Source organism: Sphingopyxis sp. LK2115 (assembly GCF_014595975.1).
Taxonomy (GTDB): Bacteria; Pseudomonadota; Alphaproteobacteria; order Sphingomonadales; family Sphingomonadaceae; genus Sphingopyxis.
The window spans coordinates 1-45,480 of sequence record NZ_JABWGQ010000059.1; the positions used below are offsets into that span (position 1 = coordinate 1).

Annotated in this window: 32 protein-coding genes and 2 tRNA genes; 14 read left to right on the forward strand and 20 right to left on the reverse strand. The window is 64.1% G+C overall.

Annotated elements, in window-relative coordinates; all coding sequences use genetic code 11:
* Nucleotides 1-6: 6 nt before the first annotated feature.
* A tRNA-Gly gene (locus tag HUW43_RS14025) sits at nt 7-81 on the reverse strand.
* A 191-nt stretch (nt 82-272) separates the two neighbouring features.
* Between HUW43_RS14025 and HUW43_RS14030 the strand changes: the two genes are divergently transcribed.
* Together HUW43_RS14030 and HUW43_RS14035 are read left to right on the forward strand one after the other, a co-directional pair.
* Nucleotides 273-1,184: a tetratricopeptide repeat protein gene (locus HUW43_RS14030; RefSeq protein ID WP_188237982.1), complete on the forward strand. Its 912-nt coding sequence runs from the start codon at nt 273-275 to the stop codon at nt 1,182-1,184.
* Entirely contained in the window at nt 1,184-1,834 is a 651-nt protein-coding gene (locus HUW43_RS14035) for an LON peptidase substrate-binding domain-containing protein (RefSeq protein ID WP_188238012.1), read from the forward strand. The genes HUW43_RS14030 and HUW43_RS14035 overlap by 1 nt, the downstream gene beginning before the upstream one ends.
* Nucleotides 1,835-1,840: 6 nt before the next feature.
* Here HUW43_RS14035 and HUW43_RS14040 read toward each other — a convergent pair whose 3' ends face one another.
* Together HUW43_RS14040 and HUW43_RS14045 are read right to left on the reverse strand one after the other, a co-directional pair.
* Nucleotides 1,841-2,527 (reverse strand): sigma factor, encoded by a 687-nt coding sequence (locus HUW43_RS14040; protein ID WP_188237983.1) that lies wholly within the window; start codon nt 2,525-2,527, stop codon nt 1,841-1,843.
* A 206-nt stretch (nt 2,528-2,733) separates the two neighbouring features.
* A complete protein-coding gene (locus HUW43_RS14045; RefSeq protein ID WP_188237984.1) occupies nt 2,734-3,975 on the reverse strand; it encodes an FAD-dependent monooxygenase in 1,242 nt (413 codons plus the stop codon).
* Nucleotides 3,976-4,123: 148 nt separating this feature from the next.
* On the opposite strand from HUW43_RS14045, the gene HUW43_RS14050 reads away from it, so the two are divergent.
* The 4 genes from HUW43_RS14050 (at nt 4,124) to ribA (ending at nt 9,584) form a co-directional block, all read left to right on the forward strand.
* Nucleotides 4,124-6,439, forward strand: a complete 2,316-nt coding sequence (locus HUW43_RS14050) for an FtsK/SpoIIIE family DNA translocase (RefSeq protein ID WP_188237985.1) — start codon at nt 4,124-4,126, stop codon at nt 6,437-6,439.
* Nucleotides 6,440-6,624: 185 nt separating this feature from the next.
* On the forward strand, nt 6,625-7,266 hold the full coding sequence (locus tag HUW43_RS14055; protein ID WP_188237986.1) for a LolA family protein: 642 nt from the start codon (nt 6,625-6,627) through the stop codon (nt 7,264-7,266).
* A gap of 459 nt (nt 7,267-7,725) precedes the next feature.
* The gene (locus tag HUW43_RS14060; protein WP_188237987.1) at nt 7,726-8,520 is read left to right on the forward strand and encodes an exodeoxyribonuclease III; all 795 of its coding nucleotides are present in this window, start codon (nt 7,726-7,728) and stop codon (nt 8,518-8,520) included.
* Nucleotides 8,517-9,584 (forward strand): GTP cyclohydrolase II, encoded by a 1,068-nt coding sequence (gene ribA / locus HUW43_RS14065; protein WP_188237988.1) that lies wholly within the window; start codon nt 8,517-8,519, stop codon nt 9,582-9,584. The genes HUW43_RS14060 and ribA overlap by 4 nt, the downstream gene beginning before the upstream one ends.
* A gap of 190 nt (nt 9,585-9,774) precedes the next feature.
* Here the strand turns inward: ribA and HUW43_RS14070 are convergent, their stop codons facing one another.
* From HUW43_RS14070 to HUW43_RS14085, 4 genes are all read right to left on the reverse strand, one after another.
* Nucleotides 9,775-10,581, reverse strand: coding sequence for a LytR/AlgR family response regulator transcription factor (locus HUW43_RS14070; protein WP_188237989.1), 807 nt, complete (start codon nt 10,579-10,581; stop codon nt 9,775-9,777).
* The gene (locus HUW43_RS14075) at nt 10,578-11,702 is read right to left on the reverse strand and encodes a sensor histidine kinase (protein WP_188237990.1); all 1,125 of its coding nucleotides are present in this window, start codon (nt 11,700-11,702) and stop codon (nt 10,578-10,580) included. The genes HUW43_RS14070 and HUW43_RS14075 overlap by 4 nt, the downstream gene beginning before the upstream one ends.
* 64 nt (nt 11,703-11,766) lie before the next feature.
* Nucleotides 11,767-12,294, reverse strand: a complete 528-nt coding sequence (locus HUW43_RS14080; protein ID WP_188237991.1) for a winged helix-turn-helix transcriptional regulator — start codon at nt 12,292-12,294, stop codon at nt 11,767-11,769.
* Nucleotides 12,295-12,379: 85 nt separating this feature from the next.
* The gene (locus HUW43_RS14085; RefSeq protein ID WP_188237992.1) at nt 12,380-13,264 is read right to left on the reverse strand and encodes a glycosyltransferase family 2 protein; all 885 of its coding nucleotides are present in this window, start codon (nt 13,262-13,264) and stop codon (nt 12,380-12,382) included.
* A 125-nt stretch (nt 13,265-13,389) separates the two neighbouring features.
* On the opposite strand from HUW43_RS14085, the gene HUW43_RS14090 reads away from it, so the two are divergent.
* A complete protein-coding gene (locus HUW43_RS14090; RefSeq protein WP_188237993.1) occupies nt 13,390-15,483 on the forward strand; it encodes a RelA/SpoT family protein in 2,094 nt (697 codons plus the stop codon).
* 178 nt (nt 15,484-15,661) lie between these two features.
* On the opposite strand, the gene HUW43_RS14095 is transcribed toward HUW43_RS14090, so the two are convergent.
* Genes HUW43_RS14095 through gdhA form a run of 5 tightly spaced genes read right to left on the reverse strand, consistent with a single transcriptional unit; the run spans nt 15,662 to nt 26,775 of the window.
* Complete coding sequence (locus tag HUW43_RS14095) at nt 15,662-19,954, reverse strand: hypothetical protein (RefSeq protein ID WP_411157950.1); 4,293 nt, start codon at nt 19,952-19,954, stop codon at nt 15,662-15,664.
* Between the two features lie 7 nt (nt 19,955-19,961).
* Nucleotides 19,962-21,887: a hypothetical protein gene (locus tag HUW43_RS14100; protein ID WP_188237995.1), complete on the reverse strand. Its 1,926-nt coding sequence runs from the start codon at nt 21,885-21,887 to the stop codon at nt 19,962-19,964.
* Between the two features lie 3 nt (nt 21,888-21,890).
* The gene (locus tag HUW43_RS14105) at nt 21,891-23,873 is read right to left on the reverse strand and encodes a heme-binding protein (protein WP_188237996.1); all 1,983 of its coding nucleotides are present in this window, start codon (nt 23,871-23,873) and stop codon (nt 21,891-21,893) included.
* Between the two features lie 4 nt (nt 23,874-23,877).
* Nucleotides 23,878-25,371: a multiheme c-type cytochrome gene (locus HUW43_RS14110; protein WP_188237997.1), complete on the reverse strand. Its 1,494-nt coding sequence runs from the start codon at nt 25,369-25,371 to the stop codon at nt 23,878-23,880.
* A 48-nt stretch (nt 25,372-25,419) separates the two neighbouring features.
* Entirely contained in the window at nt 25,420-26,775 is a 1,356-nt protein-coding gene (gene gdhA / locus HUW43_RS14115) for an NADP-specific glutamate dehydrogenase (protein WP_188237998.1), read from the reverse strand.
* Nucleotides 26,776-26,919: 144 nt separating this feature from the next.
* Here gdhA and HUW43_RS14120 point away from each other — a divergent pair, with 144 nt between their 5' ends.
* The gene (locus HUW43_RS14120; protein WP_188237999.1) at nt 26,920-27,867 is read left to right on the forward strand and encodes a tetratricopeptide repeat protein; all 948 of its coding nucleotides are present in this window, start codon (nt 26,920-26,922) and stop codon (nt 27,865-27,867) included.
* Between the two features lie 237 nt (nt 27,868-28,104).
* Here HUW43_RS14120 and putA read toward each other — a convergent pair whose 3' ends face one another.
* Nucleotides 28,105-31,200: a bifunctional proline dehydrogenase/L-glutamate gamma-semialdehyde dehydrogenase PutA gene (putA, locus tag HUW43_RS14125; RefSeq protein WP_188238000.1), complete on the reverse strand. Its 3,096-nt coding sequence runs from the start codon at nt 31,198-31,200 to the stop codon at nt 28,105-28,107.
* A 98-nt stretch (nt 31,201-31,298) separates the two neighbouring features.
* Between putA and HUW43_RS14130 the strand changes: the two genes are divergently transcribed.
* Both HUW43_RS14130 and HUW43_RS14135 read left to right on the forward strand, forming a co-directional pair.
* Nucleotides 31,299-31,769: an Lrp/AsnC family transcriptional regulator gene (locus tag HUW43_RS14130; RefSeq protein WP_188238001.1), complete on the forward strand. Its 471-nt coding sequence runs from the start codon at nt 31,299-31,301 to the stop codon at nt 31,767-31,769.
* Nucleotides 31,770-31,817: 48 nt separating this feature from the next.
* Nucleotides 31,818-31,891, forward strand: a tRNA-Gly gene (locus HUW43_RS14135).
* A 604-nt stretch (nt 31,892-32,495) separates the two neighbouring features.
* Here HUW43_RS14135 and HUW43_RS14140 read toward each other — a convergent pair.
* The gene (locus HUW43_RS14140; RefSeq protein ID WP_223181549.1) at nt 32,496-33,428 is read right to left on the reverse strand and encodes an ArdC family protein; all 933 of its coding nucleotides are present in this window, start codon (nt 33,426-33,428) and stop codon (nt 32,496-32,498) included.
* A gap of 300 nt (nt 33,429-33,728) precedes the next feature.
* Nucleotides 33,729-34,871, reverse strand: coding sequence for a helix-turn-helix transcriptional regulator (locus HUW43_RS14145; RefSeq protein WP_188238002.1), 1,143 nt, complete (start codon nt 34,869-34,871; stop codon nt 33,729-33,731).
* 191 nt (nt 34,872-35,062) lie between these two features.
* On the opposite strand from HUW43_RS14145, the gene HUW43_RS14150 reads away from it, so the two are divergent.
* The 4 genes from HUW43_RS14150 to HUW43_RS14165 all read left to right on the forward strand — a co-directional run bounded on the left by HUW43_RS14150 (nt 35,063) and on the right by HUW43_RS14165 (nt 37,409).
* A complete protein-coding gene (locus HUW43_RS14150; RefSeq protein WP_188238003.1) occupies nt 35,063-35,650 on the forward strand; it encodes a hypothetical protein in 588 nt (195 codons plus the stop codon).
* A 40-nt stretch (nt 35,651-35,690) separates the two neighbouring features.
* Nucleotides 35,691-36,491: a hypothetical protein gene (locus HUW43_RS14155; RefSeq protein WP_188238004.1), complete on the forward strand. Its 801-nt coding sequence runs from the start codon at nt 35,691-35,693 to the stop codon at nt 36,489-36,491.
* A gap of 27 nt (nt 36,492-36,518) precedes the next feature.
* Complete coding sequence (locus HUW43_RS14160; protein ID WP_188238005.1) at nt 36,519-36,938, forward strand: hypothetical protein; 420 nt, start codon at nt 36,519-36,521, stop codon at nt 36,936-36,938.
* Nucleotides 36,939-37,220: 282 nt separating this feature from the next.
* Nucleotides 37,221-37,409, forward strand: coding sequence for a hypothetical protein (locus HUW43_RS14165; RefSeq protein WP_188238006.1), 189 nt, complete (start codon nt 37,221-37,223; stop codon nt 37,407-37,409).
* Nucleotides 37,410-37,485: 76 nt separating this feature from the next.
* Here the strand turns inward: HUW43_RS14165 and HUW43_RS14170 are convergent, their stop codons facing one another.
* The 5 genes from HUW43_RS14170 to HUW43_RS14190 all read right to left on the reverse strand — a co-directional run.
* Nucleotides 37,486-41,877 (reverse strand): type I secretion C-terminal target domain-containing protein, encoded by a 4,392-nt coding sequence (locus tag HUW43_RS14170; protein ID WP_188238007.1) that lies wholly within the window; start codon nt 41,875-41,877, stop codon nt 37,486-37,488.
* Entirely contained in the window at nt 41,874-42,671 is a 798-nt protein-coding gene (locus tag HUW43_RS14175; protein WP_188238008.1) for a hypothetical protein, read from the reverse strand. The genes HUW43_RS14170 and HUW43_RS14175 overlap by 4 nt, the downstream gene beginning before the upstream one ends.
* A 163-nt stretch (nt 42,672-42,834) precedes the next feature.
* A complete protein-coding gene (locus tag HUW43_RS14180) occupies nt 42,835-43,212 on the reverse strand; it encodes a hypothetical protein (protein ID WP_223181550.1) in 378 nt (125 codons plus the stop codon).
* A 134-nt stretch (nt 43,213-43,346) separates the two neighbouring features.
* Entirely contained in the window at nt 43,347-44,831 is a 1,485-nt protein-coding gene (locus HUW43_RS14185) for a relaxase/mobilization nuclease domain-containing protein (RefSeq protein WP_188238010.1), read from the reverse strand.
* Nucleotides 44,832-44,840: 9 nt separating this feature from the next.
* Nucleotides 44,841-45,480, reverse strand: a 640-nt coding sequence (locus tag HUW43_RS14190) for a MobC family plasmid mobilization relaxosome protein (protein ID WP_223181551.1), incomplete at its 5' end; no start/stop codon positions are given.

The following is a 45,480-nucleotide window of genomic DNA, read 5'->3' on the forward strand; positions in this document are numbered from 1 at the left end:
GAAAACTGGAGCGGGCGAAGGGATTCGAACCCTCGACCCCAACCTTGGCAAGGTTGTGCTCTACCCCTGAGCTACGCCCGCTCTGGCGGCTGGCGTCCGGGTGGGGCCAGCGGGTGAGGCGGGCGATTAGCACCGGCCTTTTGACTCGGCAAGCCCTGATTGCGGATTTTCGCCGAAGGGTTGGCATATCGTCCGCAAATCCCACATAAGCGACACATGAGTCCTTTCCGTCCGCGCGGAAATGCCGCCAATCGAAACAGGAGCACCCCTTTGTGGCCACTCTCGGTCTGAATCCCCAGGACAAGGAAGCCGTCGAAGCCTTCCGCCGCGACGTCGTCGAGCCGTCGATGACCAGCCTCGTCATCCTCGACTTCTCGGCCGAATGGTGCGGGCCGTGCAAACAGCTGGCACCCGTGCTCGAAAAGGTCGCCGCCGACTATGCCGACAAGGGCGTCGTGCTGGCGAAGGTCGATGTCGATGCGAATCGTTTCATCGCCAGCCAGTTTCAGGTCCAGTCGATCCCCACCGTCTATGCGATTTTCCAGGGCCAGCCGGTCGCCAACCTGACCAATGCGCGCAGCGAAAGCCAGCTGAAAGCGATGCTCGACCAGCTGCTCGCGCAGTTGCCGATCGAAAGCGCCGCCAAGGATCGCGCGGTCGAAATCGCGCCGCTGCTCGACATGGGCGAGCGCGTGCTCGCCGAAGGCGACGGCGCGCGCGCTGTGAGCATCTTTGGCCAGATCGCCGAGATCGCGCCCGACAATGCCGCCGCGCACGGGGGGCTGATCCGCGCGATGCTGCTCGCAGGCGACATCGCGGGCGCGCAGGCCGTGTTCGACGCGCTTCCCGCCGAGATGGCCGCCGATCCGGCGATCGCGCAGGCGAAAAGCGCGCTGGCACTGGCGGCCGATGCCCCCGATTCGGACGAGCTTGCAGCGCTTGAGGCCACGGTGGCCGCAAATCCGGACGATCATCAAGCGCGCTTCGACCTTGCCGCGGCGCAGATCGGCGCGGGGCAGCGCGATGCCGCCGCCGACAATCTGCTCCATATCATCGCCGCCGACCGCGATTGGCAGGATGGCGCCGCGCGCGCCAAACTGCTCGCGCTGTTCGAGGCCGTCGGGCTGGAAGACGCCTGGGTTTCGGCGCAGCGCCGCCGCCTGTCGCTGATCCTGTTCGGATGATGAGCGCGGCCGCGCCCTTGACCATCCAGCGGATCGCGATCTTTCCGCTTACCGGCGCGGTGCTGTTTCCGGGACTGCACCTGCCGCTGCACATCTTCGAGCCGCGATATTCGGCGATGGTGCAGGAGGTGCTGGCGCGCGACCGGCAAATCGGGATGATCCAGCCGCGCCAGATCCCCGGCGAAGAGGATCGCGAACCGCCCGCGCTTTACGATGTCGGCTGTGTCGGGCGCATCGTCGATGTCGAGGCGCTCGACGAGGGGCGCTTCAACCTGGTTCTGGAAGGCGTCGCGCGCTTTCGCGTCCGCCGTGAACTCGATGTCACGACGCCGTTCCGGCAGGTCGAGGCCGAGATCGAGCTCGAGGCCGAAGAAGACGCGGTGCTGGCCAGCATCGAACGCGCAAGCCTCGAACGCGAGGCCAAGCGTTTCGCCGCGCGGCAAGGCTATGTCGTCGACTGGGATTCGGTCGGACAGCTCGACGATGCAACGCTGGTCAACGGCATTGCGCAGGTTGCACCCTTCGACGCCGCGGCGAAGCAGGCATTGCTCGAGGCGTCCCCTATCGACGCGCGCGCCGAGCTGGTGATCCAGCTGATGCAGTTTTTCGGTCGCTTCGACAGCGACGACGGACGCGCGACCCTGCAATAATCCGAATCAATGCCCGCGCTGCGGCGCCGCGTGGCGCGCGATGTCGGCGATCGCACGGCGCACGACATGCCGGTCGCTTTCCCGCAGGCGGTCTGGCGGTTCGTCCCCGGCGAGTTGACGGCGCACGAGCGCACATTCGGCATCGAGCCGCGCGGCGACGCGGACACGCCGACCGCGCAGCGCCGAACGGCGGCGGTCTGCCCAGTCGCGCACCAGCCGGTCGGCGGCACTTGCGGCGAGATGGTCGGCGGCCGCGCGTTCGGTGGCCGGTTCGGCTTCGATATCGGCGAGCCAGTCGTCCGCACCCGCCTGCAGCGCATCGAGCGGCAGCGTCGTCGCCGCGCACCGCCGCCCGCCGCGCCGCTGGTCGCCATACAGACGGTGACGGAGCGCCTGAAGCTCGGCACGGAACTGCCAGTTCACATAGGTGGTAAAGCGCGCGCGCCGTGGCTCGTAGCGTTCGGCGGCGCGGTGGAGCGCGATCGCGCAGACCTGCGCCGCATCCTCGGCGATGTCGGAAAGGCCATAGACGCGGGTGAAATAACGGATGCGGGGGTCAAGCAGCGCGGCAAGGCGCGCGAAACTGCGGTCGGCGCGGGCGCGGGCGCGCGCGCCCGGCGCGACATCCAGCGCGGTTCGCGCGCGGATATAATCGGATACCGCTGCTTCGAGTGCATCGCTTTTCGCGGACATGGCCTTTCCCCATCCTGATCGCGGCATGGTTGCCGCGCGATCGGGATAGGCCGTCATGCTTAGCGTCGGGCTGCCTGAAACCTAGGTAGAAATACCTAAACGAACCCCGCCTGCATCGAGCGGGGTCGCGATGCCCCGCGTCAGGCGCCGGGTCGATGGTCATCCTGACATCGATCGATACGAACAGACTAAGGGGAATGAGCGGCCTAGATTTCCGCCCCCGCCAGCATGCGTGGCAGGTCGCCCGCTTCGCCGCGGGCTTCGTCCATGAAGAAGCGTTTGAGCACCGGCATGCGCTGCACCGCGCCCAGCCCGGTGCGGCGCACCGCGGCGGCAGCGCGTCCGGGAATGCCGAACAGGCGCGTGAGCCCGTCGGTCGCAAGGCTGACCATCAGATTGTCGAGTCCGCGCCAGCGCTGGTAACGCGCGAGCAGCGCGGCATCGCCAAGGTCGAGACCGAGCCGGGCGCCCTCGACGAGCACTTCGGTCAGCGCGGCGACGTCGCGCAGACCAAGGTTCAGCCCCTGCCCCGCAATCGGGTGGATGCCGTGCGCGGCGTCGCCGACAAGCGCGATGCGTGGAGCGATGATCGACGCACTGTGGTGGAAGCCGAGCGGATAGGTCATGCGCGGCGCGACGAGCCGCATTGGCCCAAGCACTCCGCCCGCGCGCTTTTCGAGTTCGGCAGTGAAGCCGCGGTCACCGAGCTTGGCAAAGCCGGGACCATCCTTTTCGGAAACCGTCCAGACGAAGGCCGACCGATGCCGCCCTTCGGCATCGTCGACGAGCGGCAGCAGCGCGAACGGACCTGACGGATAGAAGATTTCGAAGGCGACATTGCCGTGCGGCCGCGCGTGCGCGACGGCACCGATCATCGCATGATGGTGATAGGACCAGTTCGCGATGCGAAAGCCCGCTGCATCGCGCGTCGGCGAGCGTCGCCCTTCGGCGACGATCAGCAGCGGCGCCGCGAGCCGGATTCCGTCGGAGAGGGTGAGCGTTACGCCATGCGCGTCGATCGTGCGCGCAGCGACGGTGGCGGGCATCATCAGCCGCACCAGCGGCGCATCGGCGAGCGCCGCGGCGAGCGCGATACGGAGCTGGCGGTTTTCGACCATCGTGCCGAGCGGCGGGTCGCCCGCCTGGGTGACGAAATCGAGGTCGCCGCCGCGGCCGCTGTCGGGGGCGCCGTCGCCGACCTTGATCGCGCGGATCGGGCAGCCGTGACCGACGAGGCGGTCGGCGATCCCCAGCACCTCGAACATCTGCCACGTGGCGCTGGCAATCGCCGAGGCCCGGCCGTCGAAGCCGGGCGCAATGGTTGCAACCGGGTCGGCGGGGTCGACGACCTGAACCGACAGGCCGTGATGCGCGAGCGCAATCGCGAGCGTCTGCCCGACGAGCCCGCCGCCGGAGATGATCACGTCGCTGCATTGGATGTCGGTCATGACCCTGCCCTAGACCGCAACCGGCCGAATGGAAAGCCGCCGCCGCGCAAACGTCCATATCCCGGCGCTCCGTTCGGCCGCGCGCTTGACGGCGAGTCCACCCCATGCGCATATCGCGGCGGAACTCCATCAGGGACGACAAGAGAGCATGGCAAGCCGCAAGGCCGCACCCGCAAAGGCCGACTGGCGCACCGTTTTCCGCCAGAGCATCGCCCGGTCGATCGTGATCGCGGCGGCGGCGGGGCTTGGCCTGTTCACGCTGTTCCTGACACTGGCGTTCGCGACCTATGACAGCACCGACGCGGCGCTCAACACCGCCGCCGCCGGCACCGCAGCGAACTGGATGGGCAATGCCGGCGCGTGGTTCGCCGACATCGGCCTGACGATCGGCGGTGTCGGTATCGTCCTCTTGCTGCCGCTGCTCGCGATCTTTGCCTGGCGGATGTGGAAGGGCGAGCCGCAGCCGCACTGGCGGCGCCAGCTGTCGCACAGCTTCGTCGGCATCCTGCTCGTCGGGCTGGGCGCCGAACTCTGGGCGCCTGCGACCGGCGCGCCGATGCCCGCGGGCTGGGGCGGGATCATCGCGCTGCTCGTCGGCGGCGCGATCACGCCGCTCTTTGCCAGCGCGGGCGAACCCGCGGCTGCGCTCATTCGCTTTGCAACGATCCTGCTGCTCGTCGGGATCGGCCTGTTCCTCGCCTGGCGCGCGCTGCGGCTGGAAAAGGGCTGGGCGTCACGCTTCCGCCTGCCCGCGGCGACAAGCAGCCGCGTTGTCGAACCCGGACGCCCCGCGCCCTACGAGACCGAAAAGGCGCCCGGCTTGCTGGATCGCGCGGTGCGGCCCCGCGCCGTCGCCGAACCCGTCGACCGCGCCCCGCCCGAGATTGCCGAACCGGTGCAGCGCGCCGTGCCGTCGAAACCGAAACCCAAGCCGCAGACCGAACTCTTCACGCATTACCAGTTGCCGTCGATCGACCTGCTCACCCCCGCGCCGGAACGGCCTGCCGGACAGATCGACAAGGCGGCGCTCGAACGCAACGCGCGGCTGCTCGAATCGGTGCTCGAGGATTTCCAGGTCAAGGGCGTCGTCACCGCGGTGCGCCCCGGCCCCGTCGTCACCATGTACGAGCTGGAACCCGCGCCGGGCACCAAGGCGAGCCGCGTGTCGAACCTGGCCGACGACATTGCGCGCAACATGTCGGCGCTGTCGGCGCGCATCGCGCCGATCCCCGGCCGCACCGTGATCGGCATCGAACTGCCCAATGCGCACCGCGAATCGGTGGTGCTGCACGAAATCATCGGCAGCGCGCTGTTCCAGGATCACAGCGGATCGCTGCCGATCATCCTTGGCAAGAATATCAGCGGCGATGCGATGATCGCCGATCTGGCGCCGATGCCGCACCTGCTGATCGCGGGCACGACCGGGTCGGGCAAGTCGGTCGGGCTCAACGCGATGATCCTCTCCTTGCTCTATCGCCTGGGCCCCGACCAGGTGAAGATGATCATGATCGATCCCAAGATGCTGGAACTCAGCGTCTATGACGATATTCCGCATTTGCTCGCGCCCGTCGTCACCGAACCCAAGAAGGCGATCCGCGCATTGAAATGGGCGGTCGAGCAGATGGAGGACCGCTACCGGATGATGTCGTCGCTGTCGGTGCGCAACCTGGCGGGCTATAACGACAAGGTGCGCGCCGCGCTTGCCAAGGGCAAGTCGCTCGGCCGCCGCGTCCAGACGGGCTATGATCCCGATACCGGCCAGCCGGTCTATGAGGAAGAAACGCTCGATTACCAGCCGCTGCCGCAGATCGTCGTCGTCGTCGACGAACTGGCCGACCTGATGATGACCGCGGGCAAGGAGGTCGAGTTTCTGATCCAGCGCCTCGCGCAAAAGGCGCGCGCGGCTGGTATCCACCTGATCCTTGCGACGCAGCGCCCCTCGGTCGACGTCATCACCGGCGTCATCAAGGCGAACCTGCCGACGCGCATCAGCTTCAACGTGACGAGCAAGATCGACAGCCGCACCATCCTGGGCGAAGCAGGCGCCGAGCAGCTGCTGGGCAAGGGCGACATGCTCTATGTGCCCGGCGGCAAGCAGATCACGCGCATCCACGGCCCCTTCGTGTCCGACGACGAGGTGCGCGCAGTCGCCGATCACTGGCGCGGCCAGGGGCGTCCCGACTATGTCGAAAGCGTCACCGAAGACCCCGAGGACGGCGGCTTCGCGCTCGAAGGCGCGCCCACGGGCGGCGACAGCGCCGAGGACCGCATGTATGCCAAGGCATGCCAGATCGTCGCCGAAAGCCAGAAAGCCTCGACCAGCTGGCTGCAACGCCAGCTGCGCATCGGTTACAACAGCGCCGCGCGCCTGATCGAGCGGATGGAGGAGGAGGGGCTGGTCAGTCCGCCCAACCATGTCGGGCGCCGCGACGTGCTCACCGACCAATATGGCCAGCCGCGATAGGGAAGCAAGCCTCGCCTGCCTTGAGCCTTCATCCCGGCGCGGGCCGGGGACGCGACCTCGCGCTTCCCATGCACCGGCGACATCGCGGCCTGTGCCGGGATGACGGTCGGATGAAACAACAGTTCAGGGCGGGTTCAATGCCCGGCTGCCAATAGCCGATCATCGAAAATGAGAATGAGAGCCAAATGACCAAGACCAATCTGACCCGCCTTGCCGCCTGGACGTTGACGCCGTTGGCATCCGCCGGTCTTGTTCTCGCCGCACCCGCGATCGCCCAGTCGGCCAGCGCGCTGTCCATGGTGCAGGCGCATCTCAAGGCGACCAGCACGATGACCGCCGATTTTGTCCAGACCGACCGCAATGGCCAGCGCCTTTCGGGCAGGCTGATCCTGAAACGCCCCGGCAAAATCCGCTTTCAGTATCAGAAAGGCGTGCCGATGCTGATCGTCGGCGACGGCAGCCGATTGACGGTGATCGACTATGAGGTGCGGCAGGTGCAGAGCTGGCCGGTGAAAAACTCGCCGCTTGGTGCGCTGCTCGACCCCGATCGCGATCTGGCGAAATATGCGCGGATGCTGCCGACGGGCAACAAGGATGTGTTGAGCGTCGAGGTGAAGGATCCCGACCGCCCCGAATATGGCACGATCACCATGGTGTTCGTGCGCGACGGCTCGGCGCCCGCGGGGCTGCGCCTGCGCGGCTGGGTCGCGCTCGATTCGCAGAACAACCGGACACGCATCGACCTTTCGAACCAGCGGTTCAACGTCGCGGTTGCCGATTCGGCATTTCGCTGGACCGACCCGCGGACCAGTCGCCGCGGGCGCTGACCCGGACAGGGGCAGCGGAGCATCGGCTGATTCCGTCGCGATCAATCGCCCGACCAACCGACGTCAGCCATCGACGAACGGCAGATGCAGCCGCGGCACGGCGCTTTTCGTTCAGCTTGGCGACAGGGAAGAAGGGCTATTTCAGCACTCGAAGGCGCCAACATGGCCCCCGGATTTGGGTTTCCCCCTGTTGCCCCACCCGGGCTGCCCGGCACCTTCATTCAAGAGCGTGACGAACGCTGACCTTGAACCCCCGTTCCACCGCCCCTGGGACGGGGGTTTAACCTATCCGGCGGACAGCAGCCGAATGCCCGCATTGGGCCGGATTCCCGCCATCCGCTTGGCCGTCATCCGGGCGAAGGGGCATGTCGACAACCGGTCGCTTCCCGCCGCTTCCCCGCCTGCCCCGGACCGCCGCAGCCATTGCGAACGGCCCCGCGCACCGATAGAGCCACCGGCATGACTCGCATCAGCATCGCTTCGTGGAATATCAACAGCGTCCGCGCCCGTATCGGCATCGTCGAAAAACTGCTTCGCGAAGAGGCGCCCGATATCCTCTGCCTACAGGAAACCAAGGTTGAATGCGGCCTGTTCCCGAAAACGATGTTCGAGGCGCTGGGCTATCGGCACATCGTCACCCACGGCCAGCGGATGCATCACGGCGTCGCGATCATCAGCAAGGTGCCATTGGCCGATGTCCGCAAATATGACTGGCAGGCAAACGGCGAGGCCCGCCACATCGGCGTCACATTGCCGTCGGGCGTGCGGCTCGACAATGTCTATATTCCCGCGGGCGGCGATATTCCCGATCGCGCGCTCAATCCGAAGTTCGGACAGAAACTCGACTTCCTCGCGCGCATGACCGACTGGTCGAGCGCGCTGAACGGGACGCCGACGGTGCTGGTCGGCGATTTCAACATCGCCCCGCTCGAAAGCGATGTGTGGAATCACAAGGCGCTGCTTGATGTCGTCAGCCACACGCCGGTCGAGGTCGAAACGCTTGGCCGCTTGCAGGCGGCATCGAACTGGATCGACCTGGGGCGCCAGTTCATCGCCGCGCCGACCCCGCTCTATACCTGGTGGAGTTATCGCGCGAAGGACTGGGAAGCGTCGAATCGCGGTCGCCGTCTCGACCATATCTGGGTGACGCCCGATCTTCGGGACAGGGCGATCGCGCACCGGATCGTCCAGCCGGCGCGGAGCTGGGAGCGGCCGTCGGACCATATCCCCCTGATCACGGAGTTCGCCTTTTGAGCGCGGCGGCGCAGGACCACGGCGCCCGGCAGGCGGCGCGCGCGATCGACGCGCTGCGCCGCGGCTGGCCGTTGCGCGTCACCGGCGCCGACGGCGCGCTCGACCTGCTCGCGGTCGAAAGTGCGCGCGACGACACGTTGGCGGCCTTTGCGAGCGGCGATCTGCTGCTGTCGGGCGAGCGGGCGGTGACGCTCAAACTTACCAATCAGCGCGCGGCGGCGACGCCCGGCCCCGTGCGGCTCGCGGACGCCGCCGACAGGGTCGCGGCCGCGCTGGCGATCGCAGACCCCGCGCTCGACCTTGCGAACCCGTTGAAAGGGCCGTTCCACACCGTTGCGACGGGCGGCGACGCCGCCGCGGCGGCGGCGATGACAATGGCGCGCCATGCGGGGCTGCTCCCCGCCTTCTTCGTGCGCGGCGCGGCGGGTGAAGCCGAAACCATGTGCAGCGCCGACGATGTCGCCACCCTGCTCGACCCGGCGCGGCTCGACATCGCGGCGCGTGCCCGCCTGCCCGTCGCGGCAAGCGAGACGGCCGAAATCGTCGCCTTCCGCTCGCCCGAAGAGGCATCGGACCATGTTGCGCTGGTCATCGGAACGCGGGACCGCGATCCGCCCGTCGTCCGCCTGCACAGCGAATGCCTTACTGGCGACGTGCTCGGCAGCCTGAAATGCGATTGCGGGCCGCAGCTCCATGCCGCGCTCCATGCGATGGCCGATGCGCCTTGGGGCGTGCTGCTCTATCTGCGGCAGGAAGGCCGAGGGATCGGGCTGGTCAACAAGCTGCGCGCCTATGCGCTGCAGGACCAGGGTTATGACACGGTTGATGCCAATCTCCGGCTCGGTTTCCCCATCGAGGCGCGCGACTTCGCAATTGCGGCGCGGATGCTGGAACTGCTGAACGTGCCCCGCATCCGGCTGATGACCAACAATCCCGAAAAGGTTGCGCGGCTGGAAAAGGAAGGCGTCGAGGTGGTCGAGCGCCTGCCGCTTGCACTGCCCACCAACCCGCATAACGAGCATTATCTCGCGACCAAGCGCGACCGGACGGGGCATCAGCTCTGACCGCAAGATCGTGATTCTGGCTCGCACAAAGCCGCGAATCAACAAAGACTGGCCCCGAACCCCGTTCGCCCTGAACGTGTCAAAGGGCCATTCCTTGTTTGCAACGTCCAAGCGAAGCGCGATGATCGGGCACGCTCAGCACAAAGGATGACGGGCGGTCCTGCGGGGTCGCGGCTTCGCGCTCGTCAGATCAATGCACGAACCTTGCCACCACGTCGCGGTAGCTGCGGCTGACCTTCACCTGCGCGCCCGAGCCGAGGATGAGGAAACATTCGCCGTTGGTGTGCGGCTTCACCTGCTTGACCTGGCTCAGGTTCACGATCGTCGAGCGATGAACGCGCTGGAAATTGCGCGGGTCGAGCCGCTTTTCCAGGTCCTTCATCGTTTCGCGTAGGATCAGGCTGTTGTCGGCGGTATAGATGCACATATAGTCGCCCGCAGCGTCGATGCGTTCGATGCTGTCGACGTCGACACGGAAAATCTGCCCGCGATCCTTGATGTTGATCATCTTTTCATAGCGGTCGGCCGACGGCGCGTCGGGCACGGCATCGGCGCCATATTCCTCGACCGCTTCGGGCGCGACCTCGGCGAGCACCGTCTTCAGCCGTTCGACCTCGGCGGCGCCGCGCTTTTCGGCGAGCCGCTGGCGCACGCGGTCGAGCGCGTCGGCGAGGCGCTCCGGCTCGACAGGTTTGACAAGATAGTCGACCGCCTGCGCCTCGAAGGCGCGGATCGCATGATCCGAAAAGGCGGTGACGAAGACGACGAGCGGCGGCTCGACCTCCATCAACCCCTGGATCACCGAAAATCCGTCGAAACCCGGCATCTGGATGTCAAGAAAGACGAGGTCGGGTTTATGCGTCTTGATCTTGCGGATGGCCTCGCGGCCGTTCTGGGCGGTGTCGACCACCTCGACATCCGAATGCGCCTCGAGCCGCAGTTGCAGGCCCTGGGTCGCCAATTTTTCGTCATCCACCAGGATGGTTCTGATCGTCATGTGCCTTCGGTTCCAATTCTTGCTTGCCCATCGGGCTGGAACGGAAACTCGATCACCACCGTGAAGCCGCCCTCAGCGCCCGCCTGGGCGTCGAACCGGTGCTGGTCGCCAAAAGCCTGCGCCAGGCGGTCCCGGATATTGGCTAAACCCACGCCGGTCGATTCCGTTGCAACACCCGTGGTGGGGTCGGTGCGGTCGCCTGACAATCCCGCGCCGTTGTCGGACACGGTGATCCGGACATTTTGACCGGCCAGCTGTGCGGAAATGGTGATGTCGGCGCCATCCTCCTGCGGCGTCACCGCATATTTTATGGCGTTTTCGATCAGCGGCTGGAGCAGCAGCGAGGGCAGGCGTGCGCGCGCCACCGCCGGGTCGATCGCGAAATGCGGCCGCAGCCGATCCTCGAAGCGCATTTTTTCGATGTCGAGGTAAAGCTTCAGCGTCTCGATTTCCTGCGCCAGCGTCACCTGTGCGGTCGGCTCGTTGGCGAGTGTGTAGCGGAGGAAGGCCGAAAGGCGCGACAGCATCGCGTTCGCCGGCTCGGCCTGTTTCAAGAGCACGAGCGTCGAAATGCTGTTCAGCGTGTTGAACAGGAAATGCGGATTGAGCTGGTAGCGCAGCATCGCAAGCTGCGCCGACGCGGCCTGCGCCTCCAGCCGCAGCACGCGATCATTCTGTTCCTCAAGCTGGAGGAAATAGTTGATCGCGAAATAGAGCGCCGACCAGGCCGCGAGCGAAGTCGCGTCGATATAGACCGCGCCGAGCAGCAGGCTGGTGAAGCCGGCCTCGCTCGCCGGATTCTGGATCTGCGCGACCCAGGCATCAATGAACGCCCAGAGCGCGGTCGCAAGGCCCGCCAGCCCGAAACTGACCCCCCACATCAAAAGCGGTCGGCGATTGATGAGCGCGCGGTAACAGACCGACAGGATCAGCGTCAGCGAAAAGCCGGTGATCGCCGAAATCACCTGCGGAATCAGAAAGGTGAATGCCTGTCCGTTGGCGAGTCCCGATACGCCGCGCAGCCCGAGCCACGCCGCCCAGCCAAGGATCTGGAGGTTCCAGAAGGCGCGAACCTTGTTGTCGAAAAAGGGACCGGGCGAGGTCAGGCGGAACAGCGGCATGGAAGTCCGGGCGAGGGCGGGCGTCAACGGCCGCGCGCGACGAAGTGGACGGCGCGGCGGCCGGTCATTCGGCCGCGACCGACGCCGACGCCGTCGGCCCGTCGGCGCGCGCACGCGCCTGGCCGAGCGGCTGAAGCTCCGAGCGATGTTTCCACAACAGTTCCTTGTAGCCGATCACGCGGCCGTCGTGCGCAGTCAGGCGAACGGGACCGATCGGCTGTTCGTCGCGCGCATCGACGAGCACAGGGGTCGAGGGCACGCCCGCGCCCCATTTTTCGCCCCATTGGCGAAGCGCAATCATCGCGGGCAACAGGTCAATGCCCTTTTCGGTGAGCTGATAGCGCACCTTGCGCCGATCCTCGGCCATCACCTCGCGCGCCATGATGCCATGATCGACCAGCTTCGTCAGCCGGTTCGACAGGATGTTGCGCGCGATATTGAGTTCCTGCTGGAACTCCTCGAAATGATGGACGCCGTTGAACGCCGCGCGCAGGATCATAAACGACCAGCGTTCGCCCATCGCTTCCAGCGCCAGCGGCAGCGCGCAATTGCCGCCATCGAGATCGTTCAAGACTTCGCGTAATTTTCCCATGGCCAAGCCCTAACGTAAAATCGCCGTCCGTGCCAAAAAAATATAGGCCCCGCGTTGCATTTCGCAACGGGAAGCGGGCGGCGCGTCAGGCGGCAAGACGGTTGCGCGCGACGACGAGCGACCAGCGCGCCAGTGCGGGCAGCTGTGCGATGACCGGTGCGGGATGCACGCGGAACGCACGACCGACAAGGTCGAAGCGCCAGCGCCGCTGGCTGCGCAGCGCGAGGCCGAGGAGGATTTCGCTGCGGCTGCGCGCGGGCAGCGTGGCAGGAAGCGCGCGCTCGACAATTTCGGCGGTCAGCGCCTGGATCTGGTCCGCGCGCTGGCTGGTCAGGCTGCCGCCATGTTTGCGGTAGACGTAGAGATCCTCGTGCAGCGTGACAAAGGTGAAGCGCTGGGCCGCGCGCAACCAGAAATCATAATCCTCGACCCCGAAGAGCTGAGGATCATAGCCACCGAGCGCCTCGGTCACGTGCGCGCGATAGAGGAAGCAGGCACCGATATTGTTGCCGTAGAGCAGGCGCTCGACCGGCCCGACGCGCGAAACGCCGATTTCGCTGCCCGCATCGTCGATCATCGTGAAATCGGCGTGGACGATGTCGGCGCGCGGATGCGCGTCGAGCGTCGCGACGAGGCGCGTGAGCATCTGCGGCCGGAGCAGATTATCGTCGGATGTCCAGCTGTGCAGTGATCCGCGCGCCACGGCAAAGCCGTGATTGAGCGCCGCGGGCAGGCCGACATTGGCGTCGAGCCGCAAGCGCCGTACGCGCGCGTCGCGCGCCGCCGCGTCGGCCATGATCGCTGGCGAGGCATCGTTCGAGGCGTCGTCGACCAGGATCAGCTCGAAATCGGTGAAATGCTGGGCGAGCACCGATTCGATCGCATCGGCCAGCCAGCGTGCGCCATTGTGCACTGGCATGACCATCGACACGCGCGGCGGCGCCGTCGAATCAAGAGCTTCGGTCCCCATGGCCGACCGTCCTAGCGGTGACGCACGATGCTTCCAACGCGCTTTACCAAAGTTGCTAACGTCTTCGGCCTGACGCACGCAAGTTTCGCATTGCAATATGCGCGCCAAGGGCGACATTGAGGAGGATGCTGAGGCAATATGAACTTGTCGAGCGCGTGCGCGCTTATGATCCCGACGTCGACGAGGCGCTGCTCAACCGCGCCTATGTCTTCACGGTGCAGAAGCACGGCAGCCAGAAGCGCGCGTCAGGCGACCCCTATTTCAGCCATCCGGTCGAGGTTGCGGGAATCCTGACCGACCTGCATCTCGACAGCGAAACGATCGTCACTGCATTGCTCCACGACACGCTGGAGGATACGCTGACGACGCCAGAGGAGATCGAGCGGCTGTTTGGTCCCGACGTCGGGCGGCTGGTCGACGGCGTCACCAAATTGAGCAAGATCGAGGCGCAGACCGAGAATGAGCGCGCCGCGGAAAATCTGCGCAAGTTCCTGCTCGCCATGTCGGACGACATCCGCGTTCTGCTCGTCAAGCTCGCCGACCGGCTGCACAATATGCGCACGCTGCATTTCATCGAGAATCCCGACAAGCGTCGGCGCATCGCCAGGGAGACGATGGACATCTATGCCCCGCTCGCCGAGCGGATCGGCATGTATGAATATATGCGCGAGATGCAGCTGCTCGCGTTCCGCGAGCTCGAACCCGAAGCCTATGCGACGATCACCGGCCGCCTTGCCAAGCTGACCGCGGGGGGCAAGGACAAGGTCGCGGCGATCAGCCGCGAGTTCAGGGAGCTGCTGTCGGCCGCGGGGATCGAGGCCGAGGTGTCGGGGCGCGAGAAGCATCCCTATTCGATCTGGCGCAAGATGCAGGAACGCCACGTCAGCTTCGAGCAGGTGACCGACATCATCGCTTTCCGCGTCATCACCCCGACCGACGCCGACTGTTACGCCGCGCTGGGGCTGATCCACCGCAAGTGGAAAATGGTGCCCGGCCGGTTCAAGGACTATATCTCGACCCCCAAGCGCAACGGATACAAGTCGCTGCACACGACGATCATGCACCAGCAGAATATGCGCATCGAAATCCAGATCCGCAGCGTCGGGATGCATAAGGAATCCGAGTTCGGGCTGGCCGCGCACTGGGCGTATAAACAGGGCGGCAGCGGCCCCGACGGGCAGGCGGGGTGGATCCGCGACCTCATCGAAATCCTCGAACAGACCCACGATCCCGACGAACTGCTCGAAAACACGCGCATCGCGATGTATCAGGATCGCATCTTTGCGTTCACCCCGAAGGGCAGTCTGCACCAGCTGCCCAAGGGCGCAACGCCGGTCGATTTCGCTTATGCCGTCCACACCGGGCTCGGCGACCGGACCGTCGGCGCCAAGGTCAACGGGCGGCTCGTCCCGCTGCGCACGCAGCTTGCCAATGGCGATACGGTCGAAATCCTGTCGTCGGACAAGCAGACGCCGCAGCCAGCGTGGCTGGGCTTTGCCGTGACCGGCAAGGCGCGCGCGGCGATCCGCCGCCACGTCCGCTCGAAAGAGAAGGTCGAACTCGCCGCCCTGGGCCGCAAGATGTACGACGAGATCGCCCGCCGCCTGCCCAACAAGGTTGGCGACAAGGCGCGCGCCGCCGCGCTGACGCGGCTGAAACTCGAAGACGACAGCGCGCTTTATATCGCGATCGCCAAGCAACGGCTGACCGACGACGCGGTGCTCGAGGCGCTCGTCCCCGGCATCACCGCCGAGATGAAGACCAAACCCGGCAAGCTGGTCCAGGGCGCGGCGGTGTCGATCGCGGGGCTGACGCCGGGCGTCGCCTATCAGCTCGCCGATTGCTGCCATCCGGTGCCCGGCGATCGCATCGTCGGCCTGGCACGCCCCGGCGAGGGGATCGAGGTGCATGTCATCGACTGTCCCAGCCTGGCCGACGGCGTCGATGCCGACTGGATCGACCTCAGGTGGCAGGAGGACAGCGAGGGGGGCAACGCACGGCTGTGCATCGTCATTCTGAACGAACCCGGCACGCTGGCCGAAATGTCGGGCATTCTTGCCGCCAATATGGCGAATATCACCAATTTGCGCCTGTCGAACCGCGAGGGCGGATTCCACACCTATGACGTCGTCGTCGAGGTGCGCGACGTCCAGCATGTGATGCGCATATTGTCGGCGCTGCGCGCGTCGGACAGCGTGGTGCAGGCCGAGCGGTTATAGGCGGAACAGCGGCGACGGATTTGGGGTGGGTCCGCCCCCCCCTTCATTCCGTTCGCATCGAGCGCAGCCGACATACCCATCGACCCCGCGCCGCGCCGAGGCGCATCTCGACTCCGCCTGATGCGAACCGATTTTTATGCTGTCATGTCCGCACCCGGTCGCGTCGGGACCAGCACCTTCAATTGGTGTAGAGCAGCGGCGGCCGCCACGCATTCTCGTCGACCTCGTCGCGAACCTTGTAGACCATCCCCTTGCTGTTCAGGAACAGCTTCTCCATCTCGGGCCGGGTGAAGGGACGCGAGCCCAGGCGGCCGAACACCGCCATCTGTCCGCCCGTTTCGTCGACCGCCCGGTCGCGATCGAGTCCCTTTGACAACGCCAGGGCGGGCGAAGGCGTTTTGGCCCAGGCGATAAGTTCGGGCGTCGGTTTGGGGGAGAAGCCATAGAGGCCGGGATTGTTCGGGCTGGTGAGCTGGATCACCTTGATGCCGGCGCGCCCGTCGGCGACATAGGCGAAGAGCGAGGCGTTGGTCGATGCGACGATCACATCCTCGGCATCCTGCATCGCGCCGTCAAAGGTCAGCGCCGGCCAGACGAGCGGCGCTGCGGGGCGCGTCACATCGACGATGACCAGGCCGTCGGCCTTTGCCGCGACATAGAGGTAGGTGCGCGCCACATAGAGCTTGCGCGCATTGGCGAGCCGCACCGTGCCCGACGGCACCGCCACCGGCTGCGCCATGTTCGTGACGTCGAACAGCTTGACCCCCTCGGCATCGGTGACCCAGAGGTAGCGGAACTGCACCGCGCTCGCGCGGGCATCGGTCAGCGGCACTTGCGCGGTAACCTTTGGCTGGAGCGGCGTCGAAAGGTCGAGCACGACGAGGCCCGCATCGGTGGTGATATAGGCATAGCTGCCCGCCAGCGTGACGTGCCGCGCGCCGGCCAGCACATTGCCCTCGTTCCAGGTCAGCGCCCGGCGAAGCTTGTTGTTGCGGAACTCGCCGTCGGCCAGCGTGTCGACATCGACGAGCACCAACCCCTCGACGCTGTCGGTGATGACGGCGTAGCGATAGATGTCGTGCATCACCTGTTCGTGATTTTCCGGGAAATGCTTGACGATATTCTCGTTGCGACTGACGCTGATCGGCTGGGTGGTCGCAAGCGCCATGCAGGTCGCATTCCTCGTCTTCACATGCGTGTCGTGGCCGAGCGGCGAAAAGGGGGCGCGGACGATGCGTTCGGAAAAGCCCTTGTTGCCGATCGAGGCGACGTCATAGACGCGGAAGCCGCCCCTGCCCTCTGCAACGAACATATATTCGCCGCGCTGTTGCAGGCAGTTGACGCGGCCGCTCGTGTCCTGAACGATGTTCGCAAACTCTTCAAGCGCCTGCGTTTCGCCCGATCCCCTGGCGTCGAAAATCTTGCCGCGGACCCAGTTTTTCAGCTCCCTGCCATTCTGGTCGACGTGGAGCTTCCAATAATCGGGATAGGCGTAGCGGTGGAGGTAGGAGCCGATCACCGCCTGTGGCTCGTCCCATTCGGTCACGCGCGTTGCCTGGAACCCGTCCTCCATCCCTGACCAGACATTCAGTCCGACGAAATTGACGAAATTGGTGCCGAGCAGAAGCAGCTGCGCCATGATCGCATTATTGTCGTCGGCGGCGGACAGATGGCAGTCGCTGCACTGCTTGGTTTCCTGCCGCCGCACCGTGTGCGGGAAATGCGGGGCAAAGGCCTGGCTCGAATAGCCCGCCGACGAGATCGGCGGCTGCTGCACATAGATGCGCTCGCGGTTGATGTTGGTTGACGAAAGGATCAGCGCCGAGGTCGAGCGGACGGGGGCGATGATGCCGCGCACCTCGCCGTTCGGGCCGGGCTCGCCGGGCTTGGTGAGCTGGTGACGGCCGAGCTGGAACATCTCGTCGCGCGCCACCTGCGGGTTGTAGGTCGCGAAATTGCGCGTCTCCTCACCCTCGAAATGGTGCATCCTGGTTTTCCAGTTCGCCTCGATCGGCAAATGGCAGCCGCCGCAGCTTGTCGTCCACGACAGGTGACAGGTGAAACAGGTCATCTTGTCGTCGCCGTGCGCCCGGTCTTCCCTGGCGACGCCCGGCCCCCATTCATATTTGCCGTCGTCGCTGCCCGATCGCGCCATCAGCTTGGCGCGGGCGGCCTTGGCGTTGAAATGCGGCCCCGGCGTCACCGCCTGCTTGACCAGGCTGACCTGCCATTCAAGCCCCGGATCGACGATCGAGCGCTGGATCAGGCCGATGACTTCGGCATCGTCGTTATATTGGAACTCGAAACGGCGGCGCCCGTCAGGGTTACGGAGCAGCGCCAGATTCGTGCCTTGCGGCCGCGCCGCGACGTTGGAGGTGAGCAGGTTGGGCAACGCGTCGGCGGTGCCGTGGCAATCCTTGCAACTGATCTCGACCGCGTTCGCCACTTCGCCCTGAATATAGCCATTGCCATGCGCGTCCTGCGCGAAGTGGCAATCGGCACATTGCATCCCCTTTTCGGCGTGAATGTCCATCATATGCACCGATTTGCCGGGGTTGATGCCCGGCGGAACGAACTTGCCCTCGACCCCGGGGCGCCCCGGATCGGCGCTCAGCAGGCAGAGGTCGCGCTCTTTCGCATCGCTGTAATGCGCGCAGCTCTTGCGCCATTTTTCCGGGTCGGCGGGATCGACGATATTTGCCGTGTCGGTGCCCCAGGTCGCCATATTGCCGTCGGCGGTCAGCAGATTGCCGTTCCGGTCGCGTTTGAAGATGCCGCGAAAGTTCCAGCCGTGACCGTGATAGTCGGCGAACTGCGTGTCCTTGTTGCTGTCGTTGACGTCATAGACGTTGCGCAGAAACTCGACATCAGCCCACAGCCCGCGCGGCGCCGCGCCTTCGGGATTGCGTTCGAGCACCTGATGCACTTCGGCGGCGGTCGGATAACGCTGTTGCTTGTATTTCGCCTGATATTCGGCGTCGCTCATCCCCGGCGGGCGCGGCGCGCTGTTTTCGGGGCCGGGCCACAGCTGCGGCGCGTCCGATTCATAATCCCACATCGTGTAGCCGAGGTAGGAGTTGAGGAAGATATTGGGCTGGTGCATGTGGCACGTCATGCACTGTGCGGTCGGGATCGCGCGGGTGAAGGCGTGGCTGATCGGGTGGCCCGATTCACGGCGCGGTTTCTGGCCGGGACGGGCGGGGAGATCGGGATCGGCGGGATCGATCAGGGCGCCGTGCCCGCCGCCTGCATGATGTCCATCGGCGGGTGCCCCCTGCGCCTCGCCGTCATGCCCGCCCTTCCATTTTTTTGCGGCGATCGTCGGGTCGATCGTCGCCGTCTCGCCGTCGCGCCCGAACCGGGCATAGGTCAGGCTGTGCCGCGGTTCGCGATCATTGGCATAGATGACGTGGCAGCCGGCGCAGCCCGAATGGCGATAGTCGCCCGGCTGGTCGTTGGTGCCCATGAACCACATGAAGGGGTCGTTGAGACGCGTCTTGTGAATGTTGAGCACGGGGATCGCGACGCGCAGCCCGGTGCCGGGGCCGCGGTTCGATTGCTTGAGGTCGGGGCGCCCCGGCTCCTCCAGCCGCTGGATCTGCCCCGTCGGGTTGGGCAGGCCGATTTCGGGAAATTGCGTGTTGATGTTGCGCCCGCCGCGCTCGAACACGCGGAAGACGTCGCCCGGCGGGATCACGCTCCAGCGTGGCAGCGGATACATGCGCGCGAGCGCGCCGCGCCTCCTCTCCGCATCGGTCAAGATCTTGTCCGAGGGGAAGGCGGGCTTGCACGCCTCGGCATATTCCCCGGCCGTCAGCTTTGACGAGGGCGAAAGGATGCACGCGGGATCGCCGCCGCGCGTATAGGCTTCGCCGAAGATATAGTTCTTATAGGGGATGATGCCATTGTTATAGGCGGCGCCGCCCCACAGCATCGCGCCGGTGGACATCAGCGACCGCTCGGTCGCCTCGATCACCTCCATATGGCACGCGCCGCACGCCTCGCGCGCGACGCGATAGTCGCTGGGGTTGACGAAGCGGATGAATTCGGGCGCTTCCTTGTTGAGCAAGGTATAGCTGCGCACCGGGTTCGCCGAGCTGTCGTGCCACGCGCCGGGCAGCGTCGGTTGCGGATGCGCGACCTTCATCGCCGCGATATTGTAGGGGTTTTTATATCCCAGTTCGGGCTTGCCGAACGCGGCAGGCGACGTCGAATCGCCGCCGTGACAGTCGGTGCAGCCAAGCTTGACCGCCGGGGTCGCGTGCATCGACGGCTGGTCGGTCTGCGTGTGGCAGCTGTAACAGCCGGCCGATTTCGCCGCGACGTCGGCGTCGCTCTGCTCGCGCGGGGCGGGCGGGGTGAAACGATAGCTGATCTTGAGCGGCTTTTCCTCCTCTGCCGCGCGGCCGACGCTCGCGCCAAAGGCGGCGCACAGCGTCACAAAGGCCAGCAGTGCGAAGATTTTGCGCATCATCATCTCAGAAACTCAAAATCACATTGGCGAGGATCGACACATAGGCGTCGTTCTTCTGCTTGTTGTCGAACAGATCCTTGAAGCCGTCGCCGGGGAGCAGCACCGCGGCGCTGAGGCGCCCGACGATATTCTGTGTCGCTTTCGGCCGCCAGATTCCCGCGACCGACAGGTCGAAGCCGATGTCCCTGGGGATCGAACCCTCGACGCGCAGCGCCTCAAGCGAGGATGTGTTCTCGAACCACAGATGGTTGGCGTTGACGCTGACGCGCGTCTGCGGCGACAGGTCGAAATCGGCGCCCACGCCGATAAAGACGGTGCCCGGATTGTTGAAGTTCGACTGCCCCTCTTCCTTCGACGAACGCAGCGAGTTCAAAATGCCGTTGCGGCCGTTGATCGAAATCACGCGCCCGCCGCCCGCGAAGGGGATCGTCTGGCGGATCCAATAGCTCGTGTCGGCGCCGCCGAAGATCGGATTTTCAAAGATTGCGTCGAATCCGCCCTCGGTCTTGTTATAGGGGTCGCCGTCGCCGGTCGCATACAGCCCCGACAGGCGAAAGCGCATCCAGTCCACATCATAGCTGAGTTCGACCGCGCCGAAGCCCGCGCGAATCTCTGCGGGCTGGCTGGTGAAAAAGCTGTTCCGGTCCTCGCCCAGCGCGGCATAGAAGCTTGCGGTCAGGTTGATCCGCCCGATGCGCCCGTCGGCACTGTAGCCAAGGTAAACGACGTCATATTCGCGCCCGCGCAGATCGCCGATCAGCGCCGGGCGCACCGGAAAGCCGTTGTGGTCGATCTGCACGTCATTCTTTTCGCGATTCATATTATAGGTCACGCTGACCTGGCTGGTCAGTCCGACGACCGGGAAATCCTGGCGATAAAGGTTCGCCGTCAGGACAAAATCGTCGCGCGGCGTCTGGGTGATGTCGTTGAGCCCCGAATTGGTGTCCTTTTCGAGCCGCCAGAAGGCCGCGAAATTATACTGGAAGCGGTTGTTGTCGCGATTGCCGAAAAAGCGCAGCCCAAGCTGGCTGTCATTGAACAGGAAACCGCGAAAATCGCTCTGGAATGGCTGGATGCCGAGCCGCACCGAATAAAAATCGTAGCGGTCGGACGTGTTGCCGAGATGTTTGTCGACGAAGAGTTCCTGCACGCCGAGGAAGCTGTCGTACCGATGGCTCGCCTTCGACGGGCGCACGTCAAGCACGCGCCGTTCGGGCACGTCGACATAATTGGCCTGCCAGGCGAGCGTCAGTCGATATTCGACATCGGGCGGCTTGAACGCGGTCGATCCCTTGATCAGCGCGACGCCGCCAATGAAGGTCTGTGCAAAGACAAAGCTGCGATCCTTGCCGAACACGTCGAGGCTGCCCGGCCGCTCGGTCGTCTGGACGCCGACGGGGATTGGAAAGGTGCGCGGTTCGAACACCGTGTCGGACACCGCATTGGCGACGAAGAACCAGTCGTCGCCCTTGATCGGCAGCCATTTGACCTTGTCCGGGTCGATCGCGCGGTCGCCCTTCAGCGTGTTCTGGTGATAGGGGTCGAACCAGCGTTCCTTCACCACGCCCAACGTCTCGATAAGGCGCCAGCGGTCGGGGACGGGCAACTGGTCCTCGATCCCCGGAAAAGCCTGCGGCGGCGGCGGGCGCAGCGCGCCCTCATTATTCTGGCTGAGCGCGTCGGGCAGGTCGGGGCGATAGCCGGGGCGGCGGCGCCCCTCGATCATTTCCGTGACAAGATCGTCGGGCACCATTTCCTGCCAGTCGACCGGTGGCGGGGGCGGGGTGAGCTCTTCGGCGGCCGGTGCGGCGGGCGCGGAATCGACCGGCGGTTCGGCCGGTGCGGGCGATGGCGGCGGCGCATCGACCCCCGGCGCCCCCTGCGCCGCGAGTGTCGCGATGATCGGCCAAAGGCTGCCTCCCGTCATCATCGCCTATAGCCCGTCACAGACATTTTGCTGCGCCGTATCGAGGAAGGGCGCGAAGGGGCAGCTGATATAGCGCAGGCGCACCGTGCGGTTGTCGGCGAGCGTCACGACGACATTGTCGGCGCGGATCGCTTTGGGGGCATTGCCGATGCCACCGACGCGCGCGCCGCCATTGTGCGTGCCCAGAAAGCTGATCATATCGTCCTGGTCGATGCCGTCGCCGGACACGCCGATCGCGCCGACGAGCGTGTTGCCGCGATAGATGGGGACCGATCCGGGAAAGATCTGGATGCCGTTCTGGAGCCGGTTCCGCCCCGGCGCGGCATCGGGCAGGGTGGTGCAGCGCTGCGGCGTGTCGGTCGGGCTTGCCCCCGACACGAAGCCGAGGTGCGCGCCAAGATTGCCGATGACCAGCGCCGATTGCAGCCCGGTCGAAAAGGGGTTGAACTGTGCGATCGGGCGCGACAGCGGGCCGCGCGGGCGGCCGACCTCGCCATCGGGGAAATAGGGGCGCGCCAGATTGCCGACCGAGCGGTCGGCGAAGGCGGTCGTGCCGGTGAGCGCGGCGGGATCGCCCAGAAAGGCGCGGACCGCGGGCACAAAGGCGGCGACGTCGGCGCTGGCGTTGGCCGACAGCTCGGCGGCGGCTTGCGGACCCGAGAAAAAGGCGGCGGTGCGCGCCTTCTGCAAGGAGACGTCGGTGCCAAAGACCGGCGCGTCGGGCGAGCGGACGATGCCGAGCACCGCGCCGTGCGTGTCGACGAGGCTGATCGTCACCTGCGCGCGGCTGTCGAGCGGGCGGCGGATCTGCGCGCGCGCGCGGCTCATTACGGCAAAGGCTTCCTCGAGCAGTGCGCGCGCCTCGGCAGCGGTCAGCGGCGCGGCGACGCTGGCGCCGTCGGTGCCCGCGCGGATCGGATAGCGGTTCGTCCCGCTGCCGTCGGTCAGGATGAAGGCGTCGCGGTTCGAGAATTCGGCCGGGGTCGATGCGCGGATGCCCGACGCTTCGCTGCCATAGGCGACCCCCGCCGTGATCGCGGCATTGGCATAGCCGATGACGGCGACAAGATTGCCCGCGCTGCCATTGAGGCTGGCGAAGCTTGCACCACCATTTGTCATCACCCCGGCAAAGGTCGCGTCCGAAAAGCGGAGCGTCGTGCCGTCGACCGCGATCCTGTCGGCGACGATCGTTTCCGGCGGCTGAAATCCGCGCGTTCCCGCCAGCGCGATGAACTCTTCGTCATCGTCGTCAATGTCGAGGATATTGGGGTCGCTGCCGTAAACGCCGTCGCCCATCACCCCGATGCCGCCGACAAGCACGCCATTCTTGTAAAGCGGCAGCCCGCCGGGGTCGGCGGCAAGGCCGAGCGGCGAGCGTTTGGGGCCGATCAGCGCCGCAGCGCCCGCGGCGCCGAACCGCGCCGACAGGTCGCTGCACGGCAACTGGCTGAACTGCACGCCGAAGAGGGGACCGCTTTCAAGCCCGACGGTGGTCGGAGCGGGCGGGAAATGTTCCTGGACGATCTGGCTCGCGGTGCGCGTCGAAAAGGCATTGCCGCCGCTGGAGAGATAGGCGCCCGTCAGCGCCTTGGCGATCGCGCCGCCCTCGGCGGGGAAGGTGACGTTCTGCGCGTCGATATTGTCGCCATTGGGCGCCGCCGAGGTCGTCGCGGTCGCGCGTGCGCCGGTCATGCGGAACACCGCCAGCACATTGCCGACGCGGTCGGTGACGGCGATGACCGACGGCAGGCCGCGCGCCTGCGCTTCCGAAATCGCATTGGCGAGGATCGTCTGCACGTCGCCCACGCTGAGCGATTCGGCCGCGGGCGGGGTGTAAAGCCCTCCCGTCGGCGGGGGGGTCGGCGTGGGCGACGGTGCAGGCGTGCCGCTGCTGCCGCCGCCGCCGCCGCCGCCGCCGCAGGAGGTCAGGAGCAGCGCGCCCATCGCGGCAAGAGCGCCCGAACGGAAAAGATGGCTTCGGCTTCGCATGACCTTATCTGAGCGCCCCGATTGCGCGCACCGCGCTGTCAAACGACGCCTGGAACTCCGCGGGCTTGTAGCCATTGGGGTCCTTCACCGCCGCATAGGCGCGGTCGATGTCGCTGCGGATGCCCGCCGCCGCGCCGACGGTGATGCGCCCCGACGACACCATCGCGCTCAGCAAGGTATCGACCCCCATCACCGCCTGCTGCGACCCCGAATAGTCGGTATAGCGCTCGCGGATCGCCTTTGCCGCGATCGCGTCGACCATCGCGAAGGCGTCGGCGCCCGAAAAGCTGCGCGACGCAAATGCGCGTTTCAGCGCCGCGACGGTCTGCGACAGCTCGGCCGCCGCCGCGACCGCGCTCGCCCGGTCGGACGCCATCGCCTTGTGAAAAGCCGCGGTGCGCGCCGCAAGCTGGTCGGCGAGCGCAGGCGCCGCCATGCGCGCGGCGGCGGCGAGCATGATGAGATTTTCGTCATTATAGGGCGGCATGCCTTCGGGAAGGTTGCGGCCCGGATTGTCGAGGCCGGTGCGCACCGGTTTTGCCTGATCAAAGATGCGGCGATGGCAACTGTGGCAGTCGAGGAAATAGAATTCGGGGAATATCCCTTCGGTCCCGCGCCGCGTCTGGAACAGCGCCAGGCTGCGTTCGATCGCGGCCGCCTGTCCCACCGCCCACATCTGGACATGGTCGGTGTGCCGGTTCGGTGCGCCGAACTTGCGCCAGCCATAATCGGCGTCCTCCCGATGATGCGCCTGGAGCGCGGAGAAGAGATCGAGCTCGAAGGATATGCGCGGATGCCCCGCCGCCATGATGCGGTGGGTGACGAACTGCCCGTCGGCGGCCGAACCGAAGTGGCAGTCGACGCACACGCCCGCGCGGACCACCGGATCCTCCAGCTTCTTCAGTCCCGCCGACAGGTTGGCGAGATGCTTGTCGCGCATTTCGCGGCCAGGATCGGCATTGGTGCCGACGCCGGCATAATGGCTCGCGAGCCAGCCGCCGGCGGGGCCATGGCACGATTCGCAGCCAACGCCATCTTCCGCCGGGACCGCGCGCGACGTGCCCGCGGTGCTGTGACAGCCAAGGCACATTTGCGCCTTCGCGGGATCGCCGATCCCCAGATTGCGCGCGATGAACTGGCTGCGATTATTGTTGAGCACCGCCCAGGCGCGGCTGTGTGCGCCGCCGGGGGTCGAAGGTTCCTGCCATGTCATCAGCTCGTCCTGGCGGACGATGGTGCCGTCGCCCTCCATCCGGCCGTGGCATGTCGATCCCGCGCACGAGGCAACGCCGGTGTAGCGCGCGCCGCCTTCGCCCTGCGACTGCGCGGGGGAAGCGAAGACAAAAGCCGCGACCGCCAGCGCGCACAGCATGGCGACAAGCGCGGCCCATGCCGCGCGCGTGGGAAGATGGGCGGCCCATGCCGCGCGCGTGGGATGATGGGCGGCCCATGCCGCCCAAGGCCGATCGCCGCGCTCCGTCCCAGCGTGTGCCGTCATCGCAATACCCCTTTTCCCCCAACCTGGCATTTTACGCCCTGGACCGAATTACACCACCCCGAAAGCCAGCATCGCGTCGGCAACCTTCTTGAATCCCGCGATGTTGGCGCCCTTTACATAGTCGATATAGCCACCCCCCTGATCGCCATAGGTCAGGCAGCGCGCGTGGATGCCGTCCATGATGTCCTTCAGCATCTGTTGCAGCTCGCCTTCGCTCCAGGCGCGGCGCGCGCTGTTCTGGCTCATTTCCAGCCCCGACACCGCGACGCCGCCGGCGTTGGCGGCCTTGCCCGGCGCGAACATGATCTTCGCATCCTTGAAGACATGCACGCCGTCGAGGTTGGTCGGCATGTTCGCGCCCTCGCTCACCGCGATGCAGCCGTTCTGGACCAGCCTCTTGGCATCTTCGCCAAGCAGCTCATTCTGCGTCGCGCAGGGCAGCGCCACGTCGCACGGCACGCCCCACGGCGTCTTGCCGGGGGTGAAGGTGGCGGACTTGAACTCGTCGCAATAATCCTCGATCCGCCCGCGGCGATGCGTCTTGTGCGCCTTCACCCAGTCGATCTTGTCCTGGGTGATTCCGTCGGGATCGTGGATGAAACCGCCCGAATCGGACAGCGTCAGCACCTTGCCACCCAGTTGGACGATCTTTTCGGCGGCGTGCGTGGCGACATTGCCCGAACCCGAGATCACCGCCGTCTTGCCGACGAGATCCTGCCCCTTGACCGCAAGCATGTTGGCGAGGAAATAGACCGCGCCATATCCCGTCGCCTCGGTGCGGATCAGCGATCCGCCCCATTCCAGCCCCTTGCCGGTGAGCACCCCCGTGAACTCGTTGGTGATGCGCTTATACTGGCCGAACATGAAGCCGATCTCGCGCCCGCCGACCCCGATGTCGCCCGCGGGAACATCGACGTCGGCACCGATATGACGGTAAAGCTCGGTCATGAAGCTCTGGCAAAAGCGCATGATCTCGCGCACGCTCTTGCCCTTGGGATTGAAGTTCGACCCGCCCTTGCCGCCGCCCATCGGCAGGCCGGTCAGCGCATTCTTGAATGTCTGCTCGAACGCAAGGAACTTCAGCACGCTTTCGGTGACGCTGGGGTGAAAACGGATGCCGCCCTTATAGGGGCCGATCGCGTTGTTGTTCTGGACGCGCCAGCCGCGCTGGACGCGGATATTGCCATTGTCGTCCTCCCAGCAGACGCGGAAGGACACGACGCGGTCTGGCTCGGCGATTCGCCGCAATATCTGTTGCGCGTGATATTCTTCCTTGTCGGCGATGAAGTCGAAAATGTCCTCGGACACTTCCTGCACCGCCTGGACGAATTCGGGCTGCCCCGGGTTGCGCCGTTGCACGCCCTCCATGAACGTCGCAAAATCGACGTGATCCGAAACTGCCATGCACCCCTCCCCTGCTGACTGGGAAAGCCGGTGCGACCCCTGACGATTTTGTCGTTGACCGACCTCGTGGGTCGAAGGCTACACCATCGCCGGGCAAAGGCAATATGGCGCGCAGTGCGTCGGCCATTTTTCGCGGGAGCAAAAATGAGCGAGACCAACTGTATGACGACCGGAAAAGCGTCCAGGCTGAGCGCCACCAATCGCGCGATCCTGATCGCCGCCTTTGTGCTGCTCGTCGCGGCGATCGGCTATGCGATATGGCGCGATTCGGCGCCCGCCGCCGACCAGGCGAGCGAAGGGGGCGCGGCGCCGGGCGACCAGCTCGCCGCGCTGGAGGCGCGCGTGCAGCGCGAACCGGAGAGCGCCGACGCCTGGACCGCGCTCGGCGGCGCCAGGTTCGACCTTGGCGATTTCGCAGGCGCCGCTGCCGCTTATGAAAAGGCCGTGGCGCTCTCGCCCGAATCGGCCGGGCTCTGGTCGGCGCTCGGCGAAGCGCGGGTGATGGCGAGCGAGCGCGACCCGATGCCCGCCGCGGCGTCCAAGGCTTTCGACAAGGCGATCGCGCTCGACGCCAAAGATCCGCGCGCCCGCTATTTCCTTGCGGTCAGAAAGGACATTGGCGGCGATCACAGGGGCGCGATCGAGGACTGGTTCGCGCTGCTTGCCGACACGCCGCAGGGCGCGCCGTGGGAAGCGGATCTGCGCCGAACGATCGAACAGGTCGGCGCGATCCACAAGATCGACGTCGCGGCGCGGCTGGCGGCAACGCAGGCGCGGCCGCTGACCGCCGACGAGATGCCTGTCGCGGCGCGCGCGATCCCCGGGCCGAGCCGCGCCGAGATGGAAGCCGCGTCGCGGCTCCCCAAGGGACAGCAGGATGCGATGATCCAGGGCATGGTCGATGGGCTTGAGGCCAAGCTCAAGGCCAATCCCGCCGACGTCGATCGCTGGATCATGCTGATGCGCAGCCGCATGACGCTGGGCGAAACCGCAAAGGCGGCGCAGGCGCTGAAGGACGGCATCGCCGCCAATCCCGCCGCCGCGGGACGGCTGAAGGCGCAGGCGCAGCTGCTCGGCGTGCCAGGGGCATAGCCGGGCTTGGCGTCAAGCCGTCAAAGGCGTATGATAGGTCGGCTGCGGGGGGCAACCAAAAAGGGTCGCCGCGGCACCGTGCCGCGAGACGCTTTAAGACGTATTGCCTGGGACAGCCGTCCACTCTGTATCAGGCCTCGCGGTTTCCCGGCCGCAGGACGGGGCGGCTGATTGTCCTGCCCGCATCGTCACCCCGGCGCAGACCGGGAGGATGCGGAAGGAGCGGCCATGCGCGCCTTACCCCGCCATCAGCGCCGCATTGCCGCCCGCCGCGGTGATGTCGGTCGAAATCGTCTTTTCCTCCGCAAAACGGTGCAGATAATGCGGACCGCCCGCCTTGGGCCCCGTTCCCGACAGGCCGCGTCCGCCAAAGGGCTGCGACCCGACGATCGCGCCGATCTGGTTGCGGTTGACATAGACGTTGCCGACCGCCGCACGCGCCGCAATGTGGGCAGCGACGCCGTCAATGCGCGTGTGGACGCCGAGCGTCAGCCCGTAACCCGACGCATTGATCGCGTCGATCAGCGCGTCGAGCTCGCCGCCCTTCCACGTTGCGACATGCAGGACCGGCCCGAAAATCTCGCGCTTCAAATCGGCGACATGGTCAAGCCGGATCAGCACCGGCGGCACGAAATGGCCGCCTGCGGGCAGAATCGTCCGCCCGGCTTCGGCAATCACGCGCCCCGCGGCGCGCGCTTCGGCGACATAGGCGGCGATATTCGCCTGGGCCTCGGCGTCGATGATCGGCCCCACGTCGGTTGCAAGGATCGCCGGATCGCCGACGTTGAGCTCGGCCATCGCCCCTGCAACCATGTCGATCATCGTATCGGCCACATCTTCCTGCACGCAGAGCAGACGCAACGCCGAGCAGCGCTGCCCCGCCGACTGAAAGGCGCTGGCAACCGCATCGCGCGCGACCTGTTCGGGAAGCGCCGTCGAATCGACGATCATCGCATTCGCGCCGCCCGTCTCGGCGATCAGGGTCGCGATCGGGCCGTCGCGCCCGGCCAGGCTGCGGTTGATCGCGCGGGCAACCTCCGTCGATCCGGTGAAGGCGACGCCGCTGATGTCGGCATGGCCGGTCAGCGCCGCGCCGACCGTTTCACCACGGCCGGGAAGATAATGCAGCACATCGCCCGGGATACCGGCTTCGAGCAGCAGTTCGACCGCGGCGTGCGCGATCAGCGGCGTCTGCTCGGCGGGCTTGGCGAGCACGGCGTTGCCCGCGGCAAGCGCCGCCGACACCTGGCCGAGAAAAATGGCGAGCGGGAAGTTCCACGGGCTGATGCACACGAACACGCCCTTGCCCTCGAGCATCAGCTCGTTCCGCTCGCCCGTCGGGCCGGGCAATGCGACGGGATAGGTGAAATCGGCACGCGCCTGGGCCGCGTAATAGCGGAGGAAATCGACCGCTTCGCGCACCTCGGCGACCGCATCGGCCAAAGTCTTGCCCGCTTCGTCGATCGCAAGGCCGAGGAAGGCGGCGTCGCGCTCTTCGAGCAAATCGGCGGCGCGTTCGAGCCGCGCGGCGCGAAAAGCGCCGCCCGCAAGGCTCCAATTGCCTTGCGCCGCGCGCGCCGCCGCGACCGCGTCGGCGACCGCCGCCGCATCGGCCTCGATCGCCTGCCCGACGATGGCGCCCGTCGCGGGGTTGCGCACGGGTTCGGCCCGGCCGTTTCGCGCTGCGCCGCCGACGATCGGCGCGGCAATGCGGTCGCTGCGCCGCGCGGCGCCGATCGCCGCGACCAGCGCCTCGGGCACGCCGGGATCGCCCAGATCGTAACCGCGCGAATTGCGCCGTACCGGGTCGAACAGCGCCAGCCCGGTGGCGATGTTCGAGGACGCCGGGCTGGCGACGCTGCGCGGATCGACCGCCAGCGCTTCGGCGCTGACGTCGGGGTCGGAAAACTGGTGGACGAAGCTGGAGTTCGCGCCATTTTCGAGCAGGCGACGGACGAGATAGGCCAGCAGGTCGCGGTGCGTCCCCACCGGCGCATAGACACGCACCGGGCGCGGCGGCGGGAAGAGCGCGACCAATGCGTCATGCGCGCCCTCGCCCATGCCGTGCAGCCGCTGCAACTCGTAATCGGCGCCCGCGAACAGTTCGGTGACGAACGCCAGCGTCATCGCATTATGACTGGCAAAGGCCGGATAGATGCAATCCTGATGGCCGCGCAGCAGTTGCGCGCAGCGCATATAGTTGAGGTCGGTGTGCAGCTTTGCGGTGAACACCGGAAAATCGCCAAGGCCCAGCGTCTGCGCACGCTTGATCTCGGTATCCCAATAGGCGCCCTTGACCAGCCGCATCGACAGTTTGACGCCGCGCGTCCGCGCCCGCTTCGCGAGCCAGTCGATCACCGCGGGCGCGCGTTTCTGATAGGCCTGAATGACGATGCCCAGCCCGGCCCATCCGTCGGCAATCCCCGCGTCGATCAGCGCCGCGAACACATCCATATGCGGTTCCAGCCGATCGCTTTCCTCGGCGTCGATCATCAGCGGAATGTTCGCCGCGCGCGCGGCTTTCGCAAGCTCGATGACGCGCGGAACCAGTTCTTCGCGCACGCGCGCAGCTTGCAGATATTCGTATCGCGGATGAAGCGCCGACAGCTTGATCGAAATGCCGTGGTTCGCGTGCGGATCGCCCGGTTTGGCGTCCTTTCCGATGCGGGCAATCGCGTCGGCATAGCTTTCATGATAGCGCGCCGCGTCGGCGGCGGTGCGCGCCGCTTCGCCCAGCATGTCGAAACTCGCCAACTCGGCCTTTTGCTTGTCGGCGCGTTTGACCGCCGCGTCGATCGTCTCGCCCATCACGAACTGCTGGCCGAGCAGCTTCATCGCCGCCAGCGCCGCCTGCCGGATCACCGGTTCGCCCGAACGGCGGATCATCGCCTTGAGCAGCGTCAGCGGGTTGGCCTTGCTGCCCATCGCGTCCAGCATCAGCGTCGCCGAACCGAGCGACAGGCCGCGCGCCGACAGCGCGACGATCAGCGGGCTGTCCGCATCGTCGCCCTCCGCCCAGTGGCGTCCGGCGATCTTGTCGCGGATCAGCGCGTTTGCGGTCGCATGGTCGGGGACGCGCAGCAGCGCCTCGGCCAGGCACATCAGCACGACGCCTTCCTCGGTCGAGAGGCGATAGCGGTTCATCAACTGCGCGACGAGCGTCTCGCGCTCGCCTTCGGCCTTCGCTTTGCGGATCAGTTCCAGCCCGCGCTGCGTCACTGTCGCGACGCTGGCGGGCGAGGTGGCAAGGGCGGCGCGCAACTCGGCGACGATATCGGTTTCGCTGCGGCGGGCAAGGGCGCGGATTGCGGCGCGGTCGGGGTCGTGAATCATGGCGCTGGCTTAGCATATCGTCGTGCGGCGATCCGACTTGTTTCGACCGCTGATATGTGCATATCGACTAATTTTATGGCTTCGAATGGTCGAACAGGATGAAGATTAGCCGTGATACGGTCGATCTGGACGATTTTGACCGCAAGATACTGGCGATTCTGGGCCGCGACGGGCGGATCACCTTCACCGAGCTTGCGCTGCGGGTCGGCCTGTCGAAAACGCCGTGTCAGCAGCGGGTGAAGCGTCTCGTCGACAGCGGGCTGATCACCGGCTTTCGCGCGATCGTCGATCCCGCCAAGGTCGGGCTCGACCATGTCGCCTTCACCGAGGTCAAGCTGTCGGACACGCGCGAGGAGGCGCTGAAACGGTTCAACGCCGCGGTGCGGCAGATTCCCGAAGTCGAGGAATGCCACATGATCGCAAGCAGCTTCGACTATCTGCTCAAGGTCCGCACCCCCGACATCCGTCGCTATCGCATCGTGCTCGGCGAAAAAATATCGAGCCTGCCGCACGTCGCCAGCACGTCGACCTTCGTCGCGATGGAAACCATCTGCGAATCGGCCCGCTGACAGAGGTGATTGACCGTCGCGCGCAGCTGTGCCAATCGCGCAACCCGCGCGGGTGTAGCTCAATGGTAGAGCAGAAGCTTCCCAAGCTTACGACGAGGGTTCGATTCCCTTCACCCGCTCCAAATCTTCAGATTCCACTAAAGTTTTGAAAAACAATAGCAAAAACCGCCGGTTTTTGCCTGTGTAGGTACTGTGCAGAAAAATTTGCGGAACCGTCGCGCGGCCACGCGCGCAAAATCCGCTTCTACCCTCCCCAACATCGCCCATCAAAGCAGCCCCGTCTCGGGTTGATTCGAGCCTTGTTGTGGGCCATCCCTCGGCTATGGCGCGCAGCGCCCATATTAGGGCTAGAAGCGGCAGGTTAAGACGATGCGAGCAAGACGCAGACAGGACGAACAGCGCATGAAGGCGCGGGCGCGCCGCGTCATGACGCTGTGGTCGCGCGGTCTCTCCGATGCGCCTGCGCATTCGCCGCGCGCGGTCGGGCGCAATGCCTCGACGCATTGCCGCCCTTGCTCCTGCTGGCTGTGTAGCGGCCATAAGGACGTGCCGCGCAAGCGGGAACGCGGCTTCGAGGATCATCAGGGCTGAAAGCCTTCTGTCCGGCGCGGCCCAAAGGTCGCGCCGCCTACTCAGGGGTGGGTTGGGCGGGATAAGAAATAGCCGCCGTCACCATGACGGCGGCTGCACCAGATGCCGGAGGGTCGCCCCTCCGGCGTTTTCGATTCAGGCGGCTTCCTTCACCTCGTCGGGTTGCGGCTGCAAGCTGTGGAGATAATCGGCGGCGCGCTGCGCATGGGCGGCGGCGCTGAAGATGGCGCGCTTGTCCTCCTTCAGCACCTTGAGCCAGTTGCCAATATAGGCGGCATGCTCGTCACGGGGTTCCGGCGACAGGCTGAGGTCGGCGCAAAGGAACGCCGCGCCAAGCTCTGCGACAAGTTCCTCCATCGCATAGCCTTCATCGCCCCACCGCTTGCGGCCAAAATCTCGCTCCAAGCGGTTCGCGCCTTTCGTCCAGTGGGTCATTTCATGGGCAAGGGTGGCGTAATAGGCTTCGGCTTCGCGGAAGGCTTCAAAGGGCGGCATTTGCACAAAGTCTTGTGCGGGGCTGAAAAATGCTCGGCTGCCGCCGTGGCGAATATCCGCACGGGTGGCGGCAAAGAACGCCTCCGCATGCTCGATGCGCTGCACGCTATCGGCGGGAGGCTCGGCCAGCGCATAGAAATGCGCGGGCAATCCGTCCACCTGCTCCACGTTGAACACGGTGTATCCCTTCATAAAAGGAATATCGCGCTCGGATTCCTGCCCGCTCTCGTCGGTTTCGGTCTTGGTGATAGTGTTGGCGTAAACGACAAGATTGCCCTTTTCACCCTTGCGGACGTTGCCGCCAAGCTCCTGCGCCTGCTTGTAGGTCATCCAGATAGGCGCGTTATAGCCGCGCTCGCAGGCTGCGCCCCATAGCATCAGGACGTTGATTCCACGGTAGGGCTGACCGTTTGCGCGCAGCGGGCGCGTGATGCGTCCTGCGGCATGCTCGGCGCTCCACGGCTGAAACCACGGGCGGACGCCATTTTCCAGTGCGGTCACGATATGGGCGGTTACTCGTTCATAAACATCTTGTTTCATTGCCTTTTCTTCCTTGGCTGATGGGTTGCGCATGCAACCGACTAGCCACGCGGCAATGAGCGGGGATTCAGCCGTCCAGACCGGAAAACGGGGGATGGCGCGGGCCGGAGCGCAGCGACTACACGGCTCCCGTTTTCCGCACCCAAGGCTTGACTTGGGGCTTGGTCTTGACGGTGAAGGGCGGCACGCCCCCAAAGAAAGAAGGAATGCGGACGAAGGCCGCACGTTATCCGCGCGCGGGATTGTTACCGTATGGCCGAGACGCGCCTGCGTGGCGGCTCGGTGCCGCAAGGCATAAAGCCCAATCCGGCAACGCCGGACGCGCCCATGCTGTCAGTGATTGGAAACCGTCGAAACGCTACGCGCCAGCAAGGCCACCGCTTCCGCTTGCCGATGCGTGCCCGTCTTGGCCAGAATCCGCTTGAGATGGCTGCGCACGGTCGCGAGACCGATGCTCATGTTTGCGGCGATGTTCTCTAGCGAGGCTCCCCGCCCAAGGAAGGCAGCAACGCTTGCCTCTGTGCGGGTCAAACCCAAGAGTTCACGCAACCGCTCCACGGCAATCGGCGCTTCGGGGTCGCGGATGAATACCAGCACGCAAGGCCGCTGCTCGCCGAAGGCGCAAGCCGAGGGGCGCAAGGGCGCAACCTCAAGCGCCAGCGGCATGCGATGCGGACGCGGAACGGACAGCGCCGCACCGAGTTTAGCAATCTTGCCCCGTGCCGTGTCCATCGCCCCGCGCACCAGCGCCAGCAGCTTGTCGTGAAGGGCTGGCGGGCGCAGCGCCAGCCGTCCGCGAATAACCGCAAGCTCCGCATTCTCGCGCAGCAGCCGCTCCGCCATGCTGCTCGCCTGAATGACGCGGCCCGTGCCGTCCACCATCAGTACGCCCGTATCCAGCCTGTCGAGGGCCTGTAAGGCGGCGGCATGGGATTGGGATACCGCCGCGAACCGCTGCCCAAGGCGCAGTGCCCGCTGCAAGTGCGGCAGCACCAGTGCCGCCTGCTTCCGTTCGTGGTTGGTATAGGCTCCCGCACCCTGCGGCCTGTGGATGCCGAGAACGCCAATCGCTCCGTCTGCTGCGGGGAATACCGCCCCGAGCATATGATGAATATCCAGATGCCGGAGCCATTCCTGATAAAAGCCGCTGCGCGCCTGCTCCTCGGGGGGCACTAAATCCTCATCGGTGATGATACGCTGCATGCCGTAAGCTACGCTGCGCTCCACCCATAAATCCTTGCGGTGCCAGTCGTCGGCCCAAGCCTGCTCCCGCTCCGACACCATGAGGTTGTCCGTGCATTCCAGCAAATTCACGCGGGCATTGTCGCCGTGCAGTTTAAGAACGGTGCTGGTCGAGCCGAGCGTTTCCGCGATGCGCGTAGCTGTTCCCGCCCAAAGGCTATCGTCCACCGCTGCATCGTATAGATGCGCAATCAATCCCGAGAGGCGAGGTTCAAGAACTTCTTGGGACAGCATGGCCGCGTAACGCTCCCCGTATTTATGCGGTGATAACAGTTAACCTTATCCGCTCTTCAAATAACCCTGCATGAACAACGCCGCACGGCAGCATTGCTCAAGACTGCGTGATTTCTCCCCTGTTTAGGGGACGAACGGGCCTCCGCGCCACCTTAACCATAGCGGGAAGAATTTTCACGCGCGGAGATATCATGAAGAACGCCCGTTCCCTCGTTGTGCCGCTGCTGCTGACGGCAGGGCTTGCCGCCTGCGGCCAGAACGCCGCGACGGCAGAGAATACCGCCGCCACAGAGGGGGCAGCGGAAGCGGTATCCGGTGGCACGGCGGGCATGACTGCCGCCGAAACCAGTACCGCCTCGGCAAACCAAGCTGCCGTGCCCGCTACGCCGGAAGCCGTTCCGGCCAAGGCGCAAGCGGCCACCGTCGCGGCCTTGCCGCTCAAGCGCGGCTATTACGTCGAGAGCGATACGCCGTGCGGCCAAGCCTCTAACGCCACCACGACGCTGCTGCGCCGTGAGGGCATCGGCGGCGCGCGGGATTTCTGCGAGTTCAAGAAAATCGAGCAAACGGGGCCGAACACCTACCGCGTGACAGAAGCCTGCGGGGATTTGCAGGACAATGCGCCCCCGGAAACCAGCACCTCTATCTACACCATTACGGGCGATACGGCCTTCACCGCCAAGAGCGAGCACGGCTGGGAGCGTAGCGCCCGCTACTGCGCCCAATCGACAATGCCGCCTGACTGGCGCGCCAACGATATCAGCGACGTGACAGGCTGACCGCTGCCGCGCTCCATCCATTCCCGTCAGGAGATTCCCGATGCAGCGAAGGGCTGCGCTTTGTTCCGCTTTCATCGGCGTGGCTTTGGCCGCGCTTACGCCCGCCTACGCGCAAACCGCCTCGACGCCTGCGGCCAAGATGGGCATTGCGGGGGTGCGTATCGGCATGACGGAAGCGGAAGCCCGCGCGGCGCTGACGGCCTTTGATGCCAGCATGCGGATTATCCGGACCACCTCGCGCTATAACTACGCTGCCGGAGAAGGCAGGCCGGAGAACCTCTCCACGCCGGAATTTCTCGACAGGCTGGAAGTCCAGCCTGCGCGCGGCGGGTTTGAACTATTCATCGTGTATTTCGCGACGCCGCCGTCCGAGCCGCGCGTCATCGCCATTGAGCGCCCTAATCTCGCGCATACGCAAAACCCGCCGACGCAGCAGCAATTCCGCGCAGGCCTTCTCGCCAAATACGGCCAGCCGTCCTTTGCCGAGCCGCACCAGCTTGTCTGGGAAGAAGCAGGCAAGCCGCGCTGCGCCTTCACCCGCCGGGGCAACCGCCCCTATGTCGGGCACGAACTCTCCCGCAACCGGATTGTCCCGACATTCCAGAATGAACGGCGGTATCAATCGCTCGGCCTGACGCTGGCCAGCGATCCCGCCGCCTGCGGGCAGGTGCTCACCTATAGCTATGACATTTGGAGCGGGCCGGTGCGCGCGGCCAAAGCCTCCCTCATCGACCTCGGGGCGGTCTGGTCGGCGGAGACACGCAGCAGCCAATGGGTGAACGGCCTCAAGGCCGAGGCCCAGCGCAAGGTGGATGCGCAGGCGCAAGCGCCGAAGCTGTAGCAGGAATGAAAACCGTAAGGGGATGATATGGGACTGACCACACTAAGCGGAGCCGTCAGCGGCATTCGCCATTCGACTGAAACGCGGGGCACGGTGGGCCGTAATGGCGGCTCCGTGAAAACCGGACAGGTCATCGCGTTTCGGGTGGGCGAGCGCTCCGCACAAATCAAACTGGCCGATGTGCCGGACATCCGCGATGGCGATGAGGTAACACTGGCCGGACGCGAGAAGAACGGCGTGTTCAAGGCGCTGGCGCTGCGCAACGACAAGACGCGGGCCGTTTACAGCATCCCGACGACGGTTGGCTATCTGATGGGCGTGACGCTCATCGCGCTCGGCGTGATGACGCTCATTTTCCTGATTGGCGTCGTGTTTATCGCAGGCGGTTTGTGGACGCTCTACGAGGCGTACAGCTACACACAGGCGGCGAACATGCTTAGGGGGTGAAGCGCTTCCAGCCGCACGGATGGCATTCAGGCGGTTATGCTCCGGCGGAATCGAGATTCGGGGCAAGTCAGAAACTGGCGCGGGGCAATCTCCCTGCGTGTCCGCCCCCATACGTCCTTTGCATCATGCACCCTGCCACCGGCTTTGCCTGCTGGGTGCAAGCCCTCAAGGGCTCCTTCTCTCCGTTGCGGTCCTACGGATGCACCCGGCAATCCCGCTGGCGTCATCGGGAGGCATGAAAGGCCGTAGTGGTTGCGGCCTCAAGCAAAAGGGAGACAGCCCATGCGCCTCATCGTCGCTTCCGAACTCGACAACCTGCCGGAAACCGCTCTGCACTCCAAATTCTACACCGTGCAGCAGGAACTGGCTTTCACCGCGCCTGCCACCACCGAGCGTGCAAATGCGCTGGCGTCCCTCGAAAACATCAACCGCGCGATCATCACGCGCCGCGTCAAGGGACCGGACTTTTAAGCCTCCGCCCAAAAGAAAACCGCCAGCGGACGAAACTCCGCTGGCGGCTTTCTTGTTCAGAGGCATATCGCTGGTCTTATGCGGCCAGAAGGTGGCCGTTGGCAACAAGCGTGTCCACATCGGGCAAAGCCGTCACGCCTTGAAGCGTTGCCACATGCACCCAGTCGTGCACGGTGCCTGCGCCGTCGGGATCGACAAACATATTCGACTTCTTGCCGCTGCGGGTAAACTGGACGAAATCAGCCAGCGCGTCCGTTAGAGGATCATAGGCGGATAGAAGATTGCTGATGTCGATTTTGTCGCCGTGCGCCAAGCTGAAATCCTTGATCGTATCTACGTCGGTTCCGATGTGGTTGGCACGAAACACGAAGGTATCCGCACCGATGCCGCCGTCCAGCGTATCACTGCCGCGTCCGCCGACCAGACGGTCGTCTCCATCGCCGCCGCGCAGGATATCATCGCCATTGCCGCCACGAAGAATATCATTCCCCGCGCCACCTTTGAGGACGTCGTTACCAGCTCCTCCAACAAGAAGGTCGTTACCATTCCCGCCACGCAGGATGTCGTTACCGAGGCCGCCATAGAGGCTATCGTGCCCGTTTCCGCCAATCAGAATGTCGTTACCGGCGTAGCCGTAAAGCGTATCAGCGCCACCGAGGCCGCGGATCGTATCGGCGGCCTCAGTGCCCTCTAGAAGGTCCGCGCCGGATGTACCCGTGATCGTGCCCGTCCCTGCGGAGACAGCCGCAATGATATAGGCCACGTCATGAATTGTGCCGTCCATAAAAGCGACTTCCTCGATGCGCGTCTCGTCGCTTGCAAAGAAGCCCGTCACGGTGATTTCGTCCGCGCCAGCGCCGTATCTGATGAGTAGATCATCCCCGTCCTGATAATAGGACACGCTCGAAGATTCGACCGACGCAGCGAAACGGATGCGATCCAATGACCCACCTTCATCAACGATGGTGTCGGAACCGTCACCTAAATTGAACCAGTAGCTGTCGTTGCCCACGCCGCCATAGAGCGTATCATCTCCTGCGCCGCCCACGATCACATCATCGTCCGCATAGCCCCAGATAACATCGTCGCCAGCGAGACCGTAGATAAAGTCGCGCCAGACAGTTCCATGCAGTGTATCGTTGTCCGGCGTGCCGTAAATGCCATCGTCGTCACCGCCGGAGCCGATTGATGTTACACTGGTAATAAAGCCGTCGCGATCCACAGCAAGCGACAGCTTGGTGCCGCTATTCAACTGCACGCGAACAACGGCGTCTTCATCCTCTGCTTCCGGTCTTTCGATACCGAGCAGCATAGAGGTATTATCCGCATAGAGCTCCAAACCTTGAGCGCCATGAGGGCTCGTCCACCACGACGTCACGAGCTGCGAAACGTCGGATACCGTATATGGCAGAATGATAATATCTTTCTGCGCCGCGCTATAATCCACAAAGTTGGTCTCGCTGTAGGGGCTCATAACAACGGTGTCCGCACCAAAGCCGCCATAAACGGTGTTAACCCCCATACCGGCATCGATAAAGTCTGCGCCATCACCGCCGTAAATAAGATCGTTGCCGTAGCCAGCGATGATGGTGTCATCGCCCCCAAAGCCGTGAAGCGTGTTGTCCTGCCCTTCGTAGCCCGTCAGAACGTTGTTGTCCCAGTTCCCTTTGCCAAAGAAGGACGAGTCATAATCAAAGAGCGATGCCGGTTGTCCGGTCTCGCCCCATTCCCAAGTCGTTCCATCACCGAAGGCGATTTGCAAAGGCACGAACGATCCGTTGTTATAGAGCTTCAGTCCCTCAATCGAAATGGCGCCGTAACCATCAACCGTAATCAATGCGTCTGCATAGGTAACGGGGAAATAGGTGCCAACCGAAGGGTCGCCGTCCTGTTCGCTTTGATTGAAGAACTCGACAGAAACCTGATCTGGCAAGATGCCATTCGCCATAAGGATCAGCAGTGGCGCATTTACAGGGTTCAGGCCGGGTGCAAGCTCGCTACCATACGAAACAATCTGGTCATAACCACCTTGATAGCCAATCGTAATGCGGCCCATCGTCTCGAAACCGCCGGTCTGAATGACGATAGTGTCGTCCTGAATCCCGCCGGTAAATGCACCTGTGCCATAGAAAGAGATAGTGTTACCGACAGCGTTACTGCCTATAACCATTGAGGGCGTTTCTGATATCAGATGTGTATGCACGCCGCTTGCGTCAAACATCTCTGCGGTATTGTACTGCACGCCAAGCGTAAAGAGAATGTTGGCCGCAGAGGTAGAGTAGTCCAGCGTACTCTCAGACGATGCGTTGACATCGTATGTATAACGAACATCCGGAATAATATATTTTGCCGCCATATTCAGCACAGGGCCGGGCAGATTACCGTTTACAATGTCATAGTATTGACTGGGAGAAAATCCGAAGAAATCGAAGTTCAACAGATGGTCTTTGCCAGTTCCGTTAATGTTCTGCACAACGGAATTGACATCGTCGCGGATGAGGTTTGATGTATCATAAAACACAGTATCGCCGCCAGCGCCGCCGTCAAACCAGCGCTCCACACCCGCCACAGGGGTGCTGAGCCACAAGCCGTCGTCATAATCTGTCAGTGTCAGATGCTCGACCGAGAACAGGTAGTCTTTGACAGTATGCATGGAGCCCATCAGCTTGACCGTGCCGAACCCGGATTCCGCTGCGGCGCTAAAATCCGCTTCCAGCCCGGTAGTGTAGCTGTAGGGGTCATAATTGGGAGCGGGGTAAATCTCCCCCTCCGGCGGATCAATATAAATGCCGGAGTAGTCCACTGTATCGATACCATGACCGCCGATAACAAAATCTCCGCCGATACGCGCGTAAACAGCATCGTTCCCTGCGCCGCCGACAACGATCTGTGCGCCGCTTGTAGATTCAGACGTCGAATTTTCGATGAACATCTGCGTAGAATTGCCGCCCGATGCCGGGATGACATAGTTAAAAGCATCCCGTGTCGTTGAAATTGTTATTTTCTGAATATGTTCAAACTGATCCAGAATGTATTGCTTCTGAAGGTCGTCAATACGCAGATTTCCGAGCAATAATTGCTTTGAAATAATGTTTGAAGGGGTCTCGTTGTCAAATTGCCATTTCGCAGATGAAAAATCAGCGGTGATGCCCGTGTTTCCCTCCGTCAGGCTCAATATGCCTTGCAGAGCATTATGTTCCGTTGCGTAGTCGCTTGATTGCAGCACCTTTTCCATGGCCAGCTTCGCCGCAAACTCGACAAAAACCTTGCTGAGCTGTTCCGCATATCTAAGGACGGCTGCGCCTTTCGAGGCCACCCCCATCGCAACGCCAAGATCGCTCGCGTCGTCGTAGAGCGCGCGTATCGCAGTATCGCCATAAGGGCGGGCGAATTCATCGTCAGGCCCATTATCGATAGCCGAGTAGGCGATGATCGTTCGCATTACCTTATCAAAGCCATGAGAGTTTTTGACGCTATCTTTTGCGGAGCTGTCTAAATCATTTGCATTACTTTCTGCGGCGTAACGCCCCTCAAGCGTCATTCCAATGTCAAGCGCGAAGCGGTTATCATAGAGGACAGGCCAAAAATATTTCGATGACTTATGCCAATCTATTCCGCTCAGTAAATTCCCATCCGGCCCCTTTTCTTCGGCAAACATGCGGATAACGAGCGTTGCCACGCTATGCAAATCGTATGGGTCGACCCGGCTATCGCTGAAATGCATATCCAAAGGTTCCGGCTTCGGGTTGATTTGACCAAAATGCCCGCCAACAAAGCCCAGAGGAAATTTTCCAAGAACCTCACCCTGAACGAAGTATGCGCTTAAGCTAGCGTAATTTGTCGCCTTGTATCCGGAGGACCCGTCGATAAGCTCGTAAAAGTCCTGACCATACATAGGGGCTTGAGTTTGCGCGTTTGGATATGTTGTGCTCGCCGCAGCAGAAACGAAAGCCATATTGTCAAATAGTACGCCAGACTTGTGGTAGACGGCCCCGACAAGACCAGCGAATCCGGCCCCCATTGAATGTCCTGTAACAGAAATATTCGCAGAATATGGGTCGGCGGGGGCGTTGTTGTTAAGTGCGCCTGCCACAGCGCGGTAAAATTCAAAAGCCATGCGGGACTGGGGTGTGTCCGCGATACCCGATCCAACGCCGTAGCCGTTATTCACATCCAAAGATGTCTGCCACTCCTGAGTTTCATTGTTCCACTCCACGATCATGTCATCCGTACCGCGGTAGGAAATTACTGTGCTTCCCGCATAGCTGTAAGCAACAGCGTAGAAGCCTATGCTTTGGGCGGTTTCGTTTCCAAGGCTTCTATAGACTGTCGCCTCTCCAAGTTTTGTAACGCCATTAATTGCTTCGGAGTCCTGGGAATCATTGCCAAATACAAGCCCCGCATTGTACCCTCGGTTATAAGAGTCCATTGCTAGAATAGCGTTCATAAGTGCGTGACTGATTGTCATTCTTTCTCCCCCTTGCTGAAATCTCCTCCATGAAGAATGTTAGACAATTTAGGGCCTCCGCCCAAAAACTGACCATCTAAGTATCCGCCGCGCACTGTGTTTAGAAACGGTAAAAGGCCATCAATCGCTTTTGTCACAGGCTCCTCCGTCATTTCAATCACGACCGACTTCAGCCTCACGCCCGCTCCGAAGGCTTCTTCAAACCTATTGTTATAAATGCAATACTGCCGGTCTTTCTGTGCCGCCGTCTGCCCCTCGCAAGGCTTTACCTCAAGAAGCATTTCCACGGTCTTGGGGTCGCTCGCGTCTTTGAAGTAGACAAGTTTAGGATACCATTTCGGCGGCAGTTCGACGGGATTGCCCTTTTCGATTTCTTTCATCTTCCGGTTGCCATCTGCCGACAGCCATCCGCCTTTGGGAAAGTATACATAGCCCGGCAGGTCAGAGGCATGATCAGCGCCCAGAAAATATCCGCTCAGCAGACCAAACAAAACGCCGCGCGGTCCCAAATCTACAACCACGGCTTCACCCTTTACCTTCACGCTGGCCTGAGACTCCGGCAGAGGAGACAGCCCCGAGCGGATAACAACCTGACGAACCGCGCTGCCTGTCATGACACCCTCCGGCGTTTCCACGGCGATAGTCATTTTATACCTGAAACCCGCATCCTGGGGCAGGGGATCGCGCCCGCCCGCACCCGCACAGGACGCCATTGTGAAAATCAAAGCCGAAGCCGCACCGATAGAAAACAACAATCCCTTCGCAGCGCAAAATATTCGAAACATTCGTATCAACTCACATTGAAATTGCACATTCGATCTATTTTCGATTTGGTGTCGAAAACAAAATCAATATTAGTATTAGACGAGAATCAAACTTTAACGTGATAAACATCGAGAGAATGATGGCACGGCAGCGAACTTTAGTTCAAATACATTATTTGTATTGCTATAATACTTATAGACGCGGCGTCATATTGAACTTCCCACGCAGCGATGGCGGCTTGGATGATGATGGCGATGCGGGTGTTTGCTGTGCCGACTTCGGCGGCGGTGGAGGTAGGGGTTTCGGTGCAGGCGGCGGCGAAGGCTGCGGCAGAAACTTCGACCTGAACCCAGTGCGGGCAAGTAGCGCGCGCAGGCCGCGCGCACGGCGGTTTTTCACGCTGCGGTTCTTCGCCGGATTCATGAAACGCGAGAGCACACGGCGCACCGTCGGCATGAACGTGGGCACAAGCTCGGGCGGGTCTTCAAACCCTTCGCTGTCCTTCGCGGTCGCGCCTGTATCCACCTGTTCCGGCGACGGCGCAGCGTCCAGATGCAGGAAGCGCGACACGGCGGCGGATATTGCCGCCATATCGGGAAGCCAGCCGAACAGCCCTTCGGCGGCGGCTTCGCCCTGCTGACCTGTGGCAACCTTTTTCTTCTTTTTCTTGCGGCCCGGTTCTGGTTGCAGGAAACGCGAGCCGCTTACTTTGCCGGTCTCGGCGGCGGTTCCGCCGCGCGCCCTTCCTGCCGTTGCAGCTCCGCCTCGCGGCGGTCTTGTTCGACCTGCGCGAGCAATCGCGCCGCGCGCGCCGAGTCCTCGGCATATCGGACACGGTCCCGCGCAAACCCCGCCTGCTGGTCGCGCCGCTGCTGGTCGTGGCGTTCTTTCAGTTCCGCGATGTGTTCGGCTCTGTCCTGACGGAGCAATGTGCGGAGGTCGGCGCGCTCGATGGCCTGCCGCTCTCGCAGGTGTTTCCATGCGGTGTCGCGCTCAAGGCGCTTCTCCGCGCCGCGCCCCGGATTGAGGCGGTTTTGCAGGGCTTCGATATATCCCTCGATGCCGGACAATTTTCCATCGCGGATGAAGCGCTCGCGCTCGGCCTGCTGCTGGCGGCGCAGGCCGTCTATCTTTTCCCGCGCTTCAAGAACGAGCACATGCCGGAGCTGGCGCAATTCGGCATGATGCCACTTGGCCAGTTTCTCGGCCTCGGCCTGTTCGCGCGCAGCCAAAGCCGCCGCAACGGCGGGCGCGAGTTCCGGTGCGCCGGAATCCCGCTCTTGCGCGTCCGTTATCTCGCCCTGCGCCTTCGTCGCGGGCGCGAGATCTTCGACGGGCGGGCGCTGCATCTCGAATGCGGGCGGCTCGGCATCTTTGTGCCGCTCGCGCTGCTGGGCTTTGGCGTCGCTGGCTGTGGGGAGCGTATCGCGGTCCACATTCGCCATGAAAGCCCGCGCTTCGGCGGCTTTCATTTTGAGTTCGCGGCTCAGGCTGTAAACGCTGCCCTCCGGCCCGACGAGCACGAAGTCCTTGCTGTCGCCCCGCGCCAGCACATAGCCCGCTTCTTCCACGGCGGCCTTGAACGTCATGCCGCTGTCACAGGATGATTTGAGCGCCGCAAGCTGCGCCCGCCGCTCTTGGGTGGAAAGGCCGCTGCGTTCGGCCTGCTGATGCTCCGCATGACTGACCTCCGCGCGCGGGAACTCCGGCTGCTTGGTGCGGTCACGCTTCGCGTGCTTCCCCGGCACATGCTCATGACCGAACTCGCGTTCCAGCTTGAGGCTGGCGCGCTCATGGGCGAGATAGTTGTTGCTATCCGAGCGCATGGTCATGGTTTCGAGGTCGGTGCGCGCCCAGACGATATGGATGTGCTGGCGGCCTTTCTTTTCGTGCAGGACGACGGCGCGGGGCTGGCCGTCCAGCCCGAGTTCCTGTTCCAGCACTTCCACAGCCCGCGCCCATTGCTGGGGCGTCATCTCATAGCGGGCGTCGGGGTCGATATTGACGTGATAAAGGCCCTTCTTGCCGCGTGTGCCTTCCGAGAGGGTTTGCCAGTCGCGGAAGGTCGCGGCCAGGTCATCGAGGCCGGAGTGCAGTTCCAGCACCTCCATGCGCTCGTTGGTGTCGGTGCGCTGAAGGTGGGCGGCAAGCTGGCGGGGTCCGGCGCGTGAGCCTCCTTTGATAATCATGCCGCCGCCTCACGGTTCGGGCGGCGGGATGAACTTGGACAACCCCGCAGGCGGGATGGCCTCCGGCGCTGCCGGTGCCGGGATTGGAGCCGGTGCGGATGCCGAGGCCAGCGGCGATGCCGCCGCTGGCGCGCGATCCGGCTCCTTGCCGAGCGCGTCATAGATGAGGCTGCGGATGTGGGCGAAGTCGGCCAGCGCTTCACGCAGGTCCGGCAGGACGGTTTCCGGCTGGCCGCCTGTATGCAGATAGCGGGCAATCTGGTTCAGATTGCTGCCGGTCTTGCCAAGGTGGCCGAGTATTTGACGCAGCGCAGCACTGTCCGCAGGGATGCGCCGCTGCGCGCGGGGACCGGCTTCGCCGATGAGCGCCGCGCGGGCGAAGGCGGCGGCGGCCATGCCCGCCCTGTCGGCGCGGGCGAGAAACGCCGACTTTTCGTCGGGCGTGACGCGGGCATAGATGGTGGCGGTGCGTTGCCGCCGTTCCGACTTGCGCCGCCCGGAAGGGCTGTGCTCTGAGCCGCTATCGCTCAAGCGCATCTCCTTTCTGCCGGACGTATCCGGCTGCGGGGTCGAGGGGGCGTCCCCCTCCGTCAGGGTGCAGGTTAGCGTCCGCGCTCGTGGTGTAATTTCCGGTGTAGGCGATGGTGTA

Excerpts from the sequence above, each read along its gene's own strand:
- HUW43_RS14035 (WP_188238012.1), top strand. The coding sequence starts at position 1,184 with ATGAGCGCGGCCGCGCCCTTGACCATCCAGCGGATCGCGATCTTTCCG.
- HUW43_RS14040 (WP_188237983.1), bottom strand. The coding sequence starts at position 2,527 with ATGTCCGCGAAAAGCGATGCACTCGAAGCAGCGGTATCCGATTATATC.
- HUW43_RS14045 (WP_188237984.1), bottom strand. The coding sequence starts at position 3,975 with ATGACCGACATCCAATGCAGCGACGTGATCATCTCCGGCGGCGGGCTC.
- HUW43_RS14050 (WP_188237985.1), top strand. The coding sequence starts at position 4,124 with ATGGCAAGCCGCAAGGCCGCACCCGCAAAGGCCGACTGGCGCACCGTT.
- HUW43_RS14055 (WP_188237986.1), top strand. The coding sequence starts at position 6,625 with ATGACCAAGACCAATCTGACCCGCCTTGCCGCCTGGACGTTGACGCCG.
- HUW43_RS14060 (WP_188237987.1), top strand. The coding sequence starts at position 7,726 with ATGACTCGCATCAGCATCGCTTCGTGGAATATCAACAGCGTCCGCGCC.
- HUW43_RS14070 (WP_188237989.1), bottom strand. The coding sequence starts at position 10,581 with ATGACGATCAGAACCATCCTGGTGGATGACGAAAAATTGGCGACCCAG.
- HUW43_RS14075 (WP_188237990.1), bottom strand. The coding sequence starts at position 11,702 with ATGCCGCTGTTCCGCCTGACCTCGCCCGGTCCCTTTTTCGACAACAAG.
- HUW43_RS14080 (WP_188237991.1), bottom strand. The coding sequence starts at position 12,294 with ATGGGAAAATTACGCGAAGTCTTGAACGATCTCGATGGCGGCAATTGC.
- HUW43_RS14085 (WP_188237992.1), bottom strand. The coding sequence starts at position 13,264 with ATGGGGACCGAAGCTCTTGATTCGACGGCGCCGCCGCGCGTGTCGATG.
- HUW43_RS14090 (WP_188237993.1), top strand. The coding sequence starts at position 13,390 with ATGCTGAGGCAATATGAACTTGTCGAGCGCGTGCGCGCTTATGATCCC.
- HUW43_RS14095 (WP_411157950.1), bottom strand. The coding sequence starts at position 19,954 with ATGCGCAAAATCTTCGCACTGCTGGCCTTTGTGACGCTGTGCGCCGCC.
- HUW43_RS14100 (WP_188237995.1), bottom strand. The coding sequence starts at position 21,887 with ATGATGACGGGAGGCAGCCTTTGGCCGATCATCGCGACACTCGCGGCG.
- HUW43_RS14105 (WP_188237996.1), bottom strand. The coding sequence starts at position 23,873 with ATGCGAAGCCGAAGCCATCTTTTCCGTTCGGGCGCTCTTGCCGCGATG.
- HUW43_RS14110 (WP_188237997.1), bottom strand. The coding sequence starts at position 25,371 with ATGACGGCACACGCTGGGACGGAGCGCGGCGATCGGCCTTGGGCGGCA.
- gdhA (WP_188237998.1), bottom strand. The coding sequence starts at position 26,775 with ATGGCAGTTTCGGATCACGTCGATTTTGCGACGTTCATGGAGGGCGTG.
- HUW43_RS14120 (WP_188237999.1), top strand. The coding sequence starts at position 26,920 with ATGAGCGAGACCAACTGTATGACGACCGGAAAAGCGTCCAGGCTGAGC.
- putA (WP_188238000.1), bottom strand. The coding sequence starts at position 31,200 with ATGATTCACGACCCCGACCGCGCCGCAATCCGCGCCCTTGCCCGCCGC.
- HUW43_RS14130 (WP_188238001.1), top strand. The coding sequence starts at position 31,299 with ATGAAGATTAGCCGTGATACGGTCGATCTGGACGATTTTGACCGCAAG.
- HUW43_RS14140 (WP_223181549.1), bottom strand. The coding sequence starts at position 33,428 with ATGCGCAACCCATCAGCCAAGGAAGAAAAGGCAATGAAACAAGATGTT.
- HUW43_RS14145 (WP_188238002.1), bottom strand. The coding sequence starts at position 34,871 with ATGCTGTCCCAAGAAGTTCTTGAACCTCGCCTCTCGGGATTGATTGCG.
- HUW43_RS14150 (WP_188238003.1), top strand. The coding sequence starts at position 35,063 with ATGAAGAACGCCCGTTCCCTCGTTGTGCCGCTGCTGCTGACGGCAGGG.
- HUW43_RS14155 (WP_188238004.1), top strand. The coding sequence starts at position 35,691 with ATGCAGCGAAGGGCTGCGCTTTGTTCCGCTTTCATCGGCGTGGCTTTG.
- HUW43_RS14160 (WP_188238005.1), top strand. The coding sequence starts at position 36,519 with ATGGGACTGACCACACTAAGCGGAGCCGTCAGCGGCATTCGCCATTCG.
- HUW43_RS14165 (WP_188238006.1), top strand. The coding sequence starts at position 37,221 with ATGCGCCTCATCGTCGCTTCCGAACTCGACAACCTGCCGGAAACCGCT.
- HUW43_RS14170 (WP_188238007.1), bottom strand. The coding sequence starts at position 41,877 with ATGACAATCAGTCACGCACTTATGAACGCTATTCTAGCAATGGACTCT.
- HUW43_RS14185 (WP_188238010.1), bottom strand. The coding sequence starts at position 44,831 with ATGATTATCAAAGGAGGCTCACGCGCCGGACCCCGCCAGCTTGCCGCC.